This window comes from Sphingomonas radicis, from assembly GCF_051400635.1.
Taxonomy (GTDB): domain Bacteria; phylum Pseudomonadota; class Alphaproteobacteria; order Sphingomonadales; family Sphingomonadaceae; genus Sphingomonas.
Window position 1 is genome coordinate 54,534 of sequence record NZ_JBLFFG010000005.1, and the last position, 57,671, is coordinate 112,204.

Below are 57,671 nucleotides of genomic sequence, written 5' to 3' on the forward strand. Positions count from 1 at the left end.
AGATGCGGGCGGTGGGCGCGAACCTGGCGCTCGCGCCGGTGGTCGATGTCGCGCGCGATCCGCGCTGGGGGCGGATCGAGGAAACCTATGGCGAGGACCCGCACCTCGTCGGCGAGATGGGGCTGGCGGCGATCCGCGGCTTCCAGGGCACCACGCTGCCGCTGGCGAGCGACAAGGTCTATGTGACGCTCAAGCACATGACCGGCCATGGCCAGCCCGAGAGCGGCACCAACATCGGCCCGGCCACCGTCTCCGAACGCACGCTGCGCGAAGTGTTCTTCCCGCCGTTCGAGCGCGCCGTGACCGAGCTTCCGATCGGCGCAGTGATGCCCTCGTACAACGAGATCGACGGCATCCCGAGCCACGCCAACCGTTGGCTGCTCCATGACGTGCTGCGCCAGGAATGGGGCTTCAAAGGCGCGGTGCTGAGCGACTATTTCGCGATCCGCGAGCTCAACACGCGGCACAAGATGTTCGACACGCTGGAGGACGCCGCCGTTCGCGCGATGGACGCGACCGTGGACTTCGAGACGCCCGACGGCGAGGCGTATGACCTGCTTCCCAAGCTGGTGCGCGAAGGCCGCGTGAGCGAGGCGCAGATCGACGACGCGGTGCGCCGCATCCTGACGCTCAAGTTCCAGGCCGGGCTTTTCGAGAATCCCTATGTCGACGCGAAGGCGGCGGCGCGGAAGACCGAGACGGCCGATGCGATCGCGCTGGCGCGCGAGGCTGCGCGCCAGTCGATGGTGCTGCTCAAGAACGACCAGAAGCTGCTTCCGCTCGACACATCGAAGATCCAGCGGCTCGCGGTGATCGGCACCCATGCGAACGACACGCCGATCGGCGGCTACAGCGACATCCCGCGGCACGTGGTGAGCGTGCTCGAAGGGATGAAGGCCGAGGGCAAGGGCAAGTTCGAGGTCGATTATGCCGAAGGCGTGCGGCTGACGAAGAGCCGGGTGTGGGCGGAGGACGCCGTCGAGCTGGTCGACGACGCGACCAACGACAAGCTGCGCGCCCAGGCGCTCGAAACCGCGAAGAACGCCGACACCATTCTGCTCGTGCTGGGCGACAACGAGCAGCTCAGCCGCGAGGCCTGGGCGGACAACCATCTGGGCGACCGCAACTCGCTCGAGCTGATCGGGCCGCAGAACAAGCTGGCCGAGGAGATCTTCGCGCTCGGCAAGCCGGTGGTGGTGCTGCTGCTCAACGGCCGGCCGCTATCGGTGAAATATCTCTCCGAGAAGGCACCGGCGCTGATCGAGGGCTGGTATCTGGGCCAGGAGACCGGAAACGCCGTCGCCGACGTGGTGTTCGGCCGCGCCAACCCGGGCGGCAAGCTGCCGGTAACGATCGCGCGCGACGTGGGCCAGCTGCCGATGTTCTACAACCACAAGCCGAGCGCGCGGCGCGGCTATCTCTTCGCGGAGACCAGCCCGCTCTATCCGTTCGGCTATGGCCTTTCGTACACGACGTTCGAGATCGGCGCGCCGGTGCTCGAGAAGCCGACGATCGGCCGGTACAACAACGTCAAGGTGCGGGTGGACGTGACCAACACGGGCGCCCGGGCCGGCGACGAAGTGGTGCAGCTCTATGTGCGCGACGACCTGGCGAGCGTCACGCGGCCAGTGAAGGAGCTGAAGGCGTTCGAGCGCGTCACGCTGGCGCCCGGCGAGAAGAAGACAGTGACTTTCGAGCTCAACCCGCGCCACCTGTCGCTGTGGAACGTCGACATGAAGCGCGTGGTGGAGCCGGGGACGTTCACGATCTCGGCCGGGCCGAACTCGGTGGATTTGAAGAGCGTGACGCTGACGGTGAAGTGAGCAATCCTCCCCCGCCAGGGGGAGGTGTCAATCCCCGCGAAAGCGGGGAATGACGGAGGGGGAGGAAGCACGACATCGGTTGATCGCCGTCCGCCCCCTCCGACGCGCTACGCGCGCCACCTCCCCCTGGCGGGGGAGGATTTTGGACCAACTACTCCGCCAGCCAGCCCGCCACCCACACCAGCGGAGCGTTCCAGTTGATCGCGACTTCGTTGAGCGCATAGGAACGCACGTCGTCGGCCCAGCAGCGCTGCGGCGCGCATTTACCCAGCATCGCCTTGGCGACATCGTCGGACATGGCGGTCGTGTTGGGGCCGCCCGAGAGCGCTCCCGGCGGCGGGCCGGGGAGCTTCGGGTCGAGCGATTTGGCCCAGAAGCGGTGGTGCGGGTTGCGCATCGGCCGCGCGCCATAGCCGCTTACATAGCTATGACCGGTCGGGTTGCGGCCGAGGACATAATCGGCTGCGTCGATCACCCCGGCGCGGTACTTCGCCTCGCCGGTGAAGTCGTGCGCCAGCGCGAGCAGCATCGCGCGGTTGAGCAGGTTCGAGTTCGATCCCCAGGGGTAGTTGGTCGCGCCATAGGGAATGCGGAAGCCGTTGGTCTTTTCGTCGGCGAGGAAAGCGTCCGCCGCTCCCACAATCACGCCACTCAGTCGCCGGAGCTCTTCGGCGGACAGGTCCGTCTTCACCGTCGCGAGCGTGATCGTGCCCAGCGGCGCGGTGCTGGGCCAGCCGGGCTCGGCGGTGATCCGCGCGAAGTGGGGCGAGCTGCGCACCGCCTCACGGTAGACGCCCTGCCCCGTAGTCGCGAACAGCTCGGCGGCCGCCCAGTAGAATTCGTCGGAGACATCGCCGTCGCCATAGCCGCCGCTGCCGGTGAAGCTGTTGGTGGCGAAAACCTGCGGGTTGCGCTGCGCGGCCATCCACGCCCGCTCTGCCGCGGCGAGGCAGCGCGCGGCGAACGCATCGTCGATGCCGCGCCAGATGCGCGCGCATTGTGCGGCGGTTGCGGCGAGGTTGAGCGTCGCGGCGGTGGTGGGGGGATAGAGCAGCCGCTCCTCGGGATCGTCCTGCGGCGGCATCGGCAGCGCGGTCCAGTTGCGGTCGGCGACCTTCTGGTGCGCCATGCCGCTCGCGTCAATCTCGGCGAAGTCGGCGGGGCTGCGCTCCCATTGCGGGCGGCCGGGCGCCGCGGGCTTGGGCTGGCCTACGGGCACGCGGGCGCGTGTCCCCTCGGGCACCTGCATGCGGAGCAGGAACTCCATCTCGAAGCGCGCCTCGTCGAGCAGGTCGCTGACCCCGTTACCGGCCTCGGGAATCTTCTGCGAACCGTCGCGGAAGACCTCGCCACCGGTCTCGTGGGCGTTGAGCAAGGTCCACAGCGATATGCCGCCGTTGACGACATATTTGCCGTGGTCGCCCGCATCGTACCAGCCGCCCGTCACGTCGAGCGTATAGGCGCAGCCAGGCCATTCGGTGCCGCGCTCGTCCTTGCCCGCGAAGCATTTCGCCACTTCGCGCGGATGCCCCGCGGGCCGCGCCCATTCGGTGCCAACGAAGCGCGCCTCGATCGGCACCCCGGCGCGCTGGTGGTAGAAGAAGGCGAGCGCATCGCGCGCGAGCGGGGCGTAGAGCCCGTCCCGGATCGCGAAGGTGTCGCTTTGCGATCCGGCGACGACCAGCCGATAGCCCTGCCCCGCCGTGCGGAAGCTGCTGAAATCGATCCGCTGGATTTCGAAGCCGGACGCCGGGTCCTTGCCATAGACCTGGGCTTTGCCTTCGAGCAGCGTGCGCCCCTGCGCATCGACGAGCTTCCAGGCGAGCGGCGCCGAACCGCCCTGGACGATCGCGACCTTGGGACTGCCGGGCTCGAAGCCGATCTGGTTGAGATAGATCGGCAGCGGCGGCGGGTTCGCGGCACCGGGGCTTGCCACAACGAGCAGCGCTGCCGGGGCCGCCGCGAACGTGCGGATTGATCTCCTCCGCATCTCTATTCCCCCTTGCCGGCGAACACCCCGAACGTCGCGCCTACGAACCCGCCTGCGGTTTTGGTGCTCAGCATCGTCGCCTCGATCGCGCCGATCTCGGTCCATGCTCCCGGCCTGGTCGCATAGGCGAAGCGATATTTGTCGCCGGCCGCGGTGACGCGCAGATGCACGGGATCGCCCGACTTACCTTCGAGCGGCACCGTGCCGAGGGTGGCGCCGCGCGCAGGCTCATCGGGGCCGGCGCGCCATTCGAGTGCGATCACCGGCTTGCCGTCCCTGCGCGTGATGCCGAGGAAGGCCCAATATTCGTCGCTCTGCAGCGCGACGATACCTGCGCGGTCGCCGTCGCGCTGCGGCGCAAAGCGCACCACCGTCTCGGCAGAGGCGTTGATGTGCTGCTGGCGGCGCGTGAGGAACGAGGGATTGGCATTATCGCCGAGCCCCGCGGCACGCGCGTCGAGCACCAGCGTGCCCTTCTCCAGCGCGTACCAGCGCGCGCGCGGGTTGCGGAGCATCATCCAATAGGGCGGCAGCGTGGAGCCATCGAACTCGTCGCGCACGGTGAAGGCACCGCTGGTCGGCAGCTTGGGCTTCGGCTGGACGGGAAGCGCAGGCCGCTTATGGACATAGGGGATCGCCTGGCCCGGGCGCGTGATCCGCGGCCAGCCGTTTTCCCATGTCACCGGCAGTAGGAAAGTCTCGCGGCCGGTGTTGTAAAAGTCTCCCTGATAGGGCCGCACCGCGAGGAAGGTCGCCCACCACTTCCCATCGGGCGTAGTGACGAGCTGGGCATGGCCCGCCGACGTGATCGGGTGCGCGCGGTCCTCGGGCAGGTCACGCTGAGTGAGGATCGGATTGCCGGGGCCCGGGACATAGGGACCGGTGACGCTCTTCGAGCGCAGGATGACCTGGCTGTGCCCCACGGCGGTGCCGCCCTCGGCGCAGCTCAGATAATACCAGCCATCCTTCTTGAAGATGTGCGGCCCCTCGATCCAGATCGGCTTCTTCGAGAAATCGACGCCGCCGTTGACCAGCAGCTTGCGCGGGCCGAACGTCTTGAGCGTTTTGCGATCGAACTCCTGGATCCAGATCGCGCGGTGGCCCTCATATTGCGGCTTCCCCTCGGGCGGGCCGTTGTTGAGTATCCATGTCCGCCCGTCCTCGTCGAAGAACAGCGAAGGGTCGATCCCCCCTTCGAGATCGGGCAGCCACATCGGATCCGACCAGGGGCCGGCCGGGTTCTTCGCCGTGATCACGAAATTGCCGCCGCAATCGACGCAGGTGTTGAGGATGTAGAAGACGCCATCCTTCGCCTGGATCGTCGGAGCGAACACCCCGCGCGAGAGGCCGAGCTTCTTGAAATCGAGCTGGTTGGGGCGATCGATCGCGTTGCCGATCTGGGCCCAGTTGACCAGATCGCGACTGTGGAACACCGGTATGCCGGGGAAATAGCTGAAGGTGGACGTGACGAGGTAGAAATCCTCCCCCACCCGCGTGACGCTCGGATCGGGGTAGAAGCCCTGGAGGATCGGATTGCGATACTCGCCGGGGCCGGGCTTGAATAGCGTATCGACCGGATCGGAGCCGCGGTATTCGAACCAGTCGAACCGCGCCTGCTGCGCCGCGGCGGGCGTAGCGAGCGCGATCGCGGCGAGGAGGGAAAACCAGCGCATCATTCGTCTCCTCAGGCTGCGGCGCAATTCTCGCGGATGAAATCGCGGTGCTTGGGCATGTAATCCGCCGAATTGGCGATCGTGCTCCTGATGTGCGCAAGCCGCGCGCGCGTCTCATCGAGGCTCATCACTTCGGCGACGGGATCGAAGCCCTGCGGCTTCATCAGCTGACCGTGCATCACCGCGAACCAGCTCGTATCGTTGAACAGTTCCTCATTCTCGCGGAAGCAGCGGCCATAGCTGCGGAACACGCGCATCTTCTCGGCCAGCCGCTCGGGGATCTCCATCGTTCGGCAATAGTCCCAGAAGGGCGAGTCATCGCGCTCGGTGGCGTGATAATGGAGAATGAGGAAGTCGCGGATCTCCTCGTAATCGGTGAGCATGATCCGATTGTATCGGTCGATATCGGCCTGGTTGAAACTGCGATCCGGGAACATCGTGAGGAAGCGCGACAGACCGCTCTGGATGAGCCAGATCGCCGTCGATTCGAGCGGCTCGAGGAAGCCGCCGGCGAGGCCCATCGCGACGCAGTTCTTGATCCACAGCTTGTTGCGGTGGCCGGTACGGAAGGGCACGGTACGCGGGTCGGCGAGCGGCTCGCCGTCGAGGTTGGCGAGCAGGATCGCAGTCGCCTCGTCGTCGCTCATGTGCGCCGAGCTGAAGACATGGCCGTTGCCGATCCGGTGCTGGAGCGGGATGCGCCATTGCCATCCGGCCTTGTGCGCAGTCGAACGCGTATAGGGTGTCCATTCGTCGACGCTCGCGCACGGCACCGCGATCGCGCGGTCGCACGGCAGGTGCTGCGACCAGTCGGTGAAGCCGGCCTTCAGGGCCTGCTCGATGATCAGCCCGCGGAAGCCCGAGCAATCGATGAACAGGTCGCCGCCGACCTCGGTGCCGTTCTCCATCACCACCGACTGGACGAAGCCGTCTTCGCCGCGGAGCTTCACATCGACGACCTTGCCCTCGCGCCGCACCACGCCGCGCTCCTCCGCATAGCCGCGCAGGAAGCGGGCGTAGAGACCGGCATCGAAGTGGAAGGCATAGGCGATGTCGGAGAGCGGCGAATTGCCCGCATCGATCCCGCGCATGAACTTGTTGCCGCGCGCCGCCTGCGCCTGGAGCGAGAATTGATCGACGTCCGGCGCTTCACCCCGCTGGTGGAGCCGCAGGAAATAGGCGTGGAACGACACGCCCTGCATGTCGATGCCGTACTTGCCGAACGGGTGGAAATAGGTGTGGCCCATCCGGCCCCAGTTCACGAACTGGATTCCGAGCTTGAAGCTGCCCTTGGTCTCACGGACGAACTGGTTCTCGTCGAGCCCGAGCATGCGGTTGAAGGTCGCCATCTGCGGGATGGTCGCCTCGCCCACGCCGATGATGCCGATCTCGTCGGACTCGACTAGGGTGATGCTGGCGTAATTGGGGCCCAGGATGCGCGCCAGAGTGGCCGCGGTCATCCATCCGGCGGTGCCGCCGCCGACGATCACGATGCTGCGGATGCGATTGTCGGTCATTCGAGTCCTCAACGGGCAGCCGCCGCGGCCCGCGGCGCGACAGGTGCGGCGGGGCAATGGCGGGCGAGATAATCGGCGTGGCGCGGCATCGCGTCGGCAGCGCGAGCGAAGATGGAGCGGATGCGCTCGGCCATCGGGCGGAGCTGGTTGACGTCTATTGCCTCGACCAGCGGGTCCCAGCCCTGCGGCGTGATCCCCTGCCCGCGCAGCACCGCCACCCAACTCGTCTCGGCGAACAACTCGTCATCGCGGCGGAAGATGCGACCGCGGTTGCGGAACAGCTCGATACGGCGGGTGAGGCTCTCGGGCACGTCCATCTCGCGGAGGTGGCGCCACAGCTCGCCGGGGCGTTCGTTCGCCTTGTAGTGGAGGATCACGAAGTCGCGGACCTGCTCATATTGCAGCCGCGTGAGCTCGTTATAGGTATCGCGCTCGGCGGCGCCCCAGCTGCGATCGGGCAGCAGCGCGAGCAGGCGCGAGATGCCGGCCTGGATCAGGTGGATGCTCGTCGATTCGAGCGGTTCGAGGAATCCCGAGGAGAGGCCGAGCGCCACGCAGTTGCGGTTCCAGGCGAGCTTGCGGCGGCCGGTGGTGAAGCGCAGCTGCCGCGGTTCGGCGAGCGCGGGACCTTCGAGATTGGCGAGCAGCGTGGCGGCGGCTTCGTCGTCCGAGATATGCGCGCTCGAATAGACATAGCCGTTGCCGGTGCGGTGCTGCAGCGGGATGCGCCACTGCCATCCCGCTTCGCGCGCCGTGGCGCGGGTGTATGGTGTGAGCTCGCCCGTGTTGGCGGAAGGCACCGCGACTGCGCGGTCGCACGGCAGCCAGTGCGTCCAATCCTCATAGCCGGTGTGGAGCGCTTCCTCGATCAGCAGCCCGCGGAAGCCCGAGCAATCGATGAACAGCTCGCCTTCGATCCGCTCCCCGCTTTCGAGCGTCACCGCTTCGATGAAGCCATCGGTGCCGCGCAGCGCGACCTGGGTGATGCGCCCCTCGCGACGCACCACGCCGCGGCGCTCGGCATAGTCGCGCAGATAGGCTGCATAGAGCGAAGCGTCGAAATGATAGGCCTGGACGATGCTGGCGAGCGGCGACCCCGGATCGCCGACCGGCGCGGCATAGCGGTTGCGCTGCGCGGCGGTGGCGCAGAGGCTGTATTCCTCGAGCGCGCCCGCCAGCTCGAGCGCGTGGAGCTTGTGCCAGATCTGGTGGAACTTGACGCCCTCGATATCGAAGCCGAACTCCCCGAAGGGGTGCATGTAGCGGTGGCCGGGCTTCAACCAATCGACGAACTCGATCCCGAGCTTCATCGAGCCCTGGGTTTTGGCCAGAAAATCATTCTCGTCGATGCCGAGCATCGCATTGAAGGTGCGGATCGGCGGGATCGTCGCCTCGCCCACTCCGACGATCCCGATCGCGTCGGATTCGACCAGGGTCACCGAGACGCCGGCCGCGACCAGCCGGGCGAGCGCACCCGCCGCCATCCAGCCGGCGGTGCCGCCGCCGACGATCACGATGCTGCATATGGGCTCGTGCGCGCTCATCGCCTCCCCGTCTCCGCCCATCCGGCAATCGCCCGGGCGGCGGGCGCAGCGCCGCGACGCCGCCGCGTTGTGCGCAACCTAGCCCGGCCGATCCCAAGCGAATAGCGCCAGCCGCGCGTGCGGCTGCGATCTTTCTGCATCGGGTTTCCCCCTCTCCCACCAGGATGTTAGCGCTCACGGCTCCCGAGGGTCAACCGTATGGCGGGAGTGGATGCCGGCGTTCTGCGCCGCGGAATAATTTGTGCAGCGCAGCGAAAGCGTTGCAAATTAACAACAAATGCAGATCATGTCAGACGCGTTACAGCAAAGGCTTGATCTTTGCGCCGATCTCAACTTACCTTCGGTGCAAATAAAACGCGCCTATAAATGGTAGCGCTAACAAGGGGGAGGCAGCTTGATGCGCAAGCAATCGAAGAATCATATCCGCGATCGGGGAGGTAAGCTCCACGGCAGCCTGCTGTGCGCCAGCGTATCGGCTGCGGCGCTCTGCATGGGGGCGACGCCGGCCTGGGCACAGACCGAAGCTTCGCCGACGCAGGTGACTCCGCCGGGGGCGCAGACGACCGACGAGGCGGCGACCCAGCCGGCCGAGGACGAGGTCGTCATCCAGGGTTATCGCCAGTCACTGCGGAGCGCGCAGGAGATCAAGCGCAACTCCGACGTGATCGTGGATTCGGTGACCGCAGAGGATATCGGCGCGCTTCCCGATCGTTCGGTGACCGAGACGCTCCAGCGCATCCCGGGCGTGGCGATCAACCGCTTCGCGGCGGGCGTCGATCCCGATCACTTCTCGGTCGAGGGCTCGGGCGTGGTCGTGCGCGGCCTCACCTATGTCCGCTCGGAGTTCAATGGCCGCGAGGCGTTCAGCGCCAACAACGGCCGCGCGCTGAGCTTCCAGGACGTCCCTTCCGAACTGATGGGCGGCGTCGACGTGTTCAAATCGCCTTCGGCCGACCGCATCGAGGGCGGCATCGCGGGCGTGGTGAATCTGCGCACGCGCACGCCGTTCGATGCCAAGGGCTTCGTCTTCGCCGGCTCGGCCGAGATGAACTACGGCGATTTCCTGCAAGAACCGGGCGCGAATTTCTCGGGCGTGATCAGCGATCGCTGGGAGACGGGCATCGGCGAGATCGGTCTGCTTGCCAGCGCCTCCTATTCCAACCTCAAGAGCCGCGCGGACCGTCTCCAGGTGTCGAGCTTCCGCGCCCGCAATCTCTATTCGGACGGAGATGTCGTCCAGAACCCGGGAGCGACGCTGGCCGGCCGCGTGCTTTTCCCCCGCGGCGCCGTGATCGGCAGCCAGGAATTCGACCGCACCCGCTACGGCTATTCGGCGGCGGCGCAGTGGCGCAGCAACGATGGCTCGATGGAAGCGCTGTTCCAGTTCCTGCGCTCCGACGCACGCCAGGCCTGGACCGAACGGACTGTCGAGATCGCAACGGATAACGTTTCGAACAACGGTGACTCGCGCCGCGTGCCGGGCACGACGCTCGAGTTCGACGAAGACGGCATGTTCGTGAGCGGCATGATCACCGGCCCGACCGGCTGGCGCGCCGATCAGAACCAGTCCGCGGCGGGCATTCTTGCTCGCGTACCGATGCTGGGCCTCCAGTCGAACAACCAGCGCCGCGACCATGACGAGCGGCTCCTGACCGACGACTACAGCTTCAATTTCAAATGGGATGTCAGCGAGCGGCTGGGCGTCACGTTCGACTATCAGCACGTCGATTCGAGCACCTATCTGATCGACAACGCATTGTGGAACTCGACGTACCAGAATGCGTCGATCGAGTTGCGGGGCGACGATTATCCGGTCGTTGCGTTCCTGCCGCCGCAAGTGTGTTCCGGTCCTGCTGCCAACTCTCAAGACCCGCCGGGCGGCGACAATGATTGCGCCGGTTTCGGCACCCGCCCCGCCGGCGCGCCCGGCTCACAATATTCGCCGAACTATTACGGGGCTGGGCACACCAGCTTCAGCGATCCGTTCAACAGCTTCCCTCGCGCCGCGATGGATCACATCGAGGACAGCGACGGCAATTCGGACGCGGCACGGATCGACCTGGAATATTCGTTCCCGGACAGCGGCTTCCTGAAGTCGATCCGGGCGGGCGTGCGCTATGCCGACCGCGACCAGACGGCGCGCTTCTCGACCTATAACTGGGGTCGTCTGTCGGAGCAGTGGGGCAACAACGGTCCGGTGTGGCTCGACGACAACGTGGATGGCGTGACCGGCGGCAACGGCGGCTCGCCGGTGCTGATGAACTCCAACAACGCCTATTATTTCAATAACTTCTTCCGCGGAAAGGCCTCTAACCCGCTCGCCGACCAAGGCCGTCTCTATTATTCGCTGAACACCGTCGACAATTACGACGCCTATGCGGCCTACGCATCGCTCGTGAATCAGGAATGGGAACCGCGCGTCGCCAATTGCCCCGAAGACAGCGTCGTCCGCAACGGCGGCTGGAACCCGCTCAATGCGCGTTGCGGCCTTGTGCCCGGCACTACGTTCCTGCCGGGCGAGATCAATCCGATCAGCGAGACGAACAAGGCCGCCTATGTCATGGCGCGCTTCGACAGCGAGTTCGGCAACGGCATGCGGCTGACCGGCAACGCGGGCGTTCGCTTCACCTCCACCAAGCGCAACTCGCAGGGCGTGCAGCAATACACCTACGGCAGCGTCTACTTGCCGACCGAGGCGACCTGTCTAGCGCCCCCCGCTGACAATGCGGTAGTCCAGGGCTTCTGCGCGATGCCGGGCGATGTGCGCCAGTCGGTGCGCGACTTCCAGAACGGCGCGCTTGTCGAGTCGCCGGGCGAAAGCACCTACGACTATTGGCTGCCGAGCGTTAACGTGAAGCTGGAGGTAGGCGACGGACTCCAGTTCCGCGCCGCCTATTTCAAGGGCGTCGCGCCGCCTGCAACCGGCCTGATCCGCAACTATGGCGACGTGCGCGTCAATGCGGTGCAGAACACCAATCCCGACGGCACGCTCATCCCGGGCAGCTTCCGCCTCCAGGCGACGGTCAACCGCGGCAATCCGTTCCTCAAGCCGGTCGAGGCAGATAACTTCGATCTTACGGCCGAATGGTATTTCTCCAACGTGGGCCAGCTGACGGTCTCGGGTTTCTACAAGCGCCTGAAGAACGTGGTGACCAACGAGACCTACCGCTCGACCTACACCAACAATGGCGAAACCTTCGATGCGGTGATCACCAATCCGGGCAACGCGACGGATACGGGGACGATCAAGGGGGTCGAAGTCGCCTACCAGCAAACCTTCGATTTTCTGCCCGGCGCGCTCAGGGGCTTCGGCCTGCAGGCCAACTATACGTTCATCGACTCGTCGGGCGTGCCGCAGAGTACGCTTTCCGAAACCGATCCGGACGTAGGCGCCGGCCGGGTGACCACCGTGGACCTCGCCAGCCTGCCGCTGCAGGGCCTGTCGAAACACAACTTCAACATCACGCCCTTCTATGATTATGGTCCGCTCTCGCTGCGCGCGACCTATTCGTGGCGATCGGACTTCCTGCTGACCATTCGCGACGTGATCGTGCCGAACGATCCGATCATCAACAAGGCGACGGGCCAGCTCGACGCATCGATCTTCTACGCGCTCTCGCCGAACGTGAAGATCGGTCTGCAGGGATCGAATCTGCTCAACGAAGTGGTGAAGACCAAGGCGGTGGTGACCGGCCTCGACGGCGAGAACACCGAAGTGCCGCGCGGCTGGTACATGAACGATCGCCGTATCGCGGGCATCATGCGCTTCAGCTTCTGATCATCCCAACCCTGCACTGCGCCGCCGGTCCCCGACCGGCGGCGTTTTTGTTTGCGGCGCCGCCGGCGCGGCCCATAATCAGGCGATGCGCGTGTTGCAGCCGATCCGCGAAGTCGAGAACATTACCCCCGAACGGCTCCGCACGGAGATCGTCGCCGGCTATGCCCCCGTGGTGCTGCGCGGGCTGGCGAGGGACTGGCCCGCGGTAGCTGCCGGGCGGGAATCGATCGATGCGCTGTGCGGCCACCTTGCGGGCTTCGATCAGGGCGCGGCCGCAGAGGCTTTCGTGGGATCGCCCGAAATCCGCGGCCGCTTCTTCTATTCGGACGACCTCTCCGGGTTCAATTTCGAGCGCTGCCGCGGCGGCTTCGGCGATCTGCTGCGCTATCTGCGCTCGCTGGCCGACCGCGACGACGCGCCCGCGGTCTATGCCGGCGCGCTGGAGACGAGCCTAGCCCTGCCCGGTTTCGCCGAGGCCAATCCGCTGCCGCTCGTCGAGGGTCTCCATGCGACGCCGCGCATCTGGATCGGCAACGCATCGACGATCAGCACGCATTTCGATGCTTCGGACAATGTCGCGTGCGTTGCAGCGGGACGGCGACGCTTCACGCTCTTCCCGCCCGACCAGGTGCACAATCTGTACGTCGGCCCGCTGGACAAGACGGTGGCGGGCCAGCCGACCAGCATGGTCGAGCTCAACGATCCCGACTTCGAGCGCTATCCACGCTTCCGCGAAGCGCTGGCCGCGGCGCAGCAGGCCGAGCTGGAGCCCGGCGACGCGATCTTCATCCCTGCGCTCTGGTGGCACCAGGTCGATGCCTTCGGGCCGCTCAACGTGCTGATCAATTACTGGTGGGAGGATTCGCCCGACGCCGCCGCGCGCTTCGACGCGATGGTGCACGCGGTGCTGACGATCAGCCATCTGCCGCCCGAGCGCCGCGAGGCGTGGGCGGCGATGTACGACACCTTCGTGTTCAAGGAGCATGGCGAGTCCGCCGGACATCTCGCAGCCGAGCACCGCAGCGTGCTGGGGCCGCCCACGCCCCAGCTGCGCAACTATATCCGCGCCTATCTCGCGCGCGGACTCCAGCGGCCCTGAAGCCGGGCGATCACTCGCCCTGCCCCGGCGCGTATGGTGTCCGAATCGCCTTGTACCAGTCGAGGTCATGCGCCGGGGCGGCGTGGCCCGCGGGCAGCGGGCGTTTCGAGACCGACTGGAAATAGGCGATCGAAGCGTCGCGCCACCATTTAGCCTCGTCGTGCTGGATCGCGAGGAAGTCGCGGACTTCCTCCCAGCGGCGCTGGTCCACCTTCCCCTTCAGCGCGTCCCATTGCGCCTGCATCTGGCGGACGCTGTCGACTCCGCGGTCGTAGCGCGTGATCAGCTCGTCCCACACGCTGCGGCCCGAGCGCGCGCGGTGCTCCCAGGGCACATGGTGGAACCAGAGCAGATATTCGTCGGGCACGCGCTTCAGGTCCGCGAACTGGCGTGCGACTTCGGGTGCATATTGTGACACCGCATCGCTCCCCGTCTTCGTGCGGTCGAAGCCGATGCCATTCGCGTCGGCCTTGTGGTAATAGACCGGGTTCCACTCCGGACGCGCAAGATCGGAGACCCAGGGGCCTGGGCCATAATGGTGGCCGGTGGCCATCAGGTGGGTGAGGCCCAGCGGCGTCATATAATCGACCACCGCCTCGCGCGAGCGCATCATCATGCCGACGATCGGATCGACCAGCGCAGAATCATTGCCCCAGGTCATCGCCGCCCATTCGCGCGCGACCGGCTCGGCCTTGGCATCCGGGTCCCAGGCGAAGCGGCCGTAGGCGTACCAGTTCGCCTGATCGAACTGCGATCCCGACCAGTTGATGTCGCTGCCGATGTTGGCGACCCCGGCCATGCCGGTGGCGGCGCCGGCGTCGATCGGAGTCTCGAGCACCTTGGCGACGGTGCTGCCCTTGCGCAGGCGGAAGGTGTCGGCCTGAAGCACCTCCTCCCACATCGTACCGAGATAGGCGAGGTGCGTCGCGAAGCCGAGATACTCCTTGGTGATCTGGAACTCCATCATCAGCGGCGTCTTCGGCATCGTGCCGAACAGCGGATGGAAGGGCTCGCGCGGCTGGAAGTCGATCGCGCCGTTCTTGACCTGGACCAGGACGTTGTCGCGGAACTTGCCGTCGAGGGGCTTGAACTCGGTATAAGCCTGTTTGTGGCGGTCGTCCGGGTTCTCGGCGGCATAGACGAAGGCGCGCCAGATGACGACACCGCCGTGGGGGGCAAGCGCGTCGGCAAACATGTTGGCGCCGTCAGCATGGGTGCGCTTGTAGTCGTTGGGGCCGGGCTGGCCTTCCGAATTGGCCTTGACGAGAAAGCCGCCGAAATCGGGAATGACGCGGTAGATCTCGTCGACCTTGGCTTTCCACCAGGCGGCGACCTGTGGGTCGAGCGGATCGGCGGTCTTGAGGCCGCCGATCTCGATCGGGGCGGAGAAGCGCGCGGTCAGATAGACCTTGATGCCATAGGGGCGGAACACCTCGGCCAGCGCCTTCACCTTCTCCAGCCACTCGGGCTTGAGCACATCGGCGTTGGCATTGACGTTGGTGAGCACGGTGCCGTTGATGCCGATCGAGGCATTGGCGCGCGCATAATCGGTGTAGCGCGGGTCCTTGTAGCGCGGGAGTTTCTGCCAGTCCCAGATCGACTGGCCCGCATAGCCGCGCTCGACGTGGCGATCGAGATTGTCCCAATGGTTGAGCACGCGCAGCTTCAGCTTGGGCGCGTCGGCGAGGTCGAGCGCGTCGAGCGGCTGGCGCGTCTGGATCAGCTTGAGGAAGCGGAACACGCCGTAGAGCACGCCGACGTCCGTGTTGCCGGCGATTATGGTGACGCGCTTGCCGTCGATTATGGCGGTGCGGATCAGATAGCCCTCAGTGCCGAGCTTCGCGAGCGGGAGGCCCAGCGATGCGATGTTGGGCGAGCTGGCGGTGCCGAGCACGATCGCGCCGTCGGCGGTTACCGTCTCGCGCCGCTCCGGCGCCTGGCCTAGCATGCCGGCAAGCCCCTGCTCGAGCTCCTTGATCGCAACCTGCATCGTCGGGCTCTGGCTGTCGGCCGTGTAATGCGTGGCGAAGCCGGCATAGCGCTGCTGCCATTGAGGCTCGACTGCACGGTAGCGCAACCAGAGATCATAGCCGGTTTCGGCGCGTGCCTGGGGGGGCGCGAGCCCAACGAGCAAAAAGGCCAGCAGAAGAAAGATTTGCCGCATCATCACCCTCTCACCATGGCGATCATCGTCCGCCGTTGACAAGCGGATAGCAGCTTCGTCATGGTAGCGCTACCAACTGCGTACAGAACCGTGCGCGCAACGGGAGGGGAAGCAATGCGCGCAACCGGCGCCGAAGATTGCCGTGGCGGAATGCGCGCCGATGGCTGAGATCAAATCCGCACGTGTGATCGTGACGTGCCCTGGGCGCAATTTCGTGACGCTCAAGATCGAGACGGATGCGGGGGTCTATGGTGTGGGCGACGCGACGCTCAACGGCCGCGAGCTGGCGGTGGCGAGCTATCTCGCCGATCATGTGATCCCGTGCCTGATCGGGCGCGACGCGCACCGGATCGAGGACATCTGGCAGTATCTCTACAAGGGCGCGTACTGGCGCCGGGGGCCGGTGACGATGAGCGCCATTGCGGCGGTCGACATGGCCTTGTGGGACATCAAGGGCAAGATCGCGGGGCTGCCGGTCTATCAGCTGCTCGGCGGCGCGAGCCGCGAAGGCTGCATGGTCTATGGCCATGCCAATGGCTCGACGATCGAGGAAACGATCGAAAGCGCGCTGGCGCACCGCGAGCAGGGCTACAAGGCGATCCGGCTCCAGTCGGGCGTGCCGGGGCTTCCCGCCACCTATGGCGTCGCAAAGGCGGGCCAGCGCTATGAACCCGCCGATGGCACGCTCCCGACCGAGAGCCTCTGGTCGACCGAAAAATATATGCGCTCGGTCGTGCCGCTGTTCGAGAAGGCGCGCGAGGTGCTGGGCTGGGATGTGCACCTGCTCCACGACGTGCACCACCGCCTCACCCCGATCGAGGCCGGGCGGCTCGGCAAGGACCTGGAGCCTTACCGCCTGTTCTGGCTCGAGGATGCGACGCCGGCCGAGAACCAGGCGGCTTTCCGCCTGATCCGCCAGCACACCACCACGCCGCTGGCAGTCGGCGAGATCTTCAACAGCATCTGGGACGCCAAGCAGCTGATCGAGGAGCAGCTGATCGACTATATCCGTGCGACCGTGGTCCACGCCGGCGGGATCACCCATCTGCGCCGGATCGCGGCGCTCGCCGATCTCTATCAGGTGCGCACCGGCTGCCACGGCGCCACCGACCTGTCGCCGGTCTGCATGGCCGCCGCACTCCACTTCGGCCTGTCGGTGCCCAACTTCGGCATCCAGGAGCTGATGCCGCACACCGCCGAGACCGACGCCGTCTTCCCGCACGCCTACAGCTTCGACCAGGGGCTGATGCACCCCGGCGAGAAGCCTGGCCTGGGCGTGGAAATCGACGAGGAACTGGCGGCCAGATACGAATACAAGCGCGCCTATCTGCCGGTCGCGCGGCTCGAAGACGGGACGATCTTCAACTGGTGAGGAGACGGGCGATGACGGGACTGACACGCCGCGACATGCTGGCCGGGAGCGCGGAGATCGCCGTCGCCGGCCTCGCCCGCCCTGCCCTTGCGCAAGGGACGACCGACGGGATCAATGCCATCGCGAAGACTCGGGGCATGCGCTTCGGATCGTGCGTGGCCTGGAGTCCTGTCGGCGCCGACGCAGGCTCCTTCGCAAATCCTGCCTATGCCGCGCTTCTGACCCGGGATTGCGGCATATTGGTGCCAGAGAACGAGTTCAAATGGCAGCGACTGCGCCCGGATGCCCAGCGCTTCGACTTCAGCCAGTTCGATGCGATGCTCGCCTTTGCCGAGACCCATGGGCTGCCGATGCGCGGCCACACCTTGCTGTGGCACAAGACGCGCTTCTTTCCGAAATGGCTCAACGAGCACGACTTCGGTTCCCAGCCCCGTCGCGAGGCCGAGCGGCTGCTGAACGAGCACATTACCGCGGTCTGCCGGCGCTATTCGGGCAGGATCGCCAGTTATGACGTGGTCAACGAGACGATCGACGAAGAGACGGGGGACCAGCGGACGACATCGCTTTCGAACGCGTTCGGCGATGCCGATGCGATGGTCGACCTCGCCTTCCACACCGCGCGCGCGGCGGCGCCGGGAGTCGAGCTGGTCTACAACGACTATATGAGCTGGGAGCCGGGAAACGAGGCGCACCGCCGGGGCGTGCTCAAGCTGCTCGAAGGCTTCCGCAAGCGCGGCGTACCTGTGGATGCCCTTGGAGTGCAGTCGCACATCGGCATCCACGGCGAGGACAGCGTCGCGGAGCTGGTCGCGAAGCAGGAGAAGCCGTGGCGCGGGTTTCTGGATGAAGTCGTCGCGATGGGCTACCGACTCGCGATCACCGAGTTCGACGTCAACGACAAGGGGCTCCCGCGCGACATTGCGACGCGCGACCAGGCCGTAGCCGATTATGCCGCCGCCTATCTCGAGATCATGTTCGCCTACCCCCAGCTTCGCGACGTGCTCGCGTGGGGCATGTGCGACAAATATAGCTGGCTCCAGAGCTTCACCCCCCGCGCCGACGGCGCGCCGCTCCGCCCCGCTCCCTATGACGCGCAGTTCCGGCCCAAGCCGCTGTACGCGGCGATCGGCAAGCAGTTCGCCGCGGCACCAGCGCGTACAAACTAGGTTGGCTTCGCGGCCGATCCGCGCGCTATAGCTGCCGTTCAGAAAAGCGGTGCTAGCCACCTTTGGGTGGAGGCAAGGGGAACGAAGATGGCGGCGGATGCCGCGACCGAAATGGCGGCAATGGAGACCAGGCTCGACGCGGGCGGGCTCGACGTAACGGCGGTGCACGATCTGGCCGACCGGATCGGCGTGCAGCATGGCATGGCTGCGCCCGGCGACGGCGCCGCCTTTCGCGCGCGGCTTGCCGGGCTGGCCCTAACCGAAACCCAGCGCGTGGAACTCGAGCGGCGCGGTGAAACGATCGCACGCCGCGCACAACTCGGCCGGGTGCGCGCCATCGGCTCAGGTGATCCCGCCGATCTGCTGTTCGATCTCGCGGCGCCGCTGCTCGAGCTGATCCGCCGGAACGCGCTGGCGGAGGCCAATATCCTGGCCAACCGCTACCTCGACGTGACGCCGCAGGGCGCGACCGGCTGGGCGCTGCTGCCGCTGTTCCTGTCGCTTCGGGCAGGTGCTGCAGGCGAGACTGCGCTCGCCGAGGCGATCCTTCAGCCCTCCTCTCCCCGAGTGGTGGCAGTGGGCGGGCTTTCGGGCACGGGCAAGTCGACGCTGGCGCGGCTGATCGGCTGCCGGATCGGGCGCATGCCCGGCGCGCGCGTGCTGCGGTGGGACGTGTTCTGCAAGCGCCTCATGGGGCTGCCGCCGGAAAGCCGGCTGCCGCCCAGGCATTATACCCGTCAGACCGACATGGAGACCTATGAGGCGATGTTCGAATCGGCGCAGGACCATCTGGAGTGCGGCAGCGCGGTGATACTCGACGCGGTGTTCATGAGCCGCAGCGAGCGCGAAGTGGCGCAGGCACTGGCGATCCGTCAGCGCGTGCCCTTCACCGGCATCTGGCTCGAAGCGCCGGAACGCGACCGAGTCGCGCGCGTGCAGGCGCGCTTGGGCGACGCCTCCGACGCGACCGAAGCCGTTGTTCGCGAGCAATCGAAGCGATCGGTGGGCGACCTGTTCGGCTGGCACCGGATGCGCGTCAACCGCCCGCTCGACACCATCGTCGTCGCTGCGCGCGGCGTGCTCGAGCGGCGCTGACATGCCCTCGATAGCGACCGTCACGCTCAACCCCGCGCTCGACGTCAACACCACCACCGAGGAAGTCCGCCCGACGCACAAGCTGCGCTGCACCGAGCCGGCGTTCGAGCCGGGAGGCGGCGGGATCAATGTGGCGCGCGTGATCCATGCGCTGGGCGGTAAAGTGACGGCGCTGTTCCCGAGCGGGGGCGCGGCGGGCGCGACGATCGAGAAGCTGCTGCAGCGCGCGGGCGTGCCGATCGTCCCAGTTCCGATCGCAGGCACGACACGCGAGAGCATAACGATCGACGAGACTAGCACCGGCGAACAATATCGCTTCGTCCTGCCCGGCCCTGAGCTGTCGGACGAAGCGCTGACGGCGCTGTTCGACGCACTCGCAGGACTGGCCAAACGGCCGGCCTGCCTGGTCGCGAGCGGCAGCTTGCCGCCCGGATGCGAGCCCTCGATCTTCGCGCGGTTCGGCGAGTTCTGCCGGGGCGTGGGTGCGAAGCTGGTGATCGACACTTCCGGCCCGGCGCTGGCGGGCTGCGAGGGGGCCGGCGCCTATCTGATCAAGCCGAGCCTTCGTGAAGTCGCGGAGCTGATGGACCGCGAGTTGCAGAGCGAAGCCGATGAGAATGCGGCGGCGCACGAGCTGCTCGACCGGGGTTTTGCGGAAGTGGTGGTGATCTCCCTCGGCGAGCGGGGTGCACTGCTCGTGAGCGGCAGCGAGGAGATCCGCATGCCGGCGATCGAAGTGCCGCCGGGCGGCGGCACAGTCGGCGCCGGGGATGCAATGGTGGCCGCGCTTTCCCTGGCGCTCGCGCGTGGCGACGGTCTAGCCGAAGCGCTCCGCTTCGGCGTTGCCGCGGGCGCGGCGGCACTGATGACGCCCCCCGCCGAGCTGGTCCGGCGGGAGGATGTCGAAAGGCTCTACTCGGCAGCCTCGACCTGAGGCGCGTCGGCGCCGAACAGCGCGTGAAGCGCCTTGAGCATGTGCAGCGCCTCCTCGCTCGCGAGCGAATAGAAGATCATCTGCCCCGCGCGGCGCGATGCGACCATCCTCTCGCGACGGAGCAGCGCGAGTTGCTGCGAGACCGCAGTGTCGCGCGCGCCGGTGAGCCGGGCGAGCTCGCCGACGGACTTTTCACCATCGAGAAGATGGCACAGCAGCAAAAGGCGGCTTCGACCGGAAAGCGCTTTCAGGAAAGTGGAAGCGCGGTCGACGGTGGCAATCATTTGGTCTTTCACGGCGCAGACCGCTATGCTCAGATCGTCTGAGTTGCAACCGCTATCGCACGGAAAATCAGCACAAATCGGTTGCAATTCGGGGTGAAGCGAAACCTCAGCCGGGAACACACGTTTCCCTGCGGCGAAACCCCTTCGGGAACATCATGGACTCCACGACGGCCGATCTTTTCGGAGGGCCCATTCTCCCCGGCCTGAACATTATCGCCGATCTGGTGTCGCCCCAGGAAGAGCGGGCGCTGATCGCGAGCATCGATGCATCCGGACTCCAGCCCTTTCGCTTCCAGGGGTGGCTCGGCAAGCGGCTGACCGCGAGCTTTGGCTGGCGTTATGATTTCGACGACGCGAGCTTTCGCGAAACCGATCCGATTCCCGACTGGCTGCAGCCGCTTCGCGAGAAGGCAGCGGATTTCGCGGGACTGAGCGCGGGCGCGCTCGTCCACGTACTGCTGACCCGATACGATCCGGGTGCGGGGATCGGCTGGCACCGCGACCGGCCGGTGTTCGAACATGTCGTGGGCGTCTCCCTCGGCAACCTCGCGACCATGCGCTTCCGGCGGCGTCGGCCCGAGGGCGGGTTCGAGCGTATCTCCGTTCCGCTAGAACCCCGCGCCGCCTATCATCTCGCGGGCGAGACGCGGCATCGATGGGAGCACAGCATCGCACCCATGGATGTGCCGCGCTGGTCGATCACGTTCCGCAGTCTGTCCGAGCGCGGGCGGCGGAGTGCCGGCGAAACTCGCGACTGACTTGCGAGAGAGTGGCTATTGCCAATCATTCCTATCTCTTTGTGATGCATTGCAGAAAGAATGGGCTCGCGCTCGCCTGCGCTCCTTTCCGGCGCTACATCCTTCCTCGCTCGCAGCGGTTGCTGCGCCAAATCGAGGTGACCGATGAGATATGCCGTCCTGCCGCTCCTGCTCGCCACTGCCGCCTGCGTCGGCTCCCAGGCGAGCGCACCGCAGGACGACGCGGCGCTGCACAAACGCCTGCTGACGCTCGACACGCATCTCGACACGCCGGCTCATTTCGGTCGCAAGGGCTGGAGCTTCGGAGAGCGCCACAGCCGCGATAATGACATCGCCCAGGTCGACCTCGGCCGCATGGACGGCAACCTCGATGGCGGCTTCTTCGTCATCTATACCTCACAAGGTCCGCTGACTCCCGAGGGGTTCGCGGCGGCCAAGGCCTTCGCATTCAAGCGGCTCGGCGAGATCGAGACGACGATCGCCAAGTTCCCCGACCGTATCGGGCTCGCGGCCCGCGCGGGCGATGCCGAGCGGCTCGACAAGGCAGGCAAGCATTTCGCTTATATCAGCATCGAGAACAGCTATCCGCTGGGCGAGGATCTGTCGTTGCTGAGCGAATTCTATCGCCGCGGCGTTCGGATGGCGGGGCCGGTGCACTTCCGGAACAACCAGTTCGCGGACTCGGCCACCGACAAGCCGAAGTGGAACGGGCTCAGCCCGCTCGGCCGTAAATGGGTCGCCGAAATGAACCGCCTGGGCATGGTGATCGACGCCAGCCACGCATCCGACGCGGTGCTCGACCAGCTGCTGGAGACTTCGCGCACGCCGATCATCCTGTCGCATTCAGGGACGAGGGCGGTCTACGACCATCCGCGCAACATCGACGACGCCCGCGTGCGCAAGCTCGCTGCATCGGGCGGAGCGATTTGCGTGAACAGCGTCTATATGGGCGAAAGCAAGACCAAGCCCTCGCCCGAGCGCGAGGCGCTGGGTGAGAAGCTCGAGCGCCTGGACGAATTCTCTCCCGCCGAGCAGGCCGAACTGATCCGCCAGTACCGCGCACTCGAACGCGCCGAGCCCGCCGACGGCCCCGATTTCGAAACGTTCATGCGCTCCACCCTCCACCTGATCCAAGTGGCGGGCGTGGATCACGTCTGCTTCGGTGCCGACTGGGACGGCGGCGGCGGCGTTCCGGGATTCGAGGATATCGAGGCGTTGCCCAAGGTCACCGCACGGCTCCGCGCCGCCGGCTATTCGCCTGCCGACATCGAGAAGATGTGGAGCGGCAATGCGCTACGGCTGCTGCGCATCGCCGAGGAGCGCAAGGGCAGCTGACCGGACGGCCGAAACGGATCAGGCCCGCCGCTTGCGCCGCTTCGCCTTGGCGGATTCCGTTCGCTCGACAGCACTGTGAAGCGTCGCGTGAAGCTGCTCCGGTCGGAAGGGCTTGGACAGCACGAGCACGTCACCTGTCTCGGGCGCTGCCGCCTCGGGATCGGCATAGCCGGTGATGATGATAGCGGGCATGTACGGACGATCGGCGCGGATCTGGCGCACCAACTCGGCACCCGAGATACGCGGCATCGCATAATCGGTGATCAGCAGATCGAAGGCATCCGGATCCTGCCGGAAGAGCTCGGCCGCCTGTGCGCCTTCGGTGGCATGGACGACGCTGTGGCCCAGATCCTCCAGCAGCGCCGCGGTCGTCGCGCGTACACCGGGGTGGTCGTCGACCAGGAGAATGCGGAAGGTGGCGCTCGCGGTGAGCGGATTGGCGATCCGCAGCTCGGCCTCTTCATCCTCCGCCGGCACGGCCGGGGCACGCGGCAGCCAGAGCTCGACGCAGGTCCCAATATCGACGGCGCTGTCCACGCGCACCGCCCCGCCTGACTGCTTGGCAAAACCATAGACCATGCTGAGGCCGAGTCCCGTGCCCTTCCCCACGGACTTGGTGGTGAAGAACGGCTCCAGCACCTGTTCCAGGAGTTCGGGCGCAATGCCGCAGCCGGTGTCGCCTACCGACAGCACGACATATTGGCCGGGAGCGAGGTCCTCGGTCACGGCCCCTTCGGAAACCTCGCGATTGGCGGCGGTGACGGTCACAATCCCGCCTTCGGGCATCGCATCGCGGGCGTTGATGATCAGGTTCATCAGCGCAAGCTCGAGCTGCGCTGAATCGGCATAGACCGGCGCAAGCTCGTCGCTGAGTTCCCATTTCAGCTCGACCAGGCCGCCAAGCGTGTGCGCGAGCAGATCGGTGACGGTGTTGGCGAGCCGCGAGATCTGGATCGCCGCGGGCTCGAGCTTCTGGCGCCGCGCGAAGGAAAGCAGGTGCTTGACCAGCTCGGTTCCCTGCTCGGCCGCGTGCCGCGTCATGCCCACGATCTTGCGCTGGTCCTCGCTCAGCTCGATGCGCCGCTCGATCATGCCGAGCCCGCCGAGTACCGCGGCGAGCAGATTGTTGAAATCATGCGCGATCCCGCCGGTGAGCTGGCCGATCGCATCCATCTTGCGCGCCTGGGTGAGCTGGCTCTCCAGCTCCTTGCGCTCGGTCACGTCGAGCAGCGTTCCGGCATATTCGACCGGGTTGCCGAGCGAGTCGCGAAGCAGCACCGCCTGATCGAGAAAATGCTTGTACTGGCCATCAGCGCATTGCCAGCGATATTCGACCGAGAGGGAGCGACCGAGCGGCCGCCCTGCCAGCGCCGCGAGCACGCGCGCACGATCCTCGGGATGGAGCCGCTCTACCCACAGCGCGGGGTTGCGCTGCAGGTCCTCGAATACAAAGCCCGTCAGCGCGGTGAAATTGCCACTGACGAATTTCGGGATGCGGGGGCTGACGTTGATTTCCTCCAGATAGAGGATAATTGGCAGCGATTCGATGATCGCGGCCTGGCGCTGCTCGGCGAGCCGCAGCTCCTGCTCGGCGCGCAGGCGTTCGGCATTGGCGCGGAGGTTCGCGTCCAGCAGCGCCTGCTCCTGCCTGGCCTTGCGCTGGATCTCCTTGGTCATGGTGAACAGATCGACGAACACCGCCACCTTGGACCGCAGCACGGTCGCCTCGACCGGCTTGAACACATAGTCGACCGCGCCCATCGAATAGCCGCGCAGCAGGTGCTGGCTCTCCTTGTTGACCGCGGAGAGGAAGACGATCGGAACGCGCTTGGTCTGCTCGCGCGAACGGATGATCTGGGCAGTCTCGTAACCGTCCATGCCGGGCATGAAGACGTCGAGCAGGATCACCGCGAACTCGGTCCTGAGAAGCTGGCGAAGCGCCTCCTCGCCCGAATTGGCGACCACGACCTCGGCCACGTCCTCCAGAACGCTGTTGATGGCGATGAGATTGTGCTCGTCATCATCGACGACGAGCACGCGCGCGCGCTCGGGCGCCGATTCCGCGGCACCCGGCAGCGGCTTCTCCGCGACCCTTGCGGCTGGGGTTGCGCTCATCCCCACCTCAGTTCCGCTCGGTCACCACAAGCCCCGGCACCTGCGCGGCGTCGCGCGAACGCGCGACCCATACGCGGAGCAGGGCAAGCAGCAGATCGATGTCGACGGGCTTGGCGATATAATCCGACGCGCCGGCATCGAGGCACTTCTGTCGATCGCCCTTCATCGCCTTGGCAGTGACGGCGATCAGCGGCAGCTCGGCGAGCGCCGGACGGTGCCGGATCTGCTGCATCGTCTCATACCCGTCCATCTCCGGCATCATGATGTCGATCAGCGCGACATCGATGCCGGGAGTCTGTTCCAGGATCAAAATACCGTCCTTGCCCCGCTCGGCGTGGACGACCTCCACCCCGTAGCTCTCCAGAACGCTCGTCAGCGAATAGATGTTTCGGATGTCGTCATCGACGATGAGAATTTTCGCCCCTTCGAGTTCGGGGACCGAGCGCGTCGTCGCGGCGAGCTCGCCGGCACGCTCGCGATCGATCTGGACGAGCGGCGGCTGTTCCTCGATCCGCTGAGCAAGCTCCGCGAACACGGCGAGCAGTTCCTCGCGCTCCGCGGGCTTTTCGGTGACGCCGAACGCACCGAGATCGAGCGCCTTGGCGACCTTGTCCGCGCCCGAGATCACATGGATCGGCAGGTGGCGCGTCTGCGGATCGTGCTTGAGCAGGTCGAGCAGCACGAAGCCATCGATGTCCGACAGCCCCAGATCGAGCGTGATCGCGTTCGGCTGGAGCTTGCGCACCATCGCCAGCGTCCCCGCGCCCGCCGCGGATACGACACCCTTCAGCCCCGCCTCGTGCGCGAGATCGAGCAGGATCTTGGCAAAGCTCGGGTCATCCTCGACGATCAGCACGAACGGATCGCCGCCCAGATCGTCGCGATCGTCGCCGATGTCGAAATTGTTCGGCAGCGCGTTCGGCACGGTCGCGCCCGAATTGTCGTAGCGCGCAGTGGTGCTGATCTGGCCGACCGGCGCGGGTGCGGCCGCCTGCATCGGCACGAACAGCGTGAAGGTCGATCCTTCGCCCGGCTTGGAACTGACCTTGAGCTCGCCGCCGAGCAGCCGCGCGATCTCTCGGCTGATCGACAGGCCCAGGCCGGTGCCGCCATATTTGCGGCTGGTGGTGCCGTCCGCCTGCTGGAAGGCTTCGAAGATCAGCTTCTGCTTGTCCTCCGGAATGCCGATGCCGGTGTCGGTGACTGCGATCTCGATCGCCTGATCGGCGTTGCGCAGCACCGGATGGTTGGAACTCCAGCCGCTCTCCGCAGTGCGCACCGCAAGCGTGACCGATCCTGCCGCGGTGAACTTGAATGCGTTGGAGAGCAGGTTGAGCACGATCTGCTGGAGCCGCTTCTCGTCGGTGCGGATCGTGGCGGGCAGGCTGGCGTCGAACTCGACGTTGAAGTCCAGGCTCTTGTCGGCAGCGAGTTGGCGGAAGGTCCGCTCCATGTGCTGCTTGAGGCTCGCCATCGGCATCTCGCCGATCTCGATCGAGACAGTGCCCGATTCGATCTTCGAAAGATCGAGGATATCGTTGATCAGGTTGAGCAGGTCCGATCCCGCCGAATGGATCGTGCGCGAGAATTCGACCTGCTTCTCGTTCAGATTACCCTGTGGATTGTCCGACAGCAGCTTCGACAGGATCAGCAGTGAATTGAGCGGCGTGCGCAGCTCATGCGACATGTTGGCGAGGAATTCGGATTTGTACTTGGAGGTGAGCGCGAGCTGCTCGGCCTTCTCCTCCAGCGCGCGGCGGGCCATCTCGATCTCGAGGTTCTTGGCCTCCACCTGCTTCTTCTCGTTCTCGAGGAGCTGTGCCTTCTCCTGAAGCTCCTCGTTGGTGTTGTGCAGCTCTTCCTGCTTGGTCGTCAGCTCGGTCTGGCGCGCCTGGAGCTCCTGGGTCAGCAGCTGCGACTGCTTGAGCAGACCTTCGGTGCGCATCGTCGCGGCGATCGTGTTGAGCACGATGCCGACCGATTCCATCAGCTGATCGAGGAAGCTCTGGTGCGTCTCGTTGAACTCGCCGAACGAGGCGAGCTCGATCACTGCCTTCACGTCGTCCTCGAACAGCGCCGGCAGGATCGCTACATTCGCCGGGGCGGCATCGCCCAGACCCGACCCGATCCGCAGAAAATCGGCCGGCACGTTCTCGAGCACGATCGGCCGCTTGTCCGCCGCAGCCTGGCCGACCAGCCCTTCGCGCAGCATGAATTTCGGCTTGAGCTGGTCGCGGCTCTCCGCGCCGTAGCTGGCCGCGAGCTCGAGCATCGTCTCCTCGCCGTCGCGCGTGGTGACGTAGAACACGCCATATTGCGCGTTCACCAGCGGCGCGAGCTCGGACATGATCAGGTTCGAGACAGTGGTGAGGTCGCGCTCGCCCTGCAGCATGCGGCTGAAGCGCGCGAGATTGGTCTTGAGCCAGTCCTGCTCCGCATTCTTCAAGGTCTGTTCCTTGAGGTTGCGGATCATCTCGTTGATATTGTCCTTGAGCGCGGCCATCTCGCCTGAGGCCTCCACCGCGATCGAGCGGGTGAGGTCGCCCTTGGTGACGGCGGTCGCCACGTCGGCAATCGAACGCACCTGGTTGGTGAGGTTGGCGGCAAGCTGGTTGACGTTGTCGGTAAGGTCGCGCCACAGGCCCGCGGCACCCGGCACGCGCGCCTGCCCGCCCAGCCTGCCCTCGATGCCCACTTCGCGGGCCATGTTGGTAACCTGGTCACCGAAGGTCGAAAGCGTGTCGATCATGAAGTTGATCGTCTCGGCCAACGCGGCGATCTCACCCTTGGCGTCCACGGTGAGCTTGCGCTTCAAATTGCCCTGCGCCACCGCAGTCACCACGTCAGCGATACCGCGAACCTGATTGGTGAGATTCGTCGCCATCAGATTCACGTTATCGGTGAGGTCCTTCCAGGTCCCGCCAACGCCGGGCACCTGTGCCTGGCCGCCGAGCTTGCCCTCGGTGCCCACTTCGCGCGCCACGCGGGTCACTTCGGACGCGAAGCCGTTGAGCTGGTCCACCATCACGTTGATGGTGTTCTTGAGCTCCAGGATCTCCCCCTTCACCTCCACCGTGATCTTCTTGGAGAGGTCGCCGCGCGCCACCGCGGTGGTCACGTCCGCGATATTGCGCACTTGGCCGGTGAGGTTCGCCGCCATCAGGTTCACATTGTCGGTGAGGTCGGCCCAGGTGCCTGCGACGCCGCGGACCTGCGCCTGGCCGCCGAGCTTGCCCTCGGTGCCCACCTCGCGCGCCACGCGCGTCACTTCCGAGGCGAAGCTGTTGAGCTGGTCCACCATCGTGTTGATGGTGTTCTTGAGCTCCAGGATCTCACCCTTCACGTCCACGGTAATCTTCTTCGACAAGTCACCGAGTGCCACCGCGGTCGTCACTTCGGCGATGTTACGCACCTGGCCGGTCAGGTTCGCGGCCATTGCGTTCACATTGTCGGTCAGATCCTTCCAGGTGCCGCCCACGCCCGGCACTTGCGCCTGGCCGCCCAGCTTGCCGTCCGAACCCACTTCGCGCGCCACGCGAGTCACTTCGGAAGCGAAGCCGTTGAGCTGATCCACCATCGTGTTGATGGTGTTCTTGAGCTCCAGGATCTCGCCCTTCACGTCGACGGTGATCTTCTTGGAAAGGTCGCCCTTCGCCACCGCGGTCGTCACTTCGGCGATGTTGCGCACCTGGCCGGTCAGATTGCCCGCCATCAGATTCACATTGTCGGTGAGGTCCTTCCAGGTGCCGGCGACGCCCTCGACCTGCGCCTGACCGCCTAGCTTGCCTTCCGAACCCACTTCGCGCGCCACGCGCGTCACTTCCGAGGCGAAGCCGTTGAGCTGGTCCACCATCGTGTTGATGGTGTTCTTGAGCTCCAGGATCTCGCCGCGCACGTCGACGGTGATCTTCTTCGAAAGATCGCCCTTCGCCACCGCGGTCGTCACTTCGGCGATGTTGCGCACCTGACCGGTCAGATTGTCGGCCATCAGGTTGACGTTGTCGGTGAGATCCTTCCAGGTGCCGCCCACGCCCGGCACCTGCGCCTGACCGCCGAGTCGCCCTTCGGTACCCACTTCGCGTGCCACGCGCGTCACTTCCGAGGCAAAGCCGTTGAGCTGGTCCACCATCGTGTTGATGGTGTTCTTGAGCTCCAGGATCTCGCCCTTCACGTCGACGGTGATCTTCTTCGAAAGATCGCCCGAGGCCACCGCGGTCGTAACCTCGGCGATGTTGCGCACCTGGCCCGTCAGGTTGCCGGCCATCAGGTTCACATTGTCGGTGAGGTCCTTCCAGGTGCCGGCGACGCCCTCGACCTGCGCCTGGCCGCCCAGCTTGCCTTCCGAACCCACTTCGCGCGCCACGCGGGTAACTTCCGAGGCGAAGCCGTTGAGCTGGTCCACCATCGTGTTGATGGTGTTCTTCAGCTCCAGAATCTCCCCGCGCACGTCGACGGTGATCTTCTTGGACAAGTCGCCCGAGGCCACCGCGGTCGTCACTTCGGCGATGTTACGCACCTGCCCGGTGAGATTGTCCGCCATCAGGTTGACGTTGTCGGTGAGGTCCTTCCAGGTACCAGCCACGCCCTCCACGCGCGCCTGACCGCCCAGCTTGCCTTCGGTGCCCACCTCGCGCGCCACGCGCGTCACTTCCGAGGCGAACGAATTGAGCTGGTCCACCATCGTGTTGATGGTGTTCTTGAGCTCCAGGATTTCCCCCTTCACGTCCACGGTGATCTTCTTGGAAAGATCGCCCGAGGCCACCGCGGTCGTCACTTCGGCGATATTGCGCACCTGCCCGGTGAGGTTGGTCGCCATTGCGTTGACGTTGTCGGTGAGGTCCTTCCACGTGCCGGCCACGCCCTTCACGGTCGCCTGGCCGCCGAGCTTACCCTCGGTGCCCACTTCGCGTGCCACGCGCGTCACTTCGGCCGCGAAGGAGGCGAGCTGCTCGACCATGGTGTTCACCACCTTGCCGATGCGCAGGAACTCGCCGCGCAGCGGCCTGCCGTCGATCTCGACCACCATCGTCTGCGATAGGTCGCCCTTCGCCACGGCGCCGATCACGCGGGCGACCTCGGCGGTGGGCTGCACCGTGTCCTCGATCAATTCGTTCAATGCGCGCAGTTTGATGTCCCAGCCGCCGGTGGCGCCGCGGACATGGCCGCGCTGGGTGATCTTGCCCTCCTTGCCGACCACGCGGGAAAGGCGGACGAACTCGTTGCTCATATCCTCTTCGAGGGCAACGACCTCGTTGAAGAGCGAGGCGATTTCGCCGTCCAGCCCCGGCAGATCCTCGGGCAAACGGACGGAAAAATCACCGCGGCGAAAGCTGCGGAGGGCGGCGACGAGTTGGCGACGGTCGAGCGCGTCGTGGGGCAATTCCGCGTTCACCTGAAACTCCTGGCGTCTCCCCTCCCCAGATGAGACAAGCTGCACGACCCCCCGGCCTAACTTTCGTTCATAGCCAAGTGCTTGCCCCAGTAACACCGAAAAAAGTCCTAACGGTGGCGCCAGCTTTGGGACGGTTGCGCGAAGCAATTGAGCCGCTAGGTAAGGGGCACAAAGGGGTCCGGGGGAACGGTCGCAAAACGGAGACGGCTTCAACGATGCCGGCCAAGCAAGAGCTCTCCAGCTTCATTCGATCGACCTTCCGGTCGGTCTGGTCGCTCGAGCTGCTTTGCCATCTACGCAAGAATCGCGACCGGGCATGGACGCAGCCCGATCTGGTGCAGGCGCTGAGAGGCAGCGATCTGGTGGTGAGCCACAGCGTGGAATCGCTCATGGCCGCGGGCCTGATCGTGGCGGAGGCGGACGGGACGGTGCGCTACCAGCCCGTCTCCGAAAGCGTGGACGCGCTCGCCGAAGCCGCCGAGGAGCTCTACGCCCGCCGCCCCGATGCGGTGCGCCGGATCATCGTCGTCCCGGCACCGGCGCCGGGAGTGGTCGGCTTTGCCGATGCGTTCAAGCTGCGAAGGGATTGAGCATGGCCGAATATTTTCCCGCCGCAGTCTATCTGCTCTGCTTCGCCACCAGCACTGCCTGCGCGCTGCTGCTGGGCCGCAGCTATCGCCGCAACGGTGCGCGGCTGCTGCTGTGGAGCACTTTGTGCTTCGCGCTGCTCGCCGTGAACAACGCGTTCGTGATCGTCGACATGCTGCTGATCGCGTGGATCGACTTCGGGCTGGTGCGGCTCGGGCTGTCCCTGGCGGCCGTGTGTGTGCTGCTGTTCGGCTTCATCTGGGACATGGAGGAACGCGCGTGACGGTTCTCGCTTTCCTCTCCGGGGCGATCACGCTCGGCTTCGTCGCCGCCGCGCTCTTCTTCCTGCGCTTCTGGCGCGACACGCGCGACGAGCTGTTCCTCTCGTTCAGCATCGCCTTCCTGCTGCTCGGCGCCGCACAGGCGATCCTCGCGCTGGGCGGAGTTCCCAGCGAGTATCGCAGCTGGGTCTACCTGGTCCGGCTCGCCGCCTTCATCCTCATCCTGATCGCCATCGCGCGCAAGAACCAGCGCCCCTGACGCGCCATCGCCGCATCGTTTGCGGCGATCGATCGTTGAAACGTCAGCGGCGAGAAGCCGCCGGAGAGGCCGCGATGTTCGAAGGTCCCGCTTTCCGCGATCGTGCCGACGCCGGACGCCGACTCGCCGACGCGCTCGCACATCTGCGCTCACGCCACCCGCTCGTACTGGCACTGCCGCGCGGGGGAGTTCCGGTCGCCTATGAGGTCGCGACGGCGCTCGACGCCGAGCTCGATTTGCTCTTCGTCCGCAAGCTCGGCGCACCCGGTCATGAGGAGCTGGGTATCGGCGCCGTGGTGGACGGCACAGACCCGCAGCTCGTGCTCAACGAGGAGATCGCCCGCCAGGCCGGCGCTGGGCCTGACTATGTGAAGGCCGAGCTCCGCCGGCAACTGGGAGAGATCGATCGCCGCCGCCGGGCCTATATCGGCGACCGCGAACCCATCCCGATCGCCGGACGCACGGTGATCGTTGTGGATGACGGGATCGCCACCGGAGGCACCGTGAAGGCCGCGCTGCGCGGGGTACGCAAGGCATTGCCCACCCATCTTGTGCTCGCGGTGCCGATCGCTCCGGCCGACAGCATCGCCGGGCTTCGCGACGAATGCGACGAACTCATATGCCTGCACGCGCCGGAAATCTTCTATGCGATCGGCGCGCATTACGCCGATTTCACGCAGACCGAGGATGACGAAGTAGTGGCGCTGCTCGCGCGCTCGCACCAGCTTCTGATCTAGAGCCCTCAGCTCCAGCCGCCGCCGAGCGACTTGTAGAGCGCAGCCGCGGCTTGCGCCTTGGCTGCGCGCGCCTGATTGCGGCTGCGCTCGGCGGCGAGTAGCGACTGGCGGGCGCGTTCGAGCGCGAGCCGATCGTCCTCGCCGCCGGCCGCCCGTCGCTCCGCGAGCACGAAGCCGGCGCGCTCGCGCTCGGCCGCAGCCTCGGTCTGCTCCAGTGCGGCGCGGGCATTGAGGAAGCGGTTGATCGCTGCCTCGCTGTCCGAAAGCGCGCCGGTCACGGCCTTCTCGTAGCGCGCGGCAGCGCCCTGCGCCCGGGCATCGCTGGCGCGGATCTGCGCGCGAATTCGTCCGAAGGAGAAGATCGGCCAGGAGAAGCTGGGCCCGATCTGCAGCCGCGTGCTGTCCCCCGAGAAGAGGTCGGCGGGGTCCCGCGCCTGCTGGCCGAGGCTGCCCAGCAACGAGAAGCGCGGAAACAGGTCGGCGGTAGCTACGCCGATATCGGCAGTGGCGGCGGCAAGCTCGCGTTCGGCGCGGCGCACATCTGGGCGGCGCTGGAGCAGATCGGATCGCACACCGACCAGGATGGTGTCGGGCGCCGCAGGCAAAGGCTTGGCGGGCTGAAGCTCGGGGACCACCTGCTCGGGCGGCACACCGACGAGCGCAGCGATACGATAGGCGGCGGCTGCAGCCCGCGCGCGGGCATCGGGAATTGCAGCGGCGCTGGTACGAGCGCTTGCCTGCGCGCGCTCGAGCTCGAGCCGGGAGGCTTCGCCCGCGGTGAACCGGAGCTGCGTTAGCCGTGCGAGCTCGGCGTCCGACGCGGCCAGCCCCTCGGCAGTCGCGGCATCGGCCTGTGCCGCGCGAAGATCGACATAGTTGCGCACGAGCTCGCCGATCAGCGTGAGCATCACGTCGCCGCGCGCGAAGGTTGCCGCCTCCAGCCGCGCACCTGCCGCCTCGACCTGGCGGCGCTGGCGGCCCCAGAGATCGATTTCCCAGCTCGCATCGAAGCCGAGATCGTAGATCGGGAAGCTCCGTTCGAAGCCCGGGATGTTGCCGATCGGAAGCTGACCGTTCTCGCTCAGCGTGTTCTGGGTGGCCGATCCTGTGGCCTCGATCGTGGGGAATCGCCCGCCGACCGCGGCATCCCGGTTCGCGCGGGCTTCGGCGACGCGGGCCTGCGCCTCGGCCAGGTCGGGGCTGCCCACGAGCGCGCGCTGGACGAGCGCAGTGAGTTGGGGATCGCCGAACCGCTCCCACCAGCTTGCATCTACCGGCCCCGCGGTGCCGGGCTCGATCCAGTCGGGCGCGGCGCTCGTCTGGGGTGCGCGATAATCGGGGCCGACGGTGCAGCCCGCCAGCGCGACAGTGAGGCTCAGGAGAGGCAGGTAACGAGGCATTGCAGTCACTCCATGCGCGCACGGAAAAGCCAGGCCGACGCCGAGAGCGTCACGATCGCAATCAGCATGAGCGGCCAGAGCTGGTGGAAAACGGCGCCCGCCGGCATCGCCTTGAGGAACAGGCCCTGGACGATGATCAGGAAATAGCGGGCCGGGTCGAGATAGGTCACGAGCTGGAGCCATTCGGGCATGTTGTCGATCGGCGCGGCATAGCCCGAGAGCAGCATGAGCGGCGTCATGACCAGGAAGACGCCGAGAAAAGCCTGCTGCTGCGTCTGCGCGGCAGACGAGACGAGCATACCAAGCCCGATGAGTGCGATCAGATAGATCGCGAGGCTCAGGAAGAAGAGCAGATAGGAGCCGGTGAAGGGCACCCCGAAGACGAGCGGCGCCACCACCAGATAAACGCTGCCGTTGATCATCCCGATGATGAACGGCGGCACCATCTTGCCGATCAATATCTCGTGGACGCGCAGCGGCGAGACCATCAGCTGGTCGAAGGTGCCGAGCTCGCGCTCGCGTGCGACGCTCTGCGACGTGATCGCGAGCCCCGCCACCGCAGTGATGATGGCGACCAGCGACGGGAGCGTGAACCAGATGTAATCGAGTGCGGGATTGTACCAGTTGGTAACGACGCTTCCTGCCGATGCTTCTCGGCCCGGCGCGGCGGTCAGGTCGGCTCCCACCTGCCCGGCGATCTGCGTGAGGTAGCCCGCGACGATCTGCGCCGCGTTCGAGCGGCGACCGTCGAGCACCACGCCGATCGTCGCGGGCCGGTTAGTGGCCAACCGCCGGTCGAAGTCCTCGTCGATCACGATTGCGGCGATCACGCGCTGGTTGTCGATTGCATGTTCGAGGTCGTCGAAGCTGCGCAGCCGCACGATCTCGCGGAAATTGGGGCTGCCGGCAATCCGCTGGACCAGTTCCACCGAATGCGCGCCACTGCTGCGGTCGAGCACGCCGACGTCGACGTTCTTGACGTCCAGCGTGGTCGCGAAGGTGAAGATGAAGAGCTGCATCAGCGGCGGGACGAACAGCACGATCCGCGACTTGGGATCGCGCAGCACCGCCCACAGCTCCTTGACGATCATGGCTCCCAACCGGCGGAAGCCGGCTCCTCCGAAAAGCCCGCGCATCAGTCGAGGCTCCGCCGCGTGACGCGGAACGACAGCAGGAAGAACAGCGCCCCGAAGCACAGCATGATGCCGATGTTGGGCAGGATCAGCCCCCATTGGTCGCCCGCGAGGAACACCGACTGCAGCGCCGGGATCAGATAGCGCGCGGGCACGAGATAGGTGAGCGCCTGGATCGGCCAGGGCATCGATCCGATCTCATAGATGAAGCCCGAAAGCAGGAAGGTAGGCAGGAAGGCCGAGAGCAGCGCGATCTGGCTCGCGACGAACTGGTTCTTGGTGGCGGCCGAAATGAACAGCCCGAGCCCGAGCGCCGGCATCAGAAAGGCCGAGGAGATAGCGAACAGCGTGAGCACCGATCCGCGGAACGGCACGCCGAACACCCAGACGCCGATCACCGCGCACAGCGCCATCGAGACCTGGGCCAGCAGGAAATAGGGGATCACCTTGCTCGCGATGAACTCGGCCATGCTGATCGGCGTGGCCATCATCGCTTCCATCGTCCCCCGCTCCCATTCGCGCGCGACGACGAGCGCGGTGAGCAAAGTACCGACCATCGTCATCACATTGGCGATCGAGCCGGGGACCAGGAAATAGCGGCTCATCAGCTCGGGATTGTACCAATAGCGCGTCGAGACTGAGACCGGCGGCTGTGCTGCGCGCGGGTTGCGCTCCAGCCCCTCGGCGGCCGCCCAGCTCGCCCGCACGCCCTCTCCGTAAGCGGCTGCGAAATTGGCGGTGTTGGGTTGGGAGCCGTCGGTGATGATCTGGATCGGCGGCGCCTTGCCGCGCTTCACGCCGTCGCCGAAATCGCTCGGGATCACGATGATCGCGCGCAGGTTGCCGTCGACCATCCGGTCGCGCACCCCGGCGACGCTCCGCGCCATGGTGACATCGAAATAGGCGGAGCGCTGATAGGCTTGGGCGAGCCGGAGCGCGGGCGCGCTGCTATCCTGCAGCACCACCGCCACTCGCGTCCGCGTGCTGTCGAGCGACACGGCATAGCCGAACAGGAACAGCAGGATCATCGGCAGCACGAAGGCGATCAGGAAGGTGGAAGGATCGCGCAGGATCTGCGCGCCTTCCTTGCGCGACAGCGCCGCCAGGCGGCGAAGATCGAAACGGATCACGCTGCCTCCCTCCCTTCACCGCGCTTGCGGTCGAATTCCTCGATCAGCGCGATGAACGCATCTTCCATCGTCGGGTCATCGATACCGGCGAGGCGGCCCGCCTCGGCCTTGAGCTCGTCGGGGGTGCCGGTGGCGATCTGTTCGGCGCGATAGATCAGCGTCGCGCGGTCGCAATATTCGGCTTCATCCATGAAGTGGGTAGTGACGAGCACGGTTACCCCCTTCTCGACCAGCCCGTTGATGTGTGTCCAGAACTCGCGGCGCGTGACCGGATCGACACCCGACGTGGGCTCGTCGAGGAACAGCACCGGCGGCTCGTGCATCACTGCGCAGGCGAGCGCGAGTCGCTGCTTGAAACCGAGCGGGAGTGTGCCCGCGTTGACGTCGAGGCGGTCGCCGAGCTCGAAAATCTCGGTCATCGCCGCGATCGCGCGCCGGGCGCGGGGGCGGTCCAGATCATAGGCGCCGGCGAAGAAATCGAGGTTCTGGCGCACGCTCAGATCGCCGTAGAGCGAGAATTTCTGCGCCATATAGCCGAGCGATGCCCGCGCATCGGCCCGCGCGTGGCGCAGCGACTTGCCCGCGACCGAGCCCGTGCCGCTGGTGGGCGTCAGCAGCCCGCACAGCATCTTGAAGGTGGTCGACTTGCCCGCGCCGTTTGGGCCGAGCAGTCCGAAAATCTCGCCGCGCGGGATAGCGAAGTGCATGTCCTTCGCCGCGGTGAACTCGCCGAAGCGCTTGGTGAGGCCGTTCGCCTCGATCGCGCATTCGTCCTTGGGCGGAATGGTGCGGTAAGTCTCGGCGAGCGAACTGGTCCCGGCGGGGCCGCCTCCCAGCCGCTCGATGAAGCCGTCTTCGAAGCGCGGCGGCGCGGGCTCCACCTTCGTATCCGGGCCACCCTCCAGCGCAGCCGCCTCGGGTATCGCGGCGCCGTCGGCGATAAGCAGCCGAACCGAGCGGCCCTGGATCGTGCCGTCGATCACATCCTCGCGATCGAGCGCATGGGTGAGGAAGCGGCGGCGGCGATCGGTGAAACCGGTGACGCGGATCACCCGGTCGGCGACTGCGCCAGTCAGCTCGGCAGGCGGGCCGTCGAACAGCAGTTTGCCTTCGTTGAGCAGGTAGACGGTGTCGCACTTCTCCGCTTCGTCGAGATAGGCGGTCGACCAGAGCACCGCGATCCCCTGATCGGTGAGGTCGCCCACCATCGACCAGAGCTCGCGCCGCGAGATCGGATCGACGCCGACACCCGGCTCGTCAAGCAACAGCACGCGTGGAGTCTTCACCAGCGCGCAGGCGAGCCCGAGCTTCTGCTTCATGCCGCCCGAAAGCCGGCCCGCGAGCCGATCCTGGAAGCGCGCGAGATCGGTGAACTCGAGCAGCCGGCCGAAGCTCTCGGCACGCTCCTCGCGCGGCAATCCACGGACTTCGGCATAGAGGCGAAGGTTCTCGATGACCGACAGGTCTTCGTAGAGCCCGAAGCGTTGCGGCATGTAACCGAGATCATCGAGCCGGTCACCGGGCGCGCCGCCGAGCACCTCGATCGTGCCTTCGGTAGGCGCCATCAGCCCAGCGAGGATGCGGATCAGCGTGGTCTTGCCGGCGCCGTCCGGGCCGACGAGGCCGGTGATCTGCCCCGGCTCGATCGCCATCGAGACGCCATCGAGCGCAGGTGCGCCCTCGCCGAAGCGCTTGACCAGCTTCTCGGTGCGGGCGAGCGGCCCGGCCACGGCGTCAATCCTCGCGCGCGGGGCGGGCGGCTGGGACGCGCACCGTCACTGGCTGCCCCTGGCGCAGGGCATCATCGGGATCGCCTACGATGATGCGCAGCTGATAGACCAGATCGGTACGCAGATTTGCGGTCTCGACGGTCTTGGGCGTGAACTCCGCGCGCGGCGAGATATAGCCGATCGTGCCGTTGTAGGCCTTGGGATTGCCGTCCGCGGTGACCTGGACCTTCATTCCCGGGCTGATCCGGGCGAGATCGGTTTCCGAGACATAGGCGCGCACGCGCATCGGCCGATCGATCGCCAGCGTGAGCACCGTCTCGCCCGGCTGGACGATCGCTCCGGGCTCGCGCGCCCGCGTCACCACCGTGCCGTTGGCGGAGGCGATCAGACGCGTGTCGGAGAGGTCGGTCCCCGCTCCTTTTCGCGCGGCCTCGGCCGATCGCAGCTCGGCGGCCGCCGCGGCGACATCTTCGGAGCGGCTGCCGGCATTGAGGAGCGACAGCGCCTGTTGCGCCTCGCGCAGCTGCGCACGCGCCTGGTCGCGTTGCGCAACGGTCTGTTCCCATACGTCGCGGCTGATCGCTCCCGGACCCACAAGCGGCTGGCGGCGCGCATAGTCGCGGTCGGCGTCGCGTGCCGCGGCTTGGGCGGCCTCGACGCGTGCGCGGGCCTGGGCGATGTCCTGCGGACGATTGCCGTTGCGCAGCTTGTCGAGCTGCGCCCGCGCCTGGGCGATACGGGCATCGGCTTCGGCGACGCGGCTGTCGATCGTGTTGGTCTCCAGCGTCGCGAGAAGTTGCCCCTGCCGGACCTTGTCGCCCTCATCGACGCCGATCGCCGCGATCCGGCCGTTGACGCGGAAGCCGAGGTCGACCTCGCGGATGTCGACATTGCCGTAGAGTTCCAGCCCCCCGTCGCGGGTCGGTCGTAGCAGGCCGAAACCGCGCGTCGCCGCGGCGGCGACCACGAGCGCGACGATCAGGACAATGATGACAAGCCGGCGTCGGTTCATCGGGGCTTCTCCGAAAGAATGCACATTGCGTTGGCGCGGATTCGCGCCCGCAGCATCGCCGCGGTGTCTTCATCGAGCTGGTCGATCTCGAGCGCGCGGCAGACCGAGGCGCGGCCGGCGCGCAGCACCATCGCTTGGCCGAACAGCAGGATGCTCATCGCGGCTGCCTCGCGGCGATCGAGATCGGGACGCGCGCGCTGGATCAGCTCGACGAAGACATCCAGCACGGGGCGCATCGCGAGATCGTACAATCGGTCGAAAGCCTCGGTCGGAACCTGCTGCTCGCGGATGATGAAGCGCGACCACGCCTCGGTCTCGGGCCGCAGCATCATCTGCGCGAGTCCGTCGAGAATCGTGGCGATCGCCGCCGCCGCCGCCGCGGGCGAGGCGCGGCCCGACTCGAGCGCCTGCGCGACCGTTTCGTCCTGCCGCGCGCGGATCGACGCGGCGATGTGCTCCGCCGCGGCCAGGTACAGCCCCTGCTTGCCGCCGAAATGATAAGTGATCGACGACATCGCCGTGCCCGAGGCGCGCGCGATGTCGCGCGTGCTCGCGCCTTCGAAGCCGAGCCGGCCGAATTGGTCGATCGCCGTTTCAAGAAGAGTCTGCGAAACCATGGAACTCCTGTTCGTTCGAACGAACTAGCAGGAGTTCGACCTTGGAGCAAGCTGCATTTCAGCACAGATTCGCAGCCATGCGTCCCGAATTTGCTCGACAGCCGCCCCGCGCTAGGGGAACTACCTAGATCCGCACGGCACAATCCGATTGGATTTTCCGCGATTTATGCTTATGTACCGATCATTATGAAAAACATACTCTGCCCCGCTGCAAAGGGTCGCCCGCGGGAATTCGATGTTGACGATGCGCTGGCGGCAGCGCTGCGCGTCTTCTGGACCAAGGGCTATGAGGGCGCGTCGTTGAGCGACCTCACCGATGCGATGGGAATCACTCGTCCGAGCCTCTACGCCGCCTTCGGCAACAAGGAGGCGCTGTTCCGCAAGGCGCTCGATCTCTACGAGCGCGAGAAGCTCGCCTATATGCGCGACGCGATCGACGCGCCAACGGCTCGCGCGGTCGCCGAGCGGCTGCTGCGCGGCGCGCTGGCGATGCAGACCAGCGATTGCGGTGACCCCAAGGGCTGCCTGCGCGTGATCAGTTCGGTGGCGTGCGGCGTCGAAGCCGAGTCGATTCGCGCCGAAGTGATCGAGCGTCGCAAATCGTCCGGACGCACGCTGATCGAGCGATTCGAACGCGCCAAGGCCGAAGGCGACCTTCCCGATGACATGACCGCCGAAGGCCTCGCCGCCTATCTCGTAGCTTTGCTCCAGGGCCTCACGCTCCAGGCGGGCGCCGGCGCGAGTCGCGAGGAGCTCGAACGGCTCGTCGAGACCAGCCTGGCCGTCTGGCCGACACGCTGATCGGAGATGTCAGGCCGCGTCCGACTTTTCGTCGATCGCGGCAGCAAACAGCGAAGTGAGGCGCCGCTGGAGCGCACCGCTTCCCGCAGCGCTGAGGGGCGCCACCGCCAGCGCGGAACGAAGGATTCCCGTTCCCATCAGCACCGAGAGGCAAAGGCTCGCCCGCAGCTCGGCATCCTTCCCTCCCAGCAGCGCCGCCACCGGCTCCAATATGTCCTCGTCGATCGCCTCGCGGATGATGCTCGAGGCCTTGGGCGATGAGGCCGAACGCAGCAGGATCATCAGCCGATCGATCTGGGCATCGGCGTCCTGAGCATCCTCGCCCTTACCATCGAGCAGCAGCGCGGCGAAATGCGCCGGCAGATCCGCACGCGACACCCCATGCATGATGTGCTCGTCGTCGCCGCGGACCGCCTCTTTGAAGAGCTGTTCCTTGCTGCCGAAATACCGGCTGACCAGCGCTGGATCGACACCGGCATCGCCTGCGATCTCGCGCAGGCCGACGTTCTCGTAACTTTCGCGGGCGAAGTGGCGGCGTGCGGAGGCGAGCATCGCCTGTCGCGTGGCGGCCGCATTGCGCGAGCGCGGAGCCTGGGTGGGCGGGATCATGATCCCCTCTCCTATCATCGCCGCCCCACAGGTCAACAGTTGTGGACATTCATGTCTACGAGCGTTGACAAGGCTTCAACTTGGCCGTAGCCCGCCTCACGGGAAAGGCCCACCAAAGAGGTCACCCGGAAAGAGGGTCGCCGAACTGGGCAGAACCAGGAACGCGCATATGTTTTCGATGAAATCCCAGACGCTTGTCATTCCGGCTCTCGCAGCCGCACTCGCGCTTTCGGCGTGCGGCGGAGGCGAATCGGGCCCGCCCCAGCAGGGCGCACCGCCCGTCACCGTCTCGCAGCCGCTGGTGCAGCAGGTGGTCGACTGGGACGAATTCGTCGGCCGTTTCGAGGCGATCCAGGACGTCGAGGTGCGCCCGCGCGCTTCCGGCTACCTCCAGGGCGTGCACTTCCGCGACGGCGAGTTCGTCCGCAAGGGCCAGCTGCTCTTCACTATCGATGCGCGCCCGACCGAGGCTGCGCTGGCCCAGGCGCGCGCGCAGCTCGCCCAGGCGCAGGCGACGCTCGCCAATGCGCGTACCGAGCTTGCGCGATCGCAGTCGCTCGCTTCGCAGCGTGCGGCCAGCCAGGAAGAAGTCGAATCGCGCCAGGCGGCAGTCCGGTCCGGCGCGGCGCAGGTCGCGGCCGCCCAGGCCAACGTCCGCGCCCGCGAGCTCGACCTCGGCTTCACGCGCGTGACCGCGCCGATCAGCGGACGCATCTCCGAACGCAATGTCGATCCGGGCAACTCGGTCACCGCAGATCAGACGGTGCTCACCCGGATCGTTTCGATCGATCCGCTGCACTTCGTGTTCCAGGGTTCGGAAGCATTGCTGCTCAAGTACCAGCGCGAAGGCTCGGGCGTGCGTCCCGGCTCGCCGGTGCGCGTAAAGCTCAGCGACGAGAATGATTTCACCCACGCCGGCACGCTCGACTTCGTCGACAATGCGATCGATGCCGGCGCGGGCACGATCCGCGCACGGGCGATCATGCCCAATCCGGGCGGCTTCCTGAAGCCCGGTATGTTCGGCTCGCTCCGGCTGGAGGCGTCGCAGCCCTATGACGCGATGCTGGTGCCCGACACGGCGGTGATGGCCGATGCGGCGCGGCAGATTGTGCTCGTGGTCGGAAAGGACGGCACCGTCACCGCCAAGCCCGTGCAGACCGGCGCACTCCGCGGCAACCTCCGCGTGATCCGCAGCGGCATTGCGCGTGAGGACCGCGTGATCATCGGCGGCATCCAGCGCGCGCGTCCGGGCCAGAAGGTCACTCCGCAACCGGGCAAGATCCAGGCGCAGGCTGCTGCACCCGTTGCGGCGCCGGGCAGTTCCGCCCTGCCTGCCTCCACCGCGCTTCCCGCGAACGGGCGCTGAAGGGCCGGACCATGAATATTTCCAGCTTCTTCATCGAGCGGCCGATCTTCGCGGCCGTGATCTCGGTCTTCATCACGCTGATCGGCGCCTTCTGCTATCCGTTGCTGCCGCTCTCGCAATATCCCGAGATCGCACCGCCCACGATCGCGGTCCAGGCCTCCTATGCCGGCGCCTCGCCCGAGACGATCGCCGAGACCGTTGCGGCGCCGCTCGAGCAGGAGATCAACGGCGTCGAGGGCATGCTCTACATGAGCTCCTCCTCCACGCAGAGCGCTGCGCAGATCACCGTGACCTTCCAGCCCGGCACCGATCTCGATTCCGCGCAGGTGCTCGTGCAGAACCGCGTGCGCCTTGCCGAGCCACGCCTGCCCGAGCAGGTGCGCCAGGTGGGCGTGACGGTGAACAAGCAGGAATCGGGCTTCCTGATGATCGTGGCGCTTACCTCGCCCGACGGAAGCCTCGATACCGATTACATCGGCAATTACGCCAACACGACCATCCGCGACCGGCTGCTGCGGCTCGAAGGCGTGGGAAGCGTCCAGGTGTTCGGCGGCGGCAATTATTCGATGCGCGTCTGGATCGATCCGGACCGCGCCGCTGCGCGCAACCTCACGTCGAGCGAGATCGTCGCGGCGCTGCGCGCGCAGAACGTCCAGGTGGCGGGCGGCGCGCTCGGCCAGACGCCCACCGGTTCCGCCGATCCGTCCTTCGAAGTATCGGTGGACGTCGAGGGCCGCCTGCGCACCGTCGAGCAATTCTCGAACATCACGGTCAAGTCCGATCCGCAGAACGGCGCGATCACGCGCCTGAGCGACGTGGCGCGCGTCGAGCTGGGCAGCCAGGATTATTCGATCCGCGGCTCGTTCGGCGGCGAGCCGGGCATCGCGCTCGCGATCGTCCAGCAGCCGGGCGCGAACTCGCTCAACGCAGCCGAGCTCGTGCTCGCCGAGATGGAGACGCTGGGGCGCGACTTCCCGCAGGGGATGAAATGGTCGATCCCCTACAACCCCACCGAATATGTCCAGGCCTCGGTCGAGGCCGTGGAGCACACGCTGCTCGAAGCGGTGGTACTCGTCGTTCTCGTCGTGCTCGTCTTCCTCCAGACGTGGCGCGCCGCGGTGATCCCGATCGTCGCCATTCCGATCGCGCTTGTCGGCACCTTCGCGGTGCAGCTCGCGCTCGGCTTCTCGATCAACTCGCTGTCACTGTTCGGCCTGGTGCTGGCGGTGGGCATCGTGGTCGATGACGCGATCGTCGTGGTCGAAGCGGTCGAGAAGCATATGCGCGAAGGCATGTCCCCGCGCGAGGCTGCGCACCGAACGATGAAAGAAGTGTCCGGCGCGCTGATCGCGATCGGCCTGGTGCTCGTCTCGGTGTTCATCCCGACTGCGATGGTCGCGGGTATCCCGGGCATCTTCTACCGCCAGTTCGCGGTGACGATCGCCGCAGCTTCGGCGATCTCGCTGCTCGTGTCGCTCACGCTCTCGCCGGCAATGGCTGCGCTGCTTCTCAAGCCGCACAAGCACCACGACGTCGATCACGGCCCCCGCTGGCTCCGCCCGGTCCGGGTCGGCGCCGAGAAGTTCAACGCCGGATTCGACTGGCTCTCGGACCGCTACGGCCGTCTCACCGCGCGCGTGGTGCGGATGGGCCTGATCATGATGATCATCTACGCTGGTCTGCTCGCGCTCACCGGCTGGCGGCTCACGGCAACGCCGACGGGGTTCATCCCCGAGCAGGATCAGGGCTTCCTGATCGGCGTGGTGCAGCTTCCGCCGGGCGCATCGCTCGACCGCACGAGCGAGATCCTGAACAAGGCCTATGACATCGCCAGCAAGACGGACGGCGTAATTGACGGCGCAGCCTTCGCGGGCCTCGACGGTGCGAGCTTCAGCCAGGCGTCCAACTCGGGCGTGATGTTCCTGAAACTTGCCGACTGGGAGGAGCGCGGCTCCGAGAAGTCGGCGGCGGCGATGGCCGGCCAGCTCACCGGAGCGCTCGCGGGGCAGATCGAAGGCGCCAATATCTTCATGATCGCGCCGCCTGCGGTCCAGGGCCTGGGCAACGGCAGCGGCTTCGTGATGATGATCCAGGACCGTTCGGCCAATGGCGGTTGGCGCGGACTGGAAGGCGCGACCGGCGCGATGATGGGCGCGGCGATGCAGCAACCCAACGTCGAGCAGGTCTTCTCGCTGTTCAACACCTCCAATCCCCGCATCCGTGCCGACGTCGACCGCGACAAGGCACAGCTGCTGGGCGTCGAGCCCGGGCAGGTGTTCGAAGCGATCGGCACCTACATCGGTTCGACCTATGTCAACGACTTCAACTTGCTCGGCCGCACCTTCCGCGTGACCGCGCAGGCCGAGCCGGGCTCGCGCGACGACCTTGCGGACATCGGCCGGCTCCAGGTCCGCTCGCGCAGCGGCGAGATGGTACCGCTCTCCGCGGTTGCCACCTTCCACCGGGATTCGGGGGCATCGCGCGTGGTGCGCTACAACCTGCTCCCCGCGGTGGAGCTCCAGGGTCAGGCGGCGCCGGGCGTCTCCTCGGGCGATGCGCTCGCCACGATGGAGCAGCTCGCCGCCAACACGCTGCCGCAGGGTTATTCGTTCGAATGGACCGGGCTCGCCTATCAGCAGAAGGAGGCGGGAGGCAGCTCGGCGCTGATCTTCGTGCTGGCGGTGGTGTTCGTGTTCCTGGTGCTCGCGGCGCAGTATGAATCGATCACGCTGCCGCTGGCGGTGATCCTGATCGTGCCGATGTGCATTCTGGCAGCGTTGCTGGGCGTGAGCCTGCGGGGGATGGACAACAACATCCTCACCCAAGTGGGGCTTGTCGTGCTCATCGCGCTTGCAGCCAAGAATGCGATTCTGATCGTCGAGTTCGCCAAGCAGGGCGAAGAGGAAGGGATGAACCGGTTCGAAGCCGCGGTGCACGCCGCGCGATCGCGCCTGCGTCCGATCCTGATGACCAGCTTCGCCTTCATCTTCGGCGTGATCCCGCTCGCGATCGCGACCGGTCCGGGCCAGGAGATGCGCCAGTCGCTGGGCACCGCGGTGTCGTTCGGCATGGTCGGTGTCACCTTCTTCGGCCTGATCTTCACTCCGATCTTCTATGTCCTGATGCGCGGCCTCGGCGAACGCCTGAGCCGCAAGCGCGCCGAGCCCGAAGCGCCCCCCGCAGCGGCGGCACCGGCTGGCGCGGGAGAAGCTTGATGAAACGCGGTCTCGTCGCCCTCGCCGGGCTCGCCCTTTCGGGCTGCATGGTCGGCCCCGACTATGTTTCCCCCGCACCCAAGCAGCCGGCGCAGGTGCCCTTCTCGGGCGCCTCGGCGCCCGGCTTCGTCCCCGCCGAGCCGCCTGCCGACTGGTGGCGGCTGTTCGACGAGCCGATCGTCGATCGCCTGGTGCAGGAAGCGCTGGCGGCCAATACCGACCTACGCGTCGCCGCCGCGAACCTGCGGCAGGCACGCGCGGTGCTGCGCGAGACTCGCACGAACCTGCTGCCCAGCACCAACGTCACTGCGCAGGGCAGCTACGTCCGCACGCCGGGCGCGTCGTTCGGCCAATCACAGGGATTCGAATCAGACAGCTACGACGTTGGCTTCGACCTCAATTACCAGGTCGACCTGTTCGGCCGCATCGCCCGCGCGATCCAGGCCGGTCGCGCCGACCTCGAAGCGACGCAGGCGACCTATGACCTCACCCGCGTGACGGTGGTCGCCGAGACGATCCGCGCCTATTCGGATGCCTGCGCCGCCGGGCGCCAGCTTTCCGTCGCCCAGGAATCGCTCCGCCTGCAGGAAGAGACGTTCGACCTGACGCGCCGGCTGGAGACGGGCGGGCGCGGCACCGGGCTCGATACCAGCCGCGCGGCCGCACAGCTCGAGCAGACCCGCGCCGAAGTCCCCAGCTTCGAGGCCGCACGCAAGGCAGCGCTGTTCCGCCTCGCGGTGCTCACCGGCAAGCCGCCGACGGAGTTCCCCGCCGACGTTGCGTCCTGCGAGACGACCCCGACGGTCGCGTCGGCCATCCCCGTCGGCGACGGTGCGAGCCTGCTCGCGCGCCGTGCGGACGTGCGTGCCGCCGAACGCCGCCTCGCCGCCGCAACCGCGCGGATCGGCGTCGCCACGGCGGAGCTCTATCCGAACATCAGCATCGGCGGCTCGATCGGTTCGACCGCACTGTCGCCGAACGATCTGTTCTCGGACTCGAGCCTGCGCTTCAGCATCGGGCCGCTGATCTCGTGGAGTTTCCCCAACATCGCCGTCGCCCGCGCACGCATCGCGCAGGCCGAAGCCGGCGCCGATGCCGCGCTCGCCGAATTCGACGGCACATGGCTCAGCGCGCTGCGCGACACCGAGACCGCGCTCTCCAACTATGTCGCCCAGGGCACCCGAGTCGCGACCTTGCGCCGCGCGCGCGACCAGAGCGCGGAAGGTGCGCGCATCGCCCGGTTGCGGTTCGGCGCTGGCGCCGAGAGCTTCCAGATCGTGCTCGACGCCGAGCGTTCGCGCGCAGTGACCGAAGCCCTGCTGGCGCAGGCACAGGCGGCGTTCTCGGACGCTACCGTGGTGCTGTTCCTCGCGCTCGGCGGGGGGTGGCAGCAGCCCCCGGCGAGCTGAGCGATGCAGGCCGCCGGTTGACCGGCGGCCCGTCCCGCCTGCATGAGGCCCCGACCTAGGGGAAGCGGGCCGTGCGAATCGTGATCGTCGACGACAGCGGCCTCCGCGCCACGGTGCTGGAGGAAGGGCTGCGGGAGGCAGGGTATGAGGATATTCACCTCGTGCCCCCACGCGGCGCGTTCGTGGCCAAGATCGAGCGAATGGCGCCCGATGTGGTGCTGATGGACCTCGGGAGCCCCAGCCGCGACACGCTGGAGGAAATGCTGACCGTCAGCCGCGCGCTCGCCCGCCCGATCGCGATGTTCGTCGATCAGTCCGACGACGCGATGATCGGCGCCGCAATCGACGCCGGCGTCTCCGCTTATGTCGTCGACGGGCTTCGCAAGGATCGGGTCAAGCCGATCCTCGACCTCGCGATCCGCCGCTTCAATGCCTTCGCCCGGATGCAGGCCGAGCTCGACGAAGCCCGCACCGCGCTGGCCGACCGCAAGTCGATCGACAAGGCCAAGGCGATCCTGATGCAGACCCGGGGCCTCGCCGAACCCGACGCCTATGCCCTGCTCCGCTCGACCGCGATGCGCCAGAACAAGCGCATCGTCGAAGTGGCCGAGGCACTGATCACGGCCCACAGCCTGCTGGGAGGCCAGCCATGACGTCACTTTCCGCCGCCTTCCTGCCCCTCACCGACAGCGCGCCACTGATCGTCGCCCGCGCCAAGGGTTTCGCCGAGGCGCAGGACATCGACCTGCAGCTGGTTCGTACCACCAGCTGGGCGACGCTGCGCGACCGGCTGCTCTACGGCCAAGTCCAGGCCGCGCACATGCTCGCGCCGCTCGCGATCGCAGTGAGCCTGGGGCTGAGCCAGCAGCGCACTGCCCTCTCCGCCCCGTTCAAGCTCAACGTCAACGGCAACGCCCTGGTGATGGCTACCGAATTCGCCGCGGCGCTCGACCCCGAGCCCGCCACGCGCATCCACGATCCGGTCGCCACCGCGCACGATTTCGCCAATGCGATCGGCCTCTATCGCCGCAAGCCGGTGATCGGCGTCGTCCACCGCTTCTCGAGCCATGCGCTGATGCTGCGCTACTGGCTCGGTTATGCCGGGATCGACCCCGACCGCGACGTCCACCTGCGCGTGCTGCCGCCCTCGCTGATGGTCGAAGCGCTGCGGCTCGGCGAGATCGACGGCTTCATCGCCGGCGAGCCCTGGAACAGCGTGGCGATCGCCGAGGGGCTGGGCGAGATCATCGCAACGGGAGTCAACATCTGGCGGCGCGGCGTCGAGAAGGTGCTGGCGATGCGCACCGACTGGATGGAGGCGAATGCCGGCACCGTCGACCGGCTGCTCGTGGCGCTCTCCAACGCGGCGGCCTGGTGCGACGATCCCGCCAACCGTGAGGAACTGGCGGCGCTGCTCGAACACCCCGAGCATGTCGGCCAGCCGGCCGAATGGATCCTCTCCGCGCTCAGCGGCCGGCTGGTGCTGCGCCAGGGCGACGCACCAGTGGACGTCCCAGACTTCCTGCTCTTCCACCGCGAGGCGGCGGGCTTCCCGTGGCGCAGCCAGGCGCTGTGGATCTATTCGCAGCTCGTCCGCTGGGGAATGGTCGAGCCCGACCAAGCCAACGAGCGACTCGCCGGCGAGGTGTTCCGCCCCGACGTCTATCGCCGCGCGCTCGGCGCCTCCGGCCTCGCGATGCCCGGCGCGAGCATGAAGGTGGAGGGCGCTCTGACCGCCCCTCTGCCCGTGGGCGCGCACCAGGGCGCTCTAACACTGGGGCCAGACCGCTTCTTCGACGGCGCCGTCTTCGACCCCGACGACATCCCGGGATACCTTGCTGCACTTGCACATGCTCCCGAGTGAATTTTTTGCACTTGCGAAATGTTTCTACTTGGTGAAGCTTTGAGATAACGCGCGACGGTGCGCGTCCATGGAAGGCCATCCCAGCGCCGGGGCGGACTTCCTCCAGATCATCAGCAAAGCCGCTGTCCGGTCCCTGCAATGCGGGAGGCCGGAGGCGGCTTTTTTCGTGCCCGCGGCACAGGCCATTTTCAGTGCCCATAGGCACAGGGGAGTTCGAGCGATGAAGATTGCAGAACTGATGCGCGAAGGCTTCGATTACATGGGCGGCGGCGCGGACGTGGATCCGGTGCCGGCGCGCAAGTCGAGCTTCTGGCAGGCGGGGCACCGGCCCACGCTGATCGCCGCCTTTCTCTATTTCGACCTGGCCTTCATGGTATGGGTGCTGCTCGGACCGCTCGCGCCCGATATCGCCAGGGCGCTCAACCTCACCGCCGCGCAAAAGGGACTGATGGTGGCAACCCCGACGCTAGCTGGCGCGGTCCTGCGCGTGGTCAATGGCCTGCTGGTCGACCGGATCGGCCCCAAGCTCTCGGGCGCGATCAGCCAGGTGATCGTGATCGTCGGCCTGTTCACGGCTTGGATGATGGGCGTGAACAGCTTCGCGGGCACGCTGGCCCTGGGCGTGGTGCTTGGCTTCGCAGGTGCCAGCTTCGCGATCGCGCTTCCGCTCGCGAGCCGCTGGTACCCGCCCGAGCATCAGGGCAAGGCGATGGGGCTGGCCGGCATGGGCAATTCGGGAACGGTGCTCGCCGCGCTCTTCGCCCCCGGCCTCGCCAAGATCTTCGGCTGGAACGCAGTGCTGGGCCTCGCCTGCATCCCGCTGACGATCGTGTTCATCGCCTATCTGATCATGGCGAAGGACGCACCCAACGCGCCTGCGCCGAAATCGCTGGTCGCCTATCTCCAGCCGCTCAAGACTGCCGATGCCTGGTGGCTGATGGGCTTCTACGGCGTCACCTTCGGGGGCTTCGTCGGGCTCGCGGCTTCGCTGCCGATCTACTTCACCGATCAATTCGGGCTCACTCCGGTGATGGCCGGCTATGCCACCGCGGCCTGCGTGTTCGCGGGATCGCTGATCCGCCCGGTGGGCGGTGCGCTTGCGGACTCGATCGGCGGCGTTAAGGCGCTGAGCGTGGTGTTCGTCGTCGCTGCGCTCGCGCTCGCCGGCGTGAGCACCGCGCCGAGCGTCGGCATCGCGCTCGCCACCTTCGTCGCCGCGATGCTGGCGCTGGGCGTGGGCAACGGCGCGGTGTTCCAGCTGGTGCCCCAGCGCTTCAGTGCGGAGATCGGCGTGATGACCGGGCTGGTGGGCATGGCAGGCGGCGTAGGCGGCTTCTACCTTGCATCTTCGCTCGGTTTCGCCAAGCAGCTGAGCGGCAGCTACCAGCCGGGCTTCCTGATCTTCGCCGGGCTCGCGCTGCTCGCGCTGGCCGGACTGACCTGGGTCAAAGGCAAGTGGCGCGCCGGCTGGGGCGTCGAATCCGGCGCCCGGATCTGAGACTGCGTGGCGGGCGGCTATGCTGCCGCCCGCCATCCATCGGGGGATAATTGCATGCGTTTGTTGTTGGGATCGGTGGCCGGGCTGGTCATCGCGGCGCCGGCTTGCGCCCAGGTCGAACTCAAGCCGCTGGCCGAGGCGCGGCTGCGCTACGAGCATGTCGACCAGCAGGACCTGCCCGAGGAGTCGGACGCGGCGACATTGCGGATCCGCGCGGGTGTGGAAGCGAAGAGCGGCGAGTGGAGCGCGCTCGCCGTGGTCCAGGGCAATATGGCACTGGCAGACGATTATTATGACGGGCTTCACGGCGCAGCCACCCGCCCGTTGGTCGCGGACCCCGAGAATATCGCGCTCTACCGCGCCCAGCTCCAGTATAGGAACCGCAGCTTCGCCGTCACTGCGGGACGCCAGCTGATCGCGCTCGACGACGAGCGCTTCGTCGGCAACGCGGCGATCCGGCAGAATGCCCAGACGTTCGATGCGGTGCGCGCCGAAGTGACTCCCCTCCCCGGCCTCAAGGCCGACGTCAGCTATGCGTGGGGCGTCCGCACCATCTGGGGTGTCGAGGGCGGTGGCGCGCGCCAGCAAGCGGTGGGTGGCGACAATATCTTCGCGAACCTGAGCTATGCGAGCCCGCTCGGCACGCTCAGCGGCTTCGCCTATCTGGTCGATCAGGACGAGGCGGCGGTGCAGGGCTATCGCTTGTCGAGCCAGACCTATGGCGTGCGGCTCGCGGGGAGCCAGCCGATCGCGCCGCAGGTCAAGCTCAGCTACCAGGCAAGCTATGCGCGCCAGGCCGAATATGGGCGCAACCCGAACGACTATCGCGCCGACTATTATCTGCTCGACGCCGGGCTGGAAGTGGCCGGCGCGAAGATCGGCGCAGGCTGGGAAGTGCTCGGCGCGGATCGCGGCACCGCGCTCACTTCGTTCCAGACGCCCCTGGGTTCCGTCTTCAAGTTCCAGGGCTGGGCCGACAAGTTCACCACCACCCCACCGGACGGGGTACGCGACCTCTATGGCAGCATCGGCTATGGCTGGAAGGCTGTGGGGCCGTTCAAGGGGGTGACCCTGCAGGCGGCATATCACCGCTTCGAGAGCGATCGACTGGTGCGACGTTATGGCGACGAGCTCAATCTGCTGGCGAGCGGGAAGCTGGGGCGGACGACGCTGTCGGTCCGCTATGCGGACTATTGGGCCGATAGCTTCGCCACGGACACGCGGAAGCTGTGGCTGCAGCTGGATTGGGCTCTCTGAACCGGCGCATGATGCTGCGTTGCAAAAAACACACTTGAACCCAAGGCCGCGAATCAGCATCATGCAAGCGATCGGGCAAGGTCGCCCGAACGAGACATAGCTGCCGCTCCCAAGGTCGGGAAACGGTGGTGCATCGATCGGCAGGTGCCGGTCAGGGTGATTGGCAAGGCCGCCATGCAGGCGCTGGAACTCTCCAGCGGCCCGCATGGCGGCCTTTTGCGTTCTGGAGCTGAGACATGAATTTCCAGGCTGGCACGATCGGAGAGGAGGCGGCGGGCCGCGAGTCCGCCGCCGATCCGCGTCCGCACCTTGTGGTGGTCGGCAATGGCATGGCCGGGTGCCGCGCAGTGGAAGAGCTGCTCGCGCGCGATCCGAATCGCTACCGCGTGACGATCTTCGGCGCCGAGCCGCACGTGAACTACAACCGGATCATGCTCTCTCCGGTGCTCGCGGGCGAGAAGAGCTTCGACGAGATCGTGATCAACGGCCGCGACTGGTACGACGACAACGGCATCGAGCTGGTCGCCAGCGATCCCGTGGTGGCGATCGATCGCGCGGGCAAGACGGTCACCGCGCGCAGCGGCCGCAGCGTCAGCTACGACAAGCTGCTGATCGCGACCGGCTCCGATCCCTTCATCATTCCGGTGCCGGGCAAGGACCTGCCCGGAGTGATCAGCTTCCGCGACATGAACGATGTCGACGCGATGCTCGCGGCGGCGGCGAAGGGCGGCGATGCGGTAGTGATCGGCGGCGGGCTGCTGGGGCTCGAAGCAGCGCACGGGCTGACGCTGCGCGGCATGAAGGTCACCGTGCTCCACCTGATGCCGACGCTGATGGAGCGCCAGCTGGACGAGGCCGCAGGCTGGCTGCTCAAGCAGGAGCTGGAGGCGCGCGGGCAGACGGTACTCACCGGCGCCGACACCGCCGAGATCATCGGAACGACGCAAGTCGAAGGCGTGCGGCTGAAGGACGGGCGAGAGATCCCCGCGAGCCTCGTGGTGATGGCGGTGGGCATCCGGCCGAGCACCGCACTGGCGCGCGCGGCGGGAATCGAAGTCGGGCGCGGGATCAAGGTCGACGACCATATGGTCACCAGCGATCCGGACGTGCTCGCTGTGGGCGAATGCGTCGAGCACGACGGCCAGGTCTATGGGCTGGTCGCGCCGCTGTGGGAGATGTGCCGCGCGCTTGCCGACGGGCTGGTGGAGAAGCACAGCGGTTACAAGGGCTCGGTCACCTCGACCAAGCTCAAGGTGTCGGGGATCGACGTCTTCTCGGCGGGCGACTTCTCGGGAGGTGACGGCGCCGAGGATATCGTGCTGCGCGACGCCTCGCGCGGCATCTACAAGCGCGTGGTGGTCAAGGACGATCGCATCGTCGGCGCGGTGCTCTACGGCGATACTGTGGACGGCAGCTGGTATTTCGACCTGCTCAAGAAGCAGGAGGACGTTTCCGAACTGCGCGACCTGCTGATCTTCGGCCAGGCATATGCCTCCGGAGGTGGGCAAGCGGACCCTAAGGCGGCCGTTGCGGCGCTCTCGGACGATGCCGAGATCTGCGGCTGCAACGGCGTCAGCAAGGGACAGGTCGTCGCCTCGATCAACGCAGGCGCGTGCAGCCTCGATGCGGTGCGCGGCACCTGCAAGGCCTCGGCGAGCTGCGGATCGTGCACCGGCCTGGTCGAGACGCTGCTCGCGCTGACGCTGGGCGACGAAGTCCAGGCCGGGCCGAAGACGATGTGCAAATGCACCAGCTTCGGCCACGACGATGTGCGCCGTGAGATCGTAGCGCAGGGCATGCGCTCGATCCCCGAAGTGATGCACAAGCTCCACTGGTCGACGCCCGACGGCTGCTCCTCCTGCCGGCCGGCGCTCAACTATTATCTGCTGTGCGCGCTTCCGGGCGAATACAAGGACGACGAGCAGAGCCGCTTCGTCAACGAGCGGATGCACGCCAACATCCAGAAGGACGGCACCTATTCGGTGGTGCCGCGGATGTGGGGCGGGATCACCAATCCCCGCGAGCTGCGCGCGATCGCCGACGTGGTCGAGAAATACAATGCGCCGATGGTCAAGGTGACCGGCGGGCAGCGCCTCGACATCTTCGGGATCAAGAAGGAGGACCTGCCCGCGGTGTGGGCCGACCTCAACGCCGCGGGAATGGTCTCGGGGCACGCCTATGGCAAGTCGCTACGCACGGTGAAGACCTGCGTCGGATCCGAATGGTGCCGCTTCGGCACGCAGGATTCGACTGGACTGGGGGTCAAGACCGAGCGGATGACCTGGGGCAGCTGGATGCCCCACAAGTTCAAGATCGCCGTGAGCGGCTGCCCGCGCAACTGCGCCGAGGCGACGATCAAGGACTTCGGCGTGGTCTGCGTCGACTCGGGGTACGAGCTCCATGTCGGCGGCAACGGCGGCATCCACGTCCGCGCCACCGACCTGCTGTGCAAGGTGGCGACCGAGGAGGAGGCGCTGCACTATTGCGCGGCCTTCATCCAGCTCTACCGCGAGGAGGCGCGCTATCTGGAGCGCACCGCACCGTGGATCGAGCGCGTCGGCGTCGAATACGTCAAGTCGCGGATCGTCGGCGATGCCGAGGGCCGCGACGCGCTGGCCGTGCGCTTCCTCCATTCGCAGACGTTCAGCCAGGAAGATCCTTGGGCCGAGCGCGCCGCCGGCGCCGACGCGCATCTGCACAAGCACATCGCCGAAATCCGGCCCTTCGCCATCGTGGGAGCAGACGCATGAACATCGTTGGAGAATGGCTCGACGTGGGGCCGGTGGACCAGCTTCCCGCCACGGGAGCGCGCACGCTGCCCGTGCAGGGGGGCGAGGAGATCGCGATCTTCCGCACCGCCAACGGCAACGTCTACGCGCTGGTCAACAAATGCCCGCACAAGCACGGGCCGCTGAGCCAGGGGATCATCCACGGCACGAGCGTGACCTGTCCTCTGCACAACTGGCGCATCTCGCTGATCACCGGCGAAGCGCTGGGCGAGGACCGCGGCTGCACGCCGGTGATCCCGGTCAAGGTCGACGGCGGCCGCATCCTCATCGCGCGCAGGGAAGCGCTCGCCAGCCTCGCGGCCTGATCCGCCCGCCAACAGGGGAATTCACATGGACTATCTGCAGCCAGCCGAATTCGTGAAGAACGCCATCGACGCGGGCGAGAGCAAGGTCTTCATGTCGACCCGCGACACGCTGATCCGCGCCTTCATGGCTGGCGCCACACTGGCGCTCGCCGCGGTGTTCGCGATCACGATCAACGTCCAGACCGGCCAGCCGCTCGCGGGCGCGATCCTGTTCCCGGTGGGCTTCTGCATGCTCTACCTGCTGGGCTACGATCTGCTCACCGGCGTGTTCGTGCTCACCCCGCTCGCCTGGCTCGACAAGCGCCCCGGCGTCACGCTCAAGGGCGTGCTGCGCAACTGGGGGCTGGTGTTCCTGGGCAATTTCGGCGGCGCACTCGTCGTCGCGTTCCTGATGGCGGTCTATTTCACCTACGGCTTCTCGATCGAGCCGAGCGTGGTGGGCAAGAAGATCGCCGGCATCGGCGTCGATCGCACGCTGGGTTACGCCGAATACGGCCTCGCCGGCTGGCTGACGATCTTCGTGCGCGGGATGCTGTGCAACTGGATGGTCTCGACCGGAGTGATCGGCGCGATGCTCTCGCGCAGCGTCACGGGCAAGGTGCTCGCGATGTGGATGCCGATCATGCTGTTCTTCTACATGGTCTTCGAACATTCGATCGTGAACATGTTCCTGTTCCCCTCGGCGCTGATGCTGGGCGGCGAATTTTCGATCGGCGACTATCTCTGGTGGAACGAGATCCCCACCGTCCTCGGCAATCTGGTCGGCGGGCTGAGCTTCACCGGGCTGATGCTCTACGCGACGCACGCCCGCACCGCGCCCAAGCGGAACGCGGTGCTCACTCCGCCCACCGACGACAACGTCCGCAAGATCGCGGCCTGAGCGGCATGTCGCCGATCCCCAGCCCAGCGGTGCGCACCACTTGCGCCTATTGCGGGGTGGGCTGCGGGATCGTGGCGACGCGCACCGGCGAACGCTCGGTAGAGATCAAGGGCGACCCCGATCATCCGGCCAACCGTGGGCGGCTCTGCTCCAAGGGCACGCATCTGGGCGAGACAGTCGGGCTCGAGGGGCGGCTGCTCCACCCGATGATCGGCAGGAAGCGCGCGAGCTGGGACAAGGCGCTCGACCTGGTCGCCAAGCGCTTCCGCGACACGATCGCCGCGCACGGCCCCGACAGCGTGGCCTTCTACGTATCGGGCCAGCTGCTGACCGAGGACTATTACGTCGCCAACAAGCTGATGAAGGGCTTCATCGGATCGGCGAACATCGACACCAATTCGCGGTTGTGCATGTCGAGCGCGGTCGCCGGGCACATGCGTGCGTTCGGCGAGGACGTGGTGCCCGCGAGCTACGACGATCTGGACGAAGCCGATCTGGTCGTGCTCGTCGGATCGAACACCGCCTGGTGCCACCCGATCGTCTACCAGCGCATCCAGGCCGCCCGCATCGCACGCGGCACCAAGCTGGTGGTGATCGACCCGCGCCGCACCGAAACCTGCGAGGATGCCGATCTGCACCTCGCGATCCGCCCGGGCAGCGACGTGGCGCTGATGAACGGCCTCCTCGCGCACTGCCGCACCAACGGCCTGATCGACGAAAACTATCTCGCGCGCAGCGTCGAGGTGTCCGAGGATTTCTGGGACAAGGTTGGAGAGGGAAGCGACCTGTGGTCGGTGGCGCGCAACTGCGATGTTGCGCCCGCCGACCTCAGGCGTTTCTTCGAGCTGTTCGCCGCGCATCCGCGCACCGTTACCCTGTTCAGCCAAGGCGTGAACCAGGCGCTGCGCGGCACCGACCAGGTCAATGCGATCGTCAACGTCCACCTCGCCACGGGCCGCATCGGCAAGCCGGGCGCGGCCCCCTTTTCGATCACCGGCCAGCCCAATGCGATGGGCGGGCGCGAAGTGGGTGGGCTCGCCTCGACGCTCGCCGCGCACATGGACTTCGCGCCCGACAACGTCGCCCGCGTCGGCCGCTTCTGGGCGGCGCCGGAAATGGCCTGCAAGCCGGGGCTCAAGGCAGTCGACCTGTTCCGCGCGGTCGGCGAAGGCCGGATCAAGGCCTTGTGGGTGATGGCCACCAATCCCGCGGTTTCGATGCCCGATGCGGGGCGCGTGCGCGAGGCGCTCGCCGCCTGCCCCTTCGTCGTCGTCTCCGACGTGATGGAGGACACCGACACCGGCCGCTTCGCGCATGTGCGCCTGCCCGCCGCCGCCTGGGGCGAGAAGGACGGCACCGTCACCAATTCGGAGCGCCGCGTCAGCCGTCAGCGGCCGATCTTCGCCGCGCCGGGTGAAGCGAAGCCCGACTGGTGGATCGTCAAGGAAGTCGCGCGCCGCCTGGGCTGGCGCACCGCCTTCGCCTATGACCGGCCCGCCGACATCTTCCGCGAGCATGCCCGGCTCTCCACCTATCAGAATGGCGGCGAGCGCCTGTTCGACCTCGCCGGCAAGGTCGCCATCGGCAATCAGGATTACGAAGCGCTCGAACCCTTCCGCTGGGGCGGCGAGGCCTTTGCCGACGGCCGCTTCCCCACGCCCAGCGGCAAGGCGCGGCTGGTGCCGGTGCGGCAGATGGAGCTGCAGGCGCCGCTTCCCAAATGGCCACTGACGCTCAACACCGGCCGCTACCGCGACCAGTGGCACACGATGACGCGCACCGGGTTGAGCCCCAAGCTGGCGCGGCACCGCGAAGAGCCTTTGGTCGAAGTTCATCCCAAGGACGTCGAAGCACTCGGCCTCGCCGATGGCGGGCTGGCGCGCGTCTCGACTCCGCAGGGCGAGAGCCTGTTCCGCGTCGCGGCAAGCGAAGGGCAGCGCCGCGGCGAGATCTTCACCCCCATCCACTGGACGGACCGTCAGGCGACCGGCGGCCGCACCGGCTTGCTCCCCCGCCCGCTCACCGATCCGCATTCCGGGCAGCCGGGATTCAAATCGACTCCCGCGGCGATCGCGCCGGTGCCGGTCGAATGGCACGGCTTCCTGCTCGCGGCGGACGAGATCGCCCGGCCGGACTGCCTGTGGGCGGTGCGCATCGCAGTGGCCGGCGGCACGCTTTACGAGCTCGCGGGCAACGGCGCGGCCGAGGCGCTCGAGGCTGTGCTGCCCAAGGGCGAGCGGATCGAAGCGATCGACCGTTCGCGCGGATCGCGGCGTATCGCGATCCTGCGCGACGGCAAGCTCGCCGCGACGCTGTTCGTCACGAAATCCGGCCTGCTTCCGTCGCGTGACTGGCTGATCGCGCAGCTCGGCGAAGCCGCAGGCCCGGCGCTGCTCGCCGGCGCCCCGCCGGGCGCGCGCGAGGATCGTGGCCCGATCGTGTGCCTGTGCTTCGACGTGGGGCTCAAGACGATCGTCGGCGCGATCGCGAACCAGCAGCTCACCAGCGTCGAGGCCGTGGGCGCGGCGCTTTCGGCGGGCACCAATTGCGGATCGTGCCGCCCGGCGATCCGGCGGATCATTGAGGAAAACAGGAGCGCGGCGCATGCAGGATAGTGATTTTCGCCCCGGCGACGTCTGGCTGGTTGGCGCAGGACCGGGCGACCCCGATCTGCTCACGCGCAAGGCCGAACGGCTGATACAGAGCGCGAGCGTGGTCTTCTACGATGCGCTGGTGGGCCCCGGGGTGCTCG

The 57,671-nt window shown here is 66.7% G+C and carries 41 protein-coding genes (2 of these 41 cut by a window edge); 26 read left to right on the forward strand and 15 right to left on the reverse strand.

Features of this window, described 5'->3' with window-relative positions; all coding sequences use genetic code 11:
• Positions 1 to 1,823, forward strand: the 3' portion of a protein-coding gene (locus ACMGDH_RS15950; RefSeq protein WP_436828965.1) for a glycoside hydrolase family 3 N-terminal domain-containing protein. The gene continues 595 nt to the left of window position 1, outside the view; only the last 1,823 of its 2,418 coding nucleotides appear in the window; the start codon falls outside the window, past its left edge; it ends in the stop codon at positions 1,821 to 1,823.
• 151 nt (positions 1,824 to 1,974) lie between these two features.
• On the opposite strand, the gene ACMGDH_RS15955 is transcribed toward ACMGDH_RS15950, so the two are convergent.
• The 4 genes from ACMGDH_RS15955 to ACMGDH_RS15970 are packed head-to-tail and all read right to left on the reverse strand — an operon-like array spanning position 1,975 to position 8,547.
• Entirely contained in the window at positions 1,975 to 3,813 is a 1,839-nt protein-coding gene (locus ACMGDH_RS15955; RefSeq protein WP_436828966.1) for a glycoside hydrolase family 9 protein, read from the reverse strand.
• 2 nt (positions 3,814 to 3,815) lie between these two features.
• Positions 3,816 to 5,486, reverse strand: coding sequence for a glycoside hydrolase family 43 protein (locus tag ACMGDH_RS15960; protein WP_436828967.1), 1,671 nt, complete (start codon positions 5,484 to 5,486; stop codon positions 3,816 to 3,818).
• Between the two features lie 11 nt (positions 5,487 to 5,497).
• The gene (locus ACMGDH_RS15965) at positions 5,498 to 7,003 is read right to left on the reverse strand and encodes a tryptophan halogenase family protein (RefSeq protein ID WP_436828968.1); all 1,506 of its coding nucleotides are present in this window, start codon (positions 7,001 to 7,003) and stop codon (positions 5,498 to 5,500) included.
• An 8-nt stretch (positions 7,004 to 7,011) separates the two neighbouring features.
• Positions 7,012 to 8,547 carry a tryptophan halogenase family protein gene (locus ACMGDH_RS15970; RefSeq protein WP_436828969.1) on the reverse strand — a complete coding sequence of 512 codons (1,536 nt, stop codon included), beginning with the start codon at positions 8,545 to 8,547 and terminating at the stop codon, positions 7,012 to 7,014.
• Between the two features lie 397 nt (positions 8,548 to 8,944).
• Between ACMGDH_RS15970 and ACMGDH_RS15975 the strand changes: the two genes are divergently transcribed.
• Together ACMGDH_RS15975 and ACMGDH_RS15980 are read left to right on the forward strand one after the other, a co-directional pair.
• Positions 8,945 to 12,325: a TonB-dependent receptor gene (locus tag ACMGDH_RS15975; protein WP_436828970.1), complete on the forward strand. Its 3,381-nt coding sequence runs from the start codon at positions 8,945 to 8,947 to the stop codon at positions 12,323 to 12,325.
• Positions 12,326 to 12,416: 91 nt separating this feature from the next.
• Entirely contained in the window at positions 12,417 to 13,424 is a 1,008-nt protein-coding gene (locus ACMGDH_RS15980) for a cupin-like domain-containing protein (RefSeq protein WP_436828971.1), read from the forward strand.
• A 10-nt stretch (positions 13,425 to 13,434) separates the two neighbouring features.
• Here ACMGDH_RS15980 and ACMGDH_RS15985 read toward each other — a convergent pair whose 3' ends face one another.
• Entirely contained in the window at positions 13,435 to 15,591 is a 2,157-nt protein-coding gene (locus ACMGDH_RS15985) for an alpha-glucuronidase family glycosyl hydrolase (RefSeq protein WP_436828972.1), read from the reverse strand.
• A 157-nt stretch (positions 15,592 to 15,748) separates the two neighbouring features.
• On the opposite strand from ACMGDH_RS15985, the gene manD reads away from it, so the two are divergent.
• From manD to ACMGDH_RS16005, 4 genes are all read left to right on the forward strand, one after another.
• Positions 15,749 to 16,960 carry a D-mannonate dehydratase ManD gene (manD, locus tag ACMGDH_RS15990; RefSeq protein WP_436828973.1) on the forward strand — a complete coding sequence of 404 codons (1,212 nt, stop codon included), beginning with the start codon at positions 15,749 to 15,751 and terminating at the stop codon, positions 16,958 to 16,960.
• Between the two features lie 11 nt (positions 16,961 to 16,971).
• Positions 16,972 to 18,126 carry an endo-1,4-beta-xylanase gene (locus ACMGDH_RS15995; protein WP_436828974.1) on the forward strand — a complete coding sequence of 385 codons (1,155 nt, stop codon included), beginning with the start codon at positions 16,972 to 16,974 and terminating at the stop codon, positions 18,124 to 18,126.
• A gap of 87 nt (positions 18,127 to 18,213) precedes the next feature.
• Positions 18,214 to 19,221: a P-loop nucleotide/nucleoside kinase family protein gene (locus ACMGDH_RS16000; RefSeq protein ID WP_436828975.1), complete on the forward strand. Its 1,008-nt coding sequence runs from the start codon at positions 18,214 to 18,216 to the stop codon at positions 19,219 to 19,221.
• 1 nt (position 19,222) lies between these two features.
• On the forward strand, positions 19,223 to 20,155 hold the full coding sequence (locus ACMGDH_RS16005; RefSeq protein WP_436828976.1) for a 1-phosphofructokinase family hexose kinase: 933 nt from the start codon (positions 19,223 to 19,225) through the stop codon (positions 20,153 to 20,155).
• Here ACMGDH_RS16005 and ACMGDH_RS16010 read toward each other — a convergent pair.
• Complete coding sequence (locus tag ACMGDH_RS16010; RefSeq protein ID WP_436828977.1) at positions 20,134 to 20,439, reverse strand: helix-turn-helix domain-containing protein; 306 nt, start codon at positions 20,437 to 20,439, stop codon at positions 20,134 to 20,136. The genes ACMGDH_RS16005 and ACMGDH_RS16010 overlap by 22 nt on opposite strands.
• Positions 20,440 to 20,594: 155 nt before the next feature.
• Here ACMGDH_RS16010 and ACMGDH_RS16015 point away from each other — a divergent pair, with 155 nt between their 5' ends.
• Together ACMGDH_RS16015 and ACMGDH_RS16020 are read left to right on the forward strand one after the other, a co-directional pair.
• A complete protein-coding gene (locus tag ACMGDH_RS16015; protein ID WP_436828978.1) occupies positions 20,595 to 21,197 on the forward strand; it encodes an alpha-ketoglutarate-dependent dioxygenase AlkB in 603 nt (200 codons plus the stop codon).
• Positions 21,198 to 21,341: 144 nt separating this feature from the next.
• Positions 21,342 to 22,532, forward strand: coding sequence for a dipeptidase (locus ACMGDH_RS16020; protein WP_436828979.1), 1,191 nt, complete (start codon positions 21,342 to 21,344; stop codon positions 22,530 to 22,532).
• Positions 22,533 to 22,550: 18 nt separating this feature from the next.
• Here the strand turns inward: ACMGDH_RS16020 and ACMGDH_RS16025 are convergent, their stop codons facing one another.
• Positions 22,551 to 24,647: a response regulator gene (locus ACMGDH_RS16025; RefSeq protein WP_436828980.1), complete on the reverse strand. Its 2,097-nt coding sequence runs from the start codon at positions 24,645 to 24,647 to the stop codon at positions 22,551 to 22,553.
• Between the two features lie 7 nt (positions 24,648 to 24,654).
• A complete protein-coding gene (locus tag ACMGDH_RS16030; protein ID WP_436828981.1) occupies positions 24,655 to 30,039 on the reverse strand; it encodes a HAMP domain-containing protein in 5,385 nt (1,794 codons plus the stop codon).
• Positions 30,040 to 30,254: 215 nt separating this feature from the next.
• On the opposite strand from ACMGDH_RS16030, the gene ACMGDH_RS16035 reads away from it, so the two are divergent.
• From ACMGDH_RS16035 to ACMGDH_RS16050, 4 genes are all read left to right on the forward strand, one after another.
• Positions 30,255 to 30,629 carry a hypothetical protein gene (locus ACMGDH_RS16035; RefSeq protein ID WP_436828982.1) on the forward strand — a complete coding sequence of 125 codons (375 nt, stop codon included), beginning with the start codon at positions 30,255 to 30,257 and terminating at the stop codon, positions 30,627 to 30,629.
• A 2-nt stretch (positions 30,630 to 30,631) separates the two neighbouring features.
• A complete protein-coding gene (locus ACMGDH_RS16040) occupies positions 30,632 to 30,910 on the forward strand; it encodes a DUF5985 family protein (protein WP_436828983.1) in 279 nt (92 codons plus the stop codon).
• Positions 30,907 to 31,167, forward strand: a complete 261-nt coding sequence (locus ACMGDH_RS16045) for a DUF5985 family protein (protein ID WP_436828984.1) — start codon at positions 30,907 to 30,909, stop codon at positions 31,165 to 31,167. Before ACMGDH_RS16040 ends, ACMGDH_RS16045 begins: the two co-directional genes overlap by 4 nt.
• Before the next feature lie 74 nt (positions 31,168 to 31,241).
• Positions 31,242 to 31,904 carry a phosphoribosyltransferase gene (locus ACMGDH_RS16050; protein ID WP_436828985.1) on the forward strand — a complete coding sequence of 221 codons (663 nt, stop codon included), beginning with the start codon at positions 31,242 to 31,244 and terminating at the stop codon, positions 31,902 to 31,904.
• A gap of 5 nt (positions 31,905 to 31,909) precedes the next feature.
• Here the strand turns inward: ACMGDH_RS16050 and ACMGDH_RS16055 are convergent, their stop codons facing one another.
• Genes ACMGDH_RS16055 through ACMGDH_RS16080 form a run of 6 tightly spaced genes read right to left on the reverse strand, consistent with a single transcriptional unit; the run spans position 31,910 to position 38,926 of the window.
• Complete coding sequence (locus ACMGDH_RS16055) at positions 31,910 to 33,304, reverse strand: efflux transporter outer membrane subunit (RefSeq protein WP_436828986.1); 1,395 nt, start codon at positions 33,302 to 33,304, stop codon at positions 31,910 to 31,912.
• Positions 33,305 to 33,309: 5 nt separating this feature from the next.
• Positions 33,310 to 34,395: an ABC transporter permease gene (locus tag ACMGDH_RS16060; RefSeq protein ID WP_436828987.1), complete on the reverse strand. Its 1,086-nt coding sequence runs from the start codon at positions 34,393 to 34,395 to the stop codon at positions 33,310 to 33,312.
• A gap of 44 nt (positions 34,396 to 34,439) precedes the next feature.
• Positions 34,440 to 35,567, reverse strand: coding sequence for an ABC transporter permease (locus ACMGDH_RS16065; RefSeq protein ID WP_436828988.1), 1,128 nt, complete (start codon positions 35,565 to 35,567; stop codon positions 34,440 to 34,442).
• Positions 35,564 to 37,297, reverse strand: a complete 1,734-nt coding sequence (locus tag ACMGDH_RS16070) for an ATP-binding cassette domain-containing protein (protein ID WP_436828989.1) — start codon at positions 37,295 to 37,297, stop codon at positions 35,564 to 35,566. Before ACMGDH_RS16070 ends, ACMGDH_RS16065 begins: the two co-directional genes overlap by 4 nt.
• Positions 37,298 to 37,301: 4 nt before the next feature.
• Complete coding sequence (hlyD, locus tag ACMGDH_RS16075; RefSeq protein ID WP_436828990.1) at positions 37,302 to 38,309, reverse strand: secretion protein HlyD; 1,008 nt, start codon at positions 38,307 to 38,309, stop codon at positions 37,302 to 37,304.
• Positions 38,306 to 38,926 (reverse strand): CerR family C-terminal domain-containing protein, encoded by a 621-nt coding sequence (locus tag ACMGDH_RS16080; RefSeq protein WP_436828991.1) that lies wholly within the window; start codon positions 38,924 to 38,926, stop codon positions 38,306 to 38,308. The genes hlyD and ACMGDH_RS16080 overlap by 4 nt, the downstream gene beginning before the upstream one ends.
• Before the next feature lie 186 nt (positions 38,927 to 39,112).
• Here ACMGDH_RS16080 and ACMGDH_RS16085 point away from each other — a divergent pair, with 186 nt between their 5' ends.
• Complete coding sequence (locus tag ACMGDH_RS16085) at positions 39,113 to 39,727, forward strand: TetR/AcrR family transcriptional regulator (RefSeq protein WP_436828992.1); 615 nt, start codon at positions 39,113 to 39,115, stop codon at positions 39,725 to 39,727.
• A gap of 9 nt (positions 39,728 to 39,736) precedes the next feature.
• On the opposite strand, the gene ACMGDH_RS16090 is transcribed toward ACMGDH_RS16085, so the two are convergent.
• On the reverse strand, positions 39,737 to 40,336 hold the full coding sequence (locus ACMGDH_RS16090) for a TetR/AcrR family transcriptional regulator (protein ID WP_436828993.1): 600 nt from the start codon (positions 40,334 to 40,336) through the stop codon (positions 39,737 to 39,739).
• 169 nt (positions 40,337 to 40,505) lie between these two features.
• Between ACMGDH_RS16090 and ACMGDH_RS16095 the strand changes: the two genes are divergently transcribed.
• The 12 genes from ACMGDH_RS16095 to cobA all read left to right on the forward strand — a co-directional run.
• Positions 40,506 to 41,702, forward strand: a complete 1,197-nt coding sequence (locus tag ACMGDH_RS16095; protein WP_436828994.1) for an efflux RND transporter periplasmic adaptor subunit — start codon at positions 40,506 to 40,508, stop codon at positions 41,700 to 41,702.
• Between the two features lie 11 nt (positions 41,703 to 41,713).
• A complete protein-coding gene (locus ACMGDH_RS16100; RefSeq protein ID WP_436828995.1) occupies positions 41,714 to 44,917 on the forward strand; it encodes an efflux RND transporter permease subunit in 3,204 nt (1,067 codons plus the stop codon).
• Positions 44,917 to 46,326: an efflux transporter outer membrane subunit gene (locus tag ACMGDH_RS16105; RefSeq protein WP_436828996.1), complete on the forward strand. Its 1,410-nt coding sequence runs from the start codon at positions 44,917 to 44,919 to the stop codon at positions 46,324 to 46,326. The genes ACMGDH_RS16100 and ACMGDH_RS16105 overlap by 1 nt, the downstream gene beginning before the upstream one ends.
• 71 nt (positions 46,327 to 46,397) lie before the next feature.
• Positions 46,398 to 46,979: an ANTAR domain-containing response regulator gene (locus ACMGDH_RS16110; RefSeq protein WP_436828997.1), complete on the forward strand. Its 582-nt coding sequence runs from the start codon at positions 46,398 to 46,400 to the stop codon at positions 46,977 to 46,979.
• On the forward strand, positions 46,976 to 48,190 hold the full coding sequence (locus ACMGDH_RS16115; RefSeq protein WP_436828998.1) for a CmpA/NrtA family ABC transporter substrate-binding protein: 1,215 nt from the start codon (positions 46,976 to 46,978) through the stop codon (positions 48,188 to 48,190). The genes ACMGDH_RS16110 and ACMGDH_RS16115 overlap by 4 nt, the downstream gene beginning before the upstream one ends.
• Before the next feature lie 259 nt (positions 48,191 to 48,449).
• Complete coding sequence (locus ACMGDH_RS16120; RefSeq protein WP_436829152.1) at positions 48,450 to 49,688, forward strand: nitrate/nitrite transporter; 1,239 nt, start codon at positions 48,450 to 48,452, stop codon at positions 49,686 to 49,688.
• 54 nt (positions 49,689 to 49,742) lie between these two features.
• Entirely contained in the window at positions 49,743 to 50,945 is a 1,203-nt protein-coding gene (locus tag ACMGDH_RS16125; RefSeq protein WP_436828999.1) for a hypothetical protein, read from the forward strand.
• Between the two features lie 236 nt (positions 50,946 to 51,181).
• Complete coding sequence (nirB, locus tag ACMGDH_RS16130; RefSeq protein WP_436829000.1) at positions 51,182 to 53,695, forward strand: nitrite reductase large subunit NirB; 2,514 nt, start codon at positions 51,182 to 51,184, stop codon at positions 53,693 to 53,695.
• Positions 53,692 to 54,039 (forward strand): nitrite reductase small subunit NirD, encoded by a 348-nt coding sequence (gene nirD, locus ACMGDH_RS16135; protein ID WP_436829001.1) that lies wholly within the window; start codon positions 53,692 to 53,694, stop codon positions 54,037 to 54,039. The genes nirB and nirD overlap by 4 nt, the downstream gene beginning before the upstream one ends.
• Before the next feature lie 25 nt (positions 54,040 to 54,064).
• On the forward strand, positions 54,065 to 54,919 hold the full coding sequence (locus ACMGDH_RS16140; protein ID WP_436829002.1) for a formate/nitrite transporter family protein: 855 nt from the start codon (positions 54,065 to 54,067) through the stop codon (positions 54,917 to 54,919).
• Positions 54,920 to 54,924: 5 nt separating this feature from the next.
• The gene (locus ACMGDH_RS16145; RefSeq protein WP_436829003.1) at positions 54,925 to 57,534 is read left to right on the forward strand and encodes a molybdopterin-dependent oxidoreductase; all 2,610 of its coding nucleotides are present in this window, start codon (positions 54,925 to 54,927) and stop codon (positions 57,532 to 57,534) included.
• Positions 57,524 to 57,671, forward strand: the start of a protein-coding gene (gene cobA / locus ACMGDH_RS16150; protein ID WP_436829004.1) for a uroporphyrinogen-III C-methyltransferase. Its footprint extends 635 nt past the window's final position; only the first 148 of its 783 coding nucleotides appear in the window; its start codon is at positions 57,524 to 57,526; its stop codon lies beyond the right edge, outside the window. The genes ACMGDH_RS16145 and cobA overlap by 11 nt, the downstream gene beginning before the upstream one ends.

Bases quoted from the DNA above. Each gene is read 5' to 3' on its own strand.
- ACMGDH_RS15955 (WP_436828966.1), bottom strand. From the start codon at position 3,813: ATGCGGAGGAGATCAATCCGCACGTTCGCGGCGGCCCCGGCAGCGCTG.
- ACMGDH_RS15960 (WP_436828967.1), bottom strand. From the start codon at position 5,486: ATGCGCTGGTTTTCCCTCCTCGCCGCGATCGCGCTCGCTACGCCCGCC.
- ACMGDH_RS15965 (WP_436828968.1), bottom strand. From the start codon at position 7,003: ATGACCGACAATCGCATCCGCAGCATCGTGATCGTCGGCGGCGGCACC.
- ACMGDH_RS15970 (WP_436828969.1), bottom strand. From the start codon at position 8,547: ATGAGCGCGCACGAGCCCATATGCAGCATCGTGATCGTCGGCGGCGGC.
- ACMGDH_RS15975 (WP_436828970.1), top strand. From the start codon at position 8,945: ATGCGCAAGCAATCGAAGAATCATATCCGCGATCGGGGAGGTAAGCTC.
- ACMGDH_RS15985 (WP_436828972.1), bottom strand. From the start codon at position 15,591: ATGATGCGGCAAATCTTTCTTCTGCTGGCCTTTTTGCTCGTTGGGCTC.
- manD (WP_436828973.1), top strand. From the start codon at position 15,749: ATGGCTGAGATCAAATCCGCACGTGTGATCGTGACGTGCCCTGGGCGC.
- ACMGDH_RS15995 (WP_436828974.1), top strand. From the start codon at position 16,972: ATGACGGGACTGACACGCCGCGACATGCTGGCCGGGAGCGCGGAGATC.
- ACMGDH_RS16000 (WP_436828975.1), top strand. From the start codon at position 18,214: ATGGCGGCGGATGCCGCGACCGAAATGGCGGCAATGGAGACCAGGCTC.
- ACMGDH_RS16005 (WP_436828976.1), top strand. From the start codon at position 19,223: ATGCCCTCGATAGCGACCGTCACGCTCAACCCCGCGCTCGACGTCAAC.
- ACMGDH_RS16010 (WP_436828977.1), bottom strand. From the start codon at position 20,439: ATGATTGCCACCGTCGACCGCGCTTCCACTTTCCTGAAAGCGCTTTCC.
- ACMGDH_RS16015 (WP_436828978.1), top strand. From the start codon at position 20,595: ATGGACTCCACGACGGCCGATCTTTTCGGAGGGCCCATTCTCCCCGGC.
- ACMGDH_RS16020 (WP_436828979.1), top strand. From the start codon at position 21,342: ATGAGATATGCCGTCCTGCCGCTCCTGCTCGCCACTGCCGCCTGCGTC.
- ACMGDH_RS16025 (WP_436828980.1), bottom strand. From the start codon at position 24,647: ATGAGCGCAACCCCAGCCGCAAGGGTCGCGGAGAAGCCGCTGCCGGGT.
- ACMGDH_RS16035 (WP_436828982.1), top strand. From the start codon at position 30,255: ATGCCGGCCAAGCAAGAGCTCTCCAGCTTCATTCGATCGACCTTCCGG.
- ACMGDH_RS16040 (WP_436828983.1), top strand. From the start codon at position 30,632: ATGGCCGAATATTTTCCCGCCGCAGTCTATCTGCTCTGCTTCGCCACC.
- ACMGDH_RS16050 (WP_436828985.1), top strand. From the start codon at position 31,242: ATGTTCGAAGGTCCCGCTTTCCGCGATCGTGCCGACGCCGGACGCCGA.
- ACMGDH_RS16055 (WP_436828986.1), bottom strand. From the start codon at position 33,304: ATGCCTCGTTACCTGCCTCTCCTGAGCCTCACTGTCGCGCTGGCGGGC.
- ACMGDH_RS16060 (WP_436828987.1), bottom strand. From the start codon at position 34,395: ATGATCGTCAAGGAGCTGTGGGCGGTGCTGCGCGATCCCAAGTCGCGG.
- hlyD (WP_436828990.1), bottom strand. From the start codon at position 38,309: ATGAACCGACGCCGGCTTGTCATCATTGTCCTGATCGTCGCGCTCGTG.
- ACMGDH_RS16080 (WP_436828991.1), bottom strand. From the start codon at position 38,926: ATGGTTTCGCAGACTCTTCTTGAAACGGCGATCGACCAATTCGGCCGG.
- ACMGDH_RS16085 (WP_436828992.1), top strand. From the start codon at position 39,113: ATGAAAAACATACTCTGCCCCGCTGCAAAGGGTCGCCCGCGGGAATTC.
- ACMGDH_RS16090 (WP_436828993.1), bottom strand. From the start codon at position 40,336: ATGATCCCGCCCACCCAGGCTCCGCGCTCGCGCAATGCGGCCGCCACG.
- ACMGDH_RS16095 (WP_436828994.1), top strand. From the start codon at position 40,506: ATGTTTTCGATGAAATCCCAGACGCTTGTCATTCCGGCTCTCGCAGCC.
- ACMGDH_RS16100 (WP_436828995.1), top strand. From the start codon at position 41,714: ATGAATATTTCCAGCTTCTTCATCGAGCGGCCGATCTTCGCGGCCGTG.
- ACMGDH_RS16105 (WP_436828996.1), top strand. From the start codon at position 44,917: ATGAAACGCGGTCTCGTCGCCCTCGCCGGGCTCGCCCTTTCGGGCTGC.
- ACMGDH_RS16115 (WP_436828998.1), top strand. From the start codon at position 46,976: ATGACGTCACTTTCCGCCGCCTTCCTGCCCCTCACCGACAGCGCGCCA.
- ACMGDH_RS16120 (WP_436829152.1), top strand. From the start codon at position 48,450: ATGGGCGGCGGCGCGGACGTGGATCCGGTGCCGGCGCGCAAGTCGAGC.
- ACMGDH_RS16125 (WP_436828999.1), top strand. From the start codon at position 49,743: ATGCGTTTGTTGTTGGGATCGGTGGCCGGGCTGGTCATCGCGGCGCCG.
- nirB (WP_436829000.1), top strand. From the start codon at position 51,182: ATGAATTTCCAGGCTGGCACGATCGGAGAGGAGGCGGCGGGCCGCGAG.
- nirD (WP_436829001.1), top strand. From the start codon at position 53,692: ATGAACATCGTTGGAGAATGGCTCGACGTGGGGCCGGTGGACCAGCTT.
- ACMGDH_RS16140 (WP_436829002.1), top strand. From the start codon at position 54,065: ATGGACTATCTGCAGCCAGCCGAATTCGTGAAGAACGCCATCGACGCG.
- ACMGDH_RS16145 (WP_436829003.1), top strand. From the start codon at position 54,925: ATGTCGCCGATCCCCAGCCCAGCGGTGCGCACCACTTGCGCCTATTGC.